The organism is Vibrio sp. G-C-1, from assembly GCF_021728015.1.
Taxonomy (GTDB): Bacteria; Pseudomonadota; Gammaproteobacteria; order Enterobacterales; family Vibrionaceae; genus Vibrio; species Vibrio splendidus.
Genome location: NZ_JAKKCR010000023.1, coordinates 1 through 43,877, shown reverse-complemented (window position 1 = coordinate 43,877; position 43,877 = coordinate 1). Strand labels below are relative to the sequence as shown.

The 43,877-nt window shown below is 44.6% G+C and carries 44 protein-coding genes and 3 pseudogenes; 20 read left to right on the top strand and 27 right to left on the bottom strand.

What is annotated here, in order from left to right; genetic code table 11:
- Positions 1-96, top strand: a 96-nt coding sequence (locus tag L3V36_RS22925) for an IS3 family transposase (protein ID WP_137409013.1), incomplete at its 5' end; no start/stop codon positions are given.
- A gap of 82 nt (positions 97-178) precedes the next feature.
- Here L3V36_RS22925 and L3V36_RS22920 read toward each other — a convergent pair.
- From L3V36_RS22920 to L3V36_RS22910, 3 genes are all read right to left on the bottom strand, one after another.
- On the bottom strand, positions 179-1,051 hold the full coding sequence (locus tag L3V36_RS22920; protein ID WP_102448316.1) for a patatin family protein: 873 nt from the start codon (positions 1,049-1,051) through the stop codon (positions 179-181).
- Between the two features lie 243 nt (positions 1,052-1,294).
- Complete coding sequence (locus L3V36_RS22915; protein ID WP_102448315.1) at positions 1,295-2,746, bottom strand: catalase; 1,452 nt, start codon at positions 2,744-2,746, stop codon at positions 1,295-1,297.
- Positions 2,747-2,946: 200 nt separating this feature from the next.
- Positions 2,947-4,131: a glycerate kinase gene (locus L3V36_RS22910; RefSeq protein WP_208775694.1), complete on the bottom strand. Its 1,185-nt coding sequence runs from the start codon at positions 4,129-4,131 to the stop codon at positions 2,947-2,949.
- Between the two features lie 293 nt (positions 4,132-4,424).
- Between L3V36_RS22910 and L3V36_RS22905 the strand changes: the two genes are divergently transcribed.
- Positions 4,425-4,634: a hypothetical protein gene (locus L3V36_RS22905; protein WP_076677299.1), complete on the top strand. Its 210-nt coding sequence runs from the start codon at positions 4,425-4,427 to the stop codon at positions 4,632-4,634.
- Between the two features lie 166 nt (positions 4,635-4,800).
- Here the strand turns inward: L3V36_RS22905 and L3V36_RS22900 are convergent, their stop codons facing one another.
- The 6 genes from L3V36_RS22900 to L3V36_RS22875 form a co-directional block, all read right to left on the bottom strand.
- Complete coding sequence (locus L3V36_RS22900) at positions 4,801-5,682, bottom strand: L-ribulose-5-phosphate 3-epimerase (RefSeq protein WP_102448313.1); 882 nt, start codon at positions 5,680-5,682, stop codon at positions 4,801-4,803.
- A gap of 8 nt (positions 5,683-5,690) precedes the next feature.
- Positions 5,691-6,338, bottom strand: coding sequence for a 3-keto-L-gulonate-6-phosphate decarboxylase UlaD (locus L3V36_RS22895; protein ID WP_102448312.1), 648 nt, complete (start codon positions 6,336-6,338; stop codon positions 5,691-5,693).
- Positions 6,339-6,342: 4 nt separating this feature from the next.
- A complete protein-coding gene (locus L3V36_RS22890; protein ID WP_102448311.1) occupies positions 6,343-7,164 on the bottom strand; it encodes a pyridoxal phosphatase in 822 nt (273 codons plus the stop codon).
- Between the two features lie 111 nt (positions 7,165-7,275).
- Positions 7,276-7,974, bottom strand: coding sequence for an L-ribulose-5-phosphate 4-epimerase (locus L3V36_RS22885; protein ID WP_102448310.1), 699 nt, complete (start codon positions 7,972-7,974; stop codon positions 7,276-7,278).
- A gap of 9 nt (positions 7,975-7,983) precedes the next feature.
- Complete coding sequence (locus L3V36_RS22880; protein ID WP_102448309.1) at positions 7,984-8,451, bottom strand: PTS sugar transporter subunit IIA; 468 nt, start codon at positions 8,449-8,451, stop codon at positions 7,984-7,986.
- A gap of 66 nt (positions 8,452-8,517) precedes the next feature.
- On the bottom strand, positions 8,518-10,356 hold the full coding sequence (locus L3V36_RS22875; protein WP_017089477.1) for a PTS ascorbate-specific subunit IIBC: 1,839 nt from the start codon (positions 10,354-10,356) through the stop codon (positions 8,518-8,520).
- A gap of 340 nt (positions 10,357-10,696) precedes the next feature.
- On the opposite strand from L3V36_RS22875, the gene ulaR reads away from it, so the two are divergent.
- From ulaR to L3V36_RS22855, 4 genes are all read left to right on the top strand, one after another.
- Positions 10,697-11,452 carry an HTH-type transcriptional regulator UlaR gene (gene ulaR, locus L3V36_RS22870; protein WP_017081776.1) on the top strand — a complete coding sequence of 252 codons (756 nt, stop codon included), beginning with the start codon at positions 10,697-10,699 and terminating at the stop codon, positions 11,450-11,452.
- 120 nt (positions 11,453-11,572) lie between these two features.
- Entirely contained in the window at positions 11,573-12,640 is a 1,068-nt protein-coding gene (ulaG, locus tag L3V36_RS22865; RefSeq protein ID WP_017094816.1) for an L-ascorbate 6-phosphate lactonase, read from the top strand.
- Positions 12,641-12,704: 64 nt separating this feature from the next.
- A complete protein-coding gene (locus L3V36_RS22860) occupies positions 12,705-12,947 on the top strand; it encodes a hypothetical protein (protein WP_017078551.1) in 243 nt (80 codons plus the stop codon).
- A 138-nt stretch (positions 12,948-13,085) separates the two neighbouring features.
- Positions 13,086-13,985, top strand: coding sequence for a GyrI-like domain-containing protein (locus L3V36_RS22855; RefSeq protein WP_017094817.1), 900 nt, complete (start codon positions 13,086-13,088; stop codon positions 13,983-13,985).
- Between the two features lie 81 nt (positions 13,986-14,066).
- Here the strand turns inward: L3V36_RS22855 and L3V36_RS22850 are convergent, their stop codons facing one another.
- The 3 genes from L3V36_RS22850 to L3V36_RS22840 all read right to left on the bottom strand — a co-directional run bounded on the left by L3V36_RS22850 (position 14,067) and on the right by L3V36_RS22840 (position 15,903).
- Positions 14,067-14,405: a Fis family transcriptional regulator gene (locus L3V36_RS22850; RefSeq protein ID WP_102448308.1), complete on the bottom strand. Its 339-nt coding sequence runs from the start codon at positions 14,403-14,405 to the stop codon at positions 14,067-14,069.
- A gap of 196 nt (positions 14,406-14,601) precedes the next feature.
- Positions 14,602-15,576: a Gfo/Idh/MocA family oxidoreductase gene (locus L3V36_RS22845; protein WP_208775693.1), complete on the bottom strand. Its 975-nt coding sequence runs from the start codon at positions 15,574-15,576 to the stop codon at positions 14,602-14,604.
- A 3-nt stretch (positions 15,577-15,579) separates the two neighbouring features.
- The gene (locus tag L3V36_RS22840) at positions 15,580-15,903 is read right to left on the bottom strand and encodes an antibiotic biosynthesis monooxygenase (protein WP_017081771.1); all 324 of its coding nucleotides are present in this window, start codon (positions 15,901-15,903) and stop codon (positions 15,580-15,582) included.
- A 106-nt stretch (positions 15,904-16,009) separates the two neighbouring features.
- Between L3V36_RS22840 and L3V36_RS22835 the strand changes: the two genes are divergently transcribed.
- Positions 16,010-16,867 carry a LysR substrate-binding domain-containing protein gene (locus tag L3V36_RS22835; protein WP_208775692.1) on the top strand — a complete coding sequence of 286 codons (858 nt, stop codon included), beginning with the start codon at positions 16,010-16,012 and terminating at the stop codon, positions 16,865-16,867.
- 28 nt (positions 16,868-16,895) lie between these two features.
- Here L3V36_RS22835 and L3V36_RS22830 read toward each other — a convergent pair whose 3' ends face one another.
- The 3 genes from L3V36_RS22830 to L3V36_RS22820 form a co-directional block, all read right to left on the bottom strand.
- Positions 16,896-18,089, bottom strand: a complete 1,194-nt coding sequence (locus L3V36_RS22830) for a crosslink repair DNA glycosylase YcaQ family protein (RefSeq protein WP_208775691.1) — start codon at positions 18,087-18,089, stop codon at positions 16,896-16,898.
- Between the two features lie 34 nt (positions 18,090-18,123).
- On the bottom strand, positions 18,124-18,771 hold the full coding sequence (locus L3V36_RS22825; RefSeq protein ID WP_208775690.1) for a DsbA family oxidoreductase: 648 nt from the start codon (positions 18,769-18,771) through the stop codon (positions 18,124-18,126).
- A gap of 181 nt (positions 18,772-18,952) precedes the next feature.
- Positions 18,953-19,750, bottom strand: a complete 798-nt coding sequence (locus L3V36_RS22820; RefSeq protein ID WP_208775689.1) for a Cof-type HAD-IIB family hydrolase — start codon at positions 19,748-19,750, stop codon at positions 18,953-18,955.
- A 279-nt stretch (positions 19,751-20,029) separates the two neighbouring features.
- Between L3V36_RS22820 and L3V36_RS22815 the strand changes: the two genes are divergently transcribed.
- Positions 20,030-21,193 carry a glycosyltransferase gene (locus tag L3V36_RS22815; RefSeq protein ID WP_208775688.1) on the top strand — a complete coding sequence of 388 codons (1,164 nt, stop codon included), beginning with the start codon at positions 20,030-20,032 and terminating at the stop codon, positions 21,191-21,193.
- Positions 21,190-21,852, top strand: a complete 663-nt coding sequence (locus tag L3V36_RS22810) for an START domain-containing protein (protein WP_208775687.1) — start codon at positions 21,190-21,192, stop codon at positions 21,850-21,852. Before L3V36_RS22815 ends, L3V36_RS22810 begins: the two co-directional genes overlap by 4 nt.
- Before the next feature lie 76 nt (positions 21,853-21,928).
- Here the strand turns inward: L3V36_RS22810 and L3V36_RS22805 are convergent, their stop codons facing one another.
- Entirely contained in the window at positions 21,929-22,504 is a 576-nt protein-coding gene (locus tag L3V36_RS22805; protein ID WP_208775686.1) for a TetR/AcrR family transcriptional regulator, read from the bottom strand.
- A 138-nt stretch (positions 22,505-22,642) separates the two neighbouring features.
- Here L3V36_RS22805 and L3V36_RS22800 point away from each other — a divergent pair, with 138 nt between their 5' ends.
- From L3V36_RS22800 to arsB, 3 genes are all read left to right on the top strand, one after another.
- On the top strand, positions 22,643-23,167 hold the full coding sequence (locus tag L3V36_RS22800; RefSeq protein ID WP_208775685.1) for an HPP family protein: 525 nt from the start codon (positions 22,643-22,645) through the stop codon (positions 23,165-23,167).
- 134 nt (positions 23,168-23,301) lie between these two features.
- Entirely contained in the window at positions 23,302-23,643 is a 342-nt protein-coding gene (locus tag L3V36_RS22795; protein WP_017060936.1) for a winged helix-turn-helix domain-containing protein, read from the top strand.
- A gap of 102 nt (positions 23,644-23,745) precedes the next feature.
- Positions 23,746-24,801, top strand: coding sequence for an ACR3 family arsenite efflux transporter (arsB, locus tag L3V36_RS22790; protein ID WP_017092733.1), 1,056 nt, complete (start codon positions 23,746-23,748; stop codon positions 24,799-24,801).
- Between the two features lie 112 nt (positions 24,802-24,913).
- Here the strand turns inward: arsB and L3V36_RS22785 are convergent, their stop codons facing one another.
- Positions 24,914-25,801, bottom strand: a complete 888-nt coding sequence (locus tag L3V36_RS22785) for a LysR family transcriptional regulator (protein ID WP_208775684.1) — start codon at positions 25,799-25,801, stop codon at positions 24,914-24,916.
- Positions 25,802-25,931: 130 nt separating this feature from the next.
- Between L3V36_RS22785 and L3V36_RS22780 the strand changes: the two genes are divergently transcribed.
- The 6 genes from L3V36_RS22780 (at position 25,932) to L3V36_RS22755 (ending at position 33,266) form a co-directional block, all read left to right on the top strand.
- Complete coding sequence (locus tag L3V36_RS22780; RefSeq protein ID WP_208775683.1) at positions 25,932-26,363, top strand: PACE efflux transporter; 432 nt, start codon at positions 25,932-25,934, stop codon at positions 26,361-26,363.
- Between the two features lie 448 nt (positions 26,364-26,811).
- Positions 26,812-27,666 carry an MIP/aquaporin family protein gene (locus L3V36_RS22775; protein WP_004732234.1) on the top strand — a complete coding sequence of 285 codons (855 nt, stop codon included), beginning with the start codon at positions 26,812-26,814 and terminating at the stop codon, positions 27,664-27,666.
- A 59-nt stretch (positions 27,667-27,725) separates the two neighbouring features.
- Positions 27,726-29,249: a glycerol kinase GlpK gene (gene glpK, locus L3V36_RS22770; RefSeq protein ID WP_065206658.1), complete on the top strand. Its 1,524-nt coding sequence runs from the start codon at positions 27,726-27,728 to the stop codon at positions 29,247-29,249.
- A gap of 292 nt (positions 29,250-29,541) precedes the next feature.
- Positions 29,542-30,327 carry a DeoR/GlpR family transcriptional regulator gene (locus tag L3V36_RS22765; RefSeq protein WP_004732237.1) on the top strand — a complete coding sequence of 262 codons (786 nt, stop codon included), beginning with the start codon at positions 29,542-29,544 and terminating at the stop codon, positions 30,325-30,327.
- A gap of 267 nt (positions 30,328-30,594) precedes the next feature.
- A complete protein-coding gene (glpD, locus tag L3V36_RS22760) occupies positions 30,595-32,154 on the top strand; it encodes a glycerol-3-phosphate dehydrogenase (RefSeq protein WP_208775682.1) in 1,560 nt (519 codons plus the stop codon).
- A gap of 302 nt (positions 32,155-32,456) precedes the next feature.
- On the top strand, positions 32,457-33,266 hold the full coding sequence (locus tag L3V36_RS22755; protein WP_102575461.1) for an SDR family NAD(P)-dependent oxidoreductase: 810 nt from the start codon (positions 32,457-32,459) through the stop codon (positions 33,264-33,266).
- 103 nt (positions 33,267-33,369) lie between these two features.
- Here the strand turns inward: L3V36_RS22755 and L3V36_RS22750 are convergent.
- The 9 genes and pseudogenes from L3V36_RS22750 to L3V36_RS22710 form a co-directional block, all read right to left on the bottom strand.
- A pseudogene (locus L3V36_RS22750) lies at positions 33,370-33,921 on the bottom strand (substrate binding domain-containing protein); the annotation flags it as partial.
- Positions 33,922-34,067: 146 nt separating this feature from the next.
- Positions 34,068-34,742 carry a hypothetical protein gene (locus L3V36_RS22745; protein WP_208775681.1) on the bottom strand — a complete coding sequence of 225 codons (675 nt, stop codon included), beginning with the start codon at positions 34,740-34,742 and terminating at the stop codon, positions 34,068-34,070.
- A 5-nt stretch (positions 34,743-34,747) separates the two neighbouring features.
- Complete coding sequence (locus tag L3V36_RS22740) at positions 34,748-35,551, bottom strand: hypothetical protein (protein WP_208775680.1); 804 nt, start codon at positions 35,549-35,551, stop codon at positions 34,748-34,750.
- A gap of 14 nt (positions 35,552-35,565) precedes the next feature.
- A complete protein-coding gene (locus L3V36_RS22735; RefSeq protein ID WP_208775679.1) occupies positions 35,566-36,174 on the bottom strand; it encodes a hypothetical protein in 609 nt (202 codons plus the stop codon).
- Positions 36,175-36,461: 287 nt separating this feature from the next.
- A pseudogene (locus L3V36_RS22730) lies at positions 36,462-36,597 on the bottom strand (LysR family transcriptional regulator); the annotation flags it as partial.
- A 126-nt stretch (positions 36,598-36,723) separates the two neighbouring features.
- The gene (locus L3V36_RS22725) at positions 36,724-36,960 is read right to left on the bottom strand and encodes a YdcH family protein (RefSeq protein ID WP_004732244.1); all 237 of its coding nucleotides are present in this window, start codon (positions 36,958-36,960) and stop codon (positions 36,724-36,726) included.
- A gap of 609 nt (positions 36,961-37,569) precedes the next feature.
- Positions 37,570-38,265 (bottom strand): aspartate/glutamate racemase family protein, encoded by a 696-nt coding sequence (locus L3V36_RS22720; protein ID WP_208775678.1) that lies wholly within the window; start codon positions 38,263-38,265, stop codon positions 37,570-37,572.
- Positions 38,266-38,451: 186 nt separating this feature from the next.
- Positions 38,452-39,435 (bottom strand): HAD family hydrolase, encoded by a 984-nt coding sequence (locus tag L3V36_RS22715; protein WP_102451481.1) that lies wholly within the window; start codon positions 39,433-39,435, stop codon positions 38,452-38,454.
- Positions 39,436-39,670: 235 nt separating this feature from the next.
- Entirely contained in the window at positions 39,671-40,915 is a 1,245-nt protein-coding gene (locus tag L3V36_RS22710; RefSeq protein ID WP_208775677.1) for an NADH:flavin oxidoreductase/NADH oxidase family protein, read from the bottom strand.
- A 279-nt stretch (positions 40,916-41,194) separates the two neighbouring features.
- Between L3V36_RS22710 and nfsA the strand changes: the two genes are divergently transcribed.
- Positions 41,195-41,917, top strand: a complete 723-nt coding sequence (gene nfsA / locus L3V36_RS22705; RefSeq protein ID WP_208775676.1) for an oxygen-insensitive NADPH nitroreductase — start codon at positions 41,195-41,197, stop codon at positions 41,915-41,917.
- A 104-nt stretch (positions 41,918-42,021) separates the two neighbouring features.
- Here the strand turns inward: nfsA and L3V36_RS22700 are convergent, their stop codons facing one another.
- Positions 42,022-43,554 (bottom strand): phospholipase D family protein, encoded by a 1,533-nt coding sequence (locus tag L3V36_RS22700; protein WP_108189826.1) that lies wholly within the window; start codon positions 43,552-43,554, stop codon positions 42,022-42,024.
- Positions 43,555-43,796: 242 nt separating this feature from the next.
- Between L3V36_RS22700 and L3V36_RS23990 the strand changes: the two are divergent.
- Positions 43,797-43,877, top strand: a pseudogene (locus tag L3V36_RS23990) (helix-turn-helix domain-containing protein); the annotation flags it as partial.

Sequence of the window (43,877 nt, the reverse complement as noted above, 5' to 3'; positions counted from 1 at the left end):
GAATACATCGAGTACTACAATACCAAACGTATAAAAGTGAAACTAAAAGGCCTGACTCCGATAGAATATCGAACTCAGGCCTTGAAAGCCGCTTAACAGAAATGTCCAACTTTACGGGGTCACTTCAGTTCTTAATGAACAGCGTGGCTTTGGTTTATGCAATTATCAAAAAGAAATACTAGACGCAGAAATGACAATCCTCGGTATCCAAACCATAAACGCCTTTACGAATGGCCAGATGCTCTGCGCCAGCGTTCACACCCATTTGATAACCTGTATCCAAAACAGTTTGATCCATAGTGAGTCGCTTAACTGCAAACGCTTCTGGCGGCGCAATCACCTTGATGGTCGCATCTTTGGGAGGGTTACGAATGAACTCCAAAGACTGGTTATAGTTTTCAGCACGTACCGCCATCGACTCCGCAATATTGGGGAATTTCTTTAACAGTTTTTTTAGCATCCATTGATGCTTTTGAGGCTTCATTCGGTAACTCAAAGGATGAGAAAGAATCACGGTAATGTCTCGTGCGCCGCGACGATAGGCTTCACGAACCGGAATTGAATCGGCTACACCACCATCGGTATAACAACCACCAGAGAAGCACGGCGTTTCACGATAAGCGATAGGTAAAGCGGTTGTCGCTTCCACCACGTTAGAGAGGTTTTCAGGCTTGATATGGTAGTAGTCTGCACTGCCTGTATCGACGTTTGTTACAGCTGCAATGAGTGGGATACTTGAAAACAGCTCACCACAATCGAGTGGGTAACGTTGGTTAGACTCATCCCACAGCCACTTCACGTCCACCAAGTTACCGCCTTTGGCAAAGCGAGTTGGATTAAAGAAGGTTTTGTCGGTCGCCATGGTAGTAATCACGTTATAGCTGCGCTTTGGCGCTTGAGATAAGTAACCAACAAGGTTCGACACGCCCGCAGATACGCCAATAGCAAAATCATAGGGACGGAAATCGTCTTGCATAAAGGCGTCCAACACTCCGGCTGCGAAGATGCCTCTCATTGCCCCACCTTCAACAATTAATGCGCTTTTACTCATCTCAAACTCTATTACTTTATAAACTGATAGCCGTAGGATAATCCCGTCCATCTTATAAAGATAATGGGATATGTTTATCAATTCGATAGGTAAAAACTATCAGTAGAAATGGGGGCTGAACTTCAGGGAATTCGCACTACTCACATGGATCGCGAATAGAGGCCAACTAATACTCGCATGATCAAAAAAGGCCGCTGAGTGATTCACTCAACGGCCTTTCAACTATTTAAACGAGTTTATTGATTACGACTTAAATTCGCTCACGTCGATTTCAAGCAGTTTACCAATGCCTTCACCGTATGCAGGATCGGCTTTGTAACAGTGTCTTAGGTGACGCAGTTGAATCTCTTTTGGCACGCCGCCTAGGTTACGAACAGTGTTATCAAACAGAATAGCTTGCTTCTCTGGTGTCATTAGGCGGAACAAGTCACCCGGTTGCGAGAAGTAATCTTCATCTTCACGGTGATCCCAGTGCGCTGCAGCACCATCGAGGTTCAATGCTGGTTCAGCGAAATCTGGTTGCTCAGCCCATTGACCTTCGTTGTTTGGCTCATAACCCAATGTGCTACCAAAGTTACCATCAACACGCATCGCACCATCACGGTGGTAGCTGTGTACAGGGCAACGAGGTGCGTTCACTGGGATATGCTGATGGTTAACACCCAAACGGTAACGCTGCGCATCACCATAAGCAAACAAACGACCTTGCAGCATCTTGTCTGGCGAGAAACTAATACCCGGAACCACGTTCGCCGGGTTGAATGCCGACTGCTCTACTTCAGCGAAGAAGTTTTGTGGGTTACGGTTTAGCTCGAACTCACCCACTTCAATCAACGGATAATCTGCATGAGGCCAGATCTTAGTTAGATCGAACGGGTTGTAAGATACTTTAGCTGCATCCGCTTCTGGCATCACTTGTACTTTCAGCGTCCATTTAGGGAAGTCTTGGTTATCAATGCTGTCTAGCAGATCACGCTGGTGACTTTCACGATCATTACCGATCAATTGTCCGGCTTCTGCATCAGATAAGTTCTTAATACCTTGCTGAGATTTGAAGTGGAATTTTACCCAGAAACGCTCGTTGTCTGCGTTAATAAAGCTGAACGTGTGGCTACCAAAACCGTGCATGTGGCGATACGTAGCAGGAATACCACGGTCACTCATTACGATGGTGATTTGGTGAAGTGCTTCAGGTAGAGAGGTCCAGAAATCCCAGTTATTCTTCGCGCTGCGCATATTGGTGCGCGGGTCACGCTTAACTGCATGGTTTAGATCTGGGAACTTAAGAGGATCACGAAGGAAGAATACTGGCGTGTTGTTACCCACCATGTCCCAGTTGCCTTCTTCAGTATAAAATTTCAATGCAAAGCCACGGATATCACGCTCAGCATCAGCGGCGCCGCGCTCACCGGCAACCGTAGTAAAACGTGCAAACAGGTCGGTCTTTTTGCCTATTTCAGAAAACAGTTTTGCCTTGGTGTATTTGGTAATGTCGTGCGTAACAGTAAATGTACCGTAAGCGCCTGAACCTTTCGCGTGCATACGACGTTCTGGAATGACTTCGCGGTCAAAATGCGCCATCTTTTCTAAAAACCAAACATCTTGAAGAAGTTGAGGACCGCGTTTACCCGCAGTTTGAACATTCTGGTTATGAGCAACAGGACAACCCGCAGCTGTAGTTAGTTTTTTACTCATGATCTATTCCTTAAGGTCCAAAGATGCAGCAATAGTGAGTGCACCTTGATATTTATACTGGCTTCCTTTCAAAAGCCCCTAAAATACTATGGATATAGAATAGACCTCTAATGGCATAAAATATAATCGTTTCTATTTATCGTTATAATCTATAAAACCTATTAAACGACTGATTTAGGAATCATATTCTAAGGCACTGACTAATCGAGTATTTTCCTTCCTAGTTTAAGCGTCGCTGCAATATTCCTAGCCGTTCTTGTCAGATTGTTTTCCGCCTCCTGCAGAACTTGGTCAAGTGACTGAGGAGAACGTACCGTACCAAACAAGCTGCTCATTTCTCCATAAAGAGCTTCTACTTCAGTTCCCAATGAGCCAGCAATACCTATGGTTGGAATACCTTGTAAACTCGCACGTTTAGCAATTCCGTAAGGTGTTTTGCCTTGCAGAGTTTGGTTGTCCATTTGCCCTTCGCCAGTAATCACAAGGTCGGCACCTTTCAACACGTCATCGGCTTGTAAAACATCCAGCACCATCTCAATACCAGGTTTGATTTGCATATTTAACAGCAAACCAAGCCCCATCGGTGTGCCACCAGCCGCACCATAACCCACGCGCTTGTGAACAGGATCATCACCACCAACACAACCTTGCGATTCAGCGATTTGAGCAAAATTCGCTAGCGCCTTATCAAGCATCAAGACTTGTTCGGGTGTCGCCCCTTTTTGTGGGCCGAATACGTGGCTAGCACCGTTGTCACCACACAGTGGATTATCAACATCGCATGCCACAATTAACTCGATATCAGCACAGCGCGAATCTAAGCCGGTAAGATCTATTGATTCGAGTTCTGCAAGTGCAGCACCACCTCGGTTAAGCTCTTGTCCATCATCATCTTGCACTTTGCTATCTAACAAGCGCCCACCTAGAGCTTGAACAATACCTGCACCGCCATCGTTAGTCGCACTGCCACCCAATCCAAGAATGATGGTTTGAGCACCCTGCTCTATCGCTTCCAAAATCAATTGCCCTGTGCCAAATGAAGAAGCAATCAACGGATCACGCTGCTCTGGTTTCAATAAATCCAAGCCCGATGCTGCAGCTATTTCAATCAATGCCGTTTTGTTCTGGTTATACTCCGATGGTTCTAACATCGCCCATTCAGCATTAACCAATGCGCCCAACGGCCCTTCAACTTGATGTGTTCGCTTTTGCCCTGCTAAGCCTTGCAGTAATACATCTACCGTACCTTCACCCCCATCAGCCAAAGGTAAGGTCACGTAGTCAGCGTCAGGGAAGATTTTACGAAAGCCCTTTTCAATACACGCCGCCACCGATACAGCCGATAAAGATCCTTTAAACGAGTCTGGTGCAATAACAATTTTCATACTGAGAGATCCAAAAGAATATTAGGTTTGATGAGTGCCCGACCCAAAAATGCCCCTATTGAAGATCAGCAAGCTAATCACTTAATAGGGGCAGTATATAAAGTAAATACTAAGCACATAGCGTCACCCTCACATTGAGGTTATTGATACCCGCAATTTGTGAGTTAGATCGACTACTTACATATTGGAATCATAGATTGAGAGCATCGACCGAAATTTTAGGCTGGGCAGAGTAGAGTTGCATAAATTGAAGATGATATAGTCCACGAAAATCAAATACCTTGGACACGACCATGCATTCTAGCGACATCATCAAATTGGCAAATTTAGGCGTTAATATCGAAATTTCAAAAGACTCTTCATTGCATCCTTCTGATGCGTTGGAAGTGGTAAAGATTGTTGCTGAAATCGGTAGCCAAATCACCATCAAGAAAAAGTACCACACGGACTACCTGATTCAGATGGCTGAAGTGGGCCGTGATCATGTGACGATTGCTGTTTAAACACTGTAGCTATTGCGAAATTGACATCACTTCTGCTGCTCTAAATAGCTTAAAGTGCCGAGTTGATATAAAAATGCAGCATATTGGGGGCAATATGCTGCATTTTCTCTTTTCGTTAGGAGCATGGAGAACGCAAAGAGAAACTGGTTAAGCATTCTAAGTAGCGCTAGTGGTCAAACAATCTCGGAATACCCGTTTGCACACAAACTTCATTCAAACGTTTTTGTGCCGTCAGTATATTCTCTTTCCAGCGTTCATCTTGAGCCCACATCTCGATCACGAGTGGTACAACGCACTCAGTCTCTTTCAACGTTTCAAAAATTGCATTGAAGTCAACTTCGCCATCACCAATCACTAAGTCTCGAAACTGCCCTTTGTACTCGTCAGTCACTTTATAAGTGTCTTTGAGGTGGATCTGAGTGATATGAGGCTTACTCAGTTTTAGTTCAGTCACTATGTCGTAATTCCAACCAGAAATATTGCCCACATCCGGATACGCCGTGAAATACGGTGAATTGACTTCGCGACTCAGTACTTCAAACTTACTCAAAGAGTTCAAGTAATCGGTATCCATGATTTCCACAGCGAGCATTACCCCTGATCTTTCCGCCAACTGCGCCGAAAGCTTCATGCCTTCAATGAACCTCTGGTGAGTCACCTTATCCGCTGGCTCGTAGTAAACGTCATACCCAGCCAGTTGGATGGTACGAATACCTAACTTATAAGCCAACGAGATCGCTTTCTCCATATGGATAACCGCTTGTTCTCGAATCGCAGGATAAGCAGATCCAAATGGGAACTTACGATGCGCGCTTAAACACATGGATTGCAGCGGTACGCCGTGCTTTTCACAAAGACGACGTAAGGCATAAACTTCTTCGTCATTCCAATCTAGTCGGCTGCGACGCTCGTCTGATTCGTCTACCGATATCTCAAGAAAATCAAAGCCGAGTTCTTTGGTTTGCTTAAGTTTATCTTCCCAGCTGAGTTCGTTAGGTAGAGCCTTCTCATAAAGCCCAACACGGTGGCGTAACAAGTTTTGATACATAACGCCTCCTAGTTCCAGTAGCGATCGATCTGAGCTTTTAGCGCTTCTGCTGTCTCTTTACCTTTGTCGCCTGCAAGTGCACGGCCTGCGATAAAGGTTTTCGCTTTAATGCCTTCAAATAGGTAAAGGTCTTCAGGCACGATGCCACCTGTGATAGAAAGCTCGACGCCCATTTCAGACAATGCACGCATCTTCACGAGATCTTCTTCAGTCCAGCCCACACCGGCTAATTCAGCGTCACGAGAACGGTGGTAAATCGCTTGTGAAATACCTAGGTCGACCCAAGATTGAGCGTCGTCCATTGTCCAATTACCGTAGATTTCGATTTGAATTTCACCATTAAATTCATCAGCAACTTTCTTGCATGCACCAATGGTTGCGATGTGTGCAGCAGCAGAAACGGTAATCCAATCAGCGCCCGCTTCGAATGCCATACGAGCCAAAATAGCACCGCCATCGGTGGTTTTCATATCGCATACAAGGATATGGCCTGGGTGATTCTTACGAAGCGTAGAAACCGCCGTCATCCCTTCTGCAAACGCCAAAATAGTGCCCACTTCAATCACATCAACGAAGCTTTCAACGTTGTTTGCCACTTCAATGGCAGCAGGAAGATTTGTTTGGTCTAGGGCGATCTGAATCATTGGTTTAGTCATGTTGTTATCCTTTAATTTGTTCACGTATTAGACGGGCTAAGCCATCATGGTTGTTATCTGTTGAGCACACGCGTTGAACGTGTGACTTGACGATGTCATCAGCATTGAGCATCGCTACGCCTAACCCGGCGTACTTGAGCATGGATATGTCGTTGTGGTTATCACCGACGGCAATCACGTCATCGGCGTGATAACCGAGTTCTGCGATGTATTCAGCAAGGCGTAGGCCCTTACTGTTACCTTTTGCAGCAAAGTCGATTCGGTTTGACCAAGAACGCTCACCGTTGAAGTTCTCTTCTATCCATGGGTGTTGCATTAATCGGTCTACTGAGTCTTGGCTACCTTCCACCACAAACTTCCAAACGTGTTCGGCTTGCTGAGCCGTTTCAATGAATGATTCCACTTGGTAAATTTGAGGGCGATGCTGCTCTGGTGCCGTTTCTGCCCAACTTTCCAATGCCAACATGTAGGCAAATGGGTTGTAGTGTGAGTACGTCATGGCATGCGTGATGTACATGACCATTTTGAGCTGAAACTCGTCTGCCATATCGATGAAGGTCAGCGCTTTGTCTTTATCTATGGAATTTTGAGTCAGTACCGTTTCAGTCTGATAGTCATAAACATAAGTGCCGTTACAGCAGATGATTGGCGTATCTAACCCCAATTCGTAGTAATAAGGTCGTGCTGCTGTGTGGTGTCGACCAGTCACAATCACGACATGACAACTTTGTTTGGCTTCTTGGATCGCCTTTTTCACTTCTGGATGAATCGTGTGATCATCCTTTAACACGGTTCCATCGAGATCTAACGCCAGCACTTTATACATAGAGTCCTCTCACTTATTCCCTGAAGTCGGGCCTAGTCAATATTGAAACTACTTAGAGTCGAAGCTCGTTAAACGGCTTACTTAAACAGCCTACTTAAACGAACAGTCGATTTACTGTTGGCCGTAATAAGCATTTTCACCGTGCTTACGCAGGTAGTGTTTGTCTGATAGCTCTGGCTGAATTTTGATGCCGCTGTTCAAGCTGCGCGTTGCCAACGCCATTGCAGAAACTTCTTCTAATACCACCGCGTTGTGAACCGCATCGTTGGCGTCTTTGCCCCAAGAGAAAGGCGCATGTCCTGCAACAATCACGCTGGGAACGGCCATTGGATCAATTCGGCGTTGCTTGAACTCTTCAATGATCACCAAGCCAGTATTTTTCTCGTACTCTTCAGCAATTTCAGAGTGAGACAATCGACGTGTACATGGGATGTCACCGTAGAAATAGTCCGCATGAGTAGTGCCCAATGCTGGAATATCGATACCCGCTTGCGCCCAAATTGTGGCACTGCGTGAATGTGTGTGAACAATGCCACTGACCTCAGGGAAAGCTTTGTAAAGCTCTAAGTGAGTTGCGGTATCACTTGAAGGATTAAGTTTCCCTTCAACAATGTTGCCTTCTAGATCGACGACCACCATGTCTTCAGCCGTCATATCACTGTATTCAACACCCGATGGTTTAATCGCTATCACGCCATTAGTACGGTCAAACTCAGAGACATTTCCCCAAGTGAATGTCACCAAACCGTACTTCGGAAGCTGCAAATTCGCTTCTAAGACACGTTGTTTCAATTGACTATATTTAGACATATCGACTCCTTAAGCCGCTTCCGCTTGCAACAAAGCAGCATCAATTAAACGCGCGACTTCTTCTGGGCTTTTGCAGGCACGAAGTTTCGAGAAATCTTCGTCAAATTCAATCAAGTTCGCCACTTGCATCGTCCCTTCGATGTGCTCTTCTGAATCCTTACCCGCAAGCGTGATCAGCACATCAACAGGCTCATCAACACCTTCAAAGATGATCGGCGTTTCAAGAACCGTTAACGCAAAGCCGGTAAGAATCACGCCATCTTCAGGACGGCAATGAGGCAGTGCGAACGCATCATGAATGCAGATGTAAGGGCCCTCTTCACCAATCGCTTTAGTAATCGCATCGTAGTAACGCTCTTCAGTAATGCCAGCTTTAACCAATGCATCAGTACCAAGCTTAATTGCGGCTTTCCAGTCAGATGCTTTTGCGTTCAGTAGGATAGAGTTATTCCTGATAAGAGATTCTTTTAAGTTCATGTTATTGCTCACTTATATAATTGTTTTTATTGGCTCAGCAGTGCGAGACCACTGAGCCGTTTATCATTATTTGTGGAAGTTGTTCTCAATGATGGAAACCAGTTCGTCGCCGAAAGTTTTCACCATGATCATGTTCTTAACCGCTAATTGTTGCTTACCTTCCGGCAGGCCAGTGATCTTCGCTGCAAGCGCAACCGACGTAACGATGATGTCGAATGAACCAAGGTGCGATTTGTAATCAGTAATGGCGCTGTTAAAGGTCGAGCTTGGGATGCCTTTCTTGTCCAAGTACTCTTTGATTTTCTTAGAACACATCATTGACGAACCTTGACCTGAACCACAGCACACTAAGACACGAACCGGTTTCTGGTCAGCTGCTGGTGAGACGCGAATTTCTGACGTTGCAGAAGCTGACGTCGTAGAAGCTGATGGCGCTTCAGCGGTTGCTGTCGATTGTTGTGGTACTGCGATTTCAACCTCGATGCCTTCAGGCGTTACTGCGGTCATTGTTTCAGCAGCAGCTTCTGCGTCTTCTTCAGCTCGTAGTTGCTTAGAAGCGAAGTACATGTAGACACCAGCTAAAGCCAGAATCCCGAAGAAGAACATATTAGAGCTCGAGATACCTTGCATGATAGGTGGGAAGACGAGAGCCCAGTCAGCCATACCCATCCAGCCATTAAACTCTGCACCCGATTGAGCAAAGATATGAATTGCCCAAGCAGAACCAACCACTTCGATGATGCCCATCACGAAACAGATCTTCATTACCGCTTTCCAGCCACCAAAGTGGTTAGCAAACACACCGATAGTTGCGTTCGAGAAGAACATAGGGATAAAGCCAGGAATAATCATGATAGGAGAATCAAAGGCTAACATTGCAAGAACGGCTGTGAATTGGCCAACAGCGCCCCACATGAAACCGAATACCATTGCATTTGGAGAATATGCGTAGATAGCTGCACAATCGATTGCTAAAACAGCATTAGGAATAAGACGTTGAGAAATACCGTTAAAGGCTTCTGATAACTCCGCTACGAACATACGGACGCCCGTTACAATAACTTGAATAGCGACTGCGAATTTCAGACCAGTTTCGAAAATATAGATAAACCAGTGTGTTTTTCCTGCCATGTCTTGAAGGTTATCAAGACCAAATGAAAGAAGAATAATGCCGAAGAAAGCAGTCATGACTAACGTTGTCGCTGCGATGCTATCGTGGAAAATGTGTAACCATTTAGGCAGTTTGATGTGGTCAACGCTGTCATTTTTGTCGCCAAGCTTAGGAGCAACCTTTGTCGCTACCCATGACGCAAACTGTTGTTGGTGACCAATAGAGAAACCCGCCCCGCCAGTCACTTCTTGAGTCGGCTTGAACATGATATTTGACGAGATACCCCAGTACAACGCCATCAATATTGCTGAATAGATGATGGTTTCCCACATACCTGCGCCAAGCACGAAGTAGAAAACAGCAATGAGACCAGCTTGTTGGAACATAATATGTCCCGTCAGCATGATGGTTCTAATACCAGTAATGCGGCGGAAGGCAACAAGAAGAATGTTCAGTCCCAGTGCCAACAATACTGCATACCCGACCCAAGAGTAATTGTCGCCCATGGTTTCCATGGTAGACATCATGGTTGTGTAAGGGTCTATCACTGACCCCGTCAATCCATGAATCTCACTCATTTTCAAAATCACCGGTTTGAAACCCGCTACCAATGTTCCTGCACCTACCTGAACTATCATGAAACCAACGATGGTTTTAATAGAGCCGGAGATAATAGTTGTTGCGTCACGCTTGAGTAGAATGTAACCCAGACAAGTAACAAGACCGAGTAGCAATGGTGCTTTGGTCATTACCTGACTGTAAAAAATATAGAAAATATCGTATAAGAATTCCATATCTTTACCCCTGATTAATTTTTAATTTTAATGGTTTGTAGGATGTGATGATGTCTAGTTTTGCTCACGAACTAAACTTTACCAATCAAAAGTAATCATTCAATGCTCACTTGTGATTACTTTGATTTATATCAATTAACCACACCCAGAATGTGCCTAATTGAGCTTCGGATCACACCGAAAAACAACTAAATGAATAAAATCAACAACTTAAAAATGATTGTGATTAAGATCTGGTTTTTATAGCGATGTAGTTTGACAATCATGACGGTGATTATTAGAATCAAAACAAATCAAAAGTAATCATCAAATTGTCACAACGACATAAAGAGTGATAAATATGAATGAAGTACAAAGACATAACGGCATTGTGTCGCTGTTAGAAGATATGCAGACAATAAACGTCTCACATATCATTGATAAATTTAGCGTTTCACCAGCTACAGCAAGACGCGACATCGCTAAACTGGATGAAGTTGGTAGGCTTAGAAAAATTCGAAACGGTGCAGAACGAGTAGAGACTCAGAAGAGAAAGTGGTCACCACTCAATATAAACAGCACTGATTTCTATGAAGAGAAAGCTGAGATTGCGCAAGCAGCAGCTGGACTTTGCGAGGCTGGCGATACAGTCGTGATCAACTGTGGTTCTACTGCGTTCCTACTTGGGCAACAGTTATGTGGGGAAGATGTTCAGATCGTAACGAACTACTTCCCACTCGCAAGCTACTTGATCAACGAAGATCATGACGATGTCATCATCATTGGTGGTCAATACAACAAAGCGCAGAACATCTTTTTAAATCCCGCGCCCAATTCACTGGGAGGCTATGCCGGAAACTGGATGTTTACCTCTGGTAAAGGCTTAACCGATGCTGGCCTCTATAAAGCAGACATGTTAACCGCTGTCGCAGAGCAGCAAATGCTTGAACAAGTCGACAAGCTTGTCGTTGTAGTCGACAGCTCAAAAGTTGGGCAACGTACTGGAATGCTATTTTGCAGCGCTAAGCAAATTGACATAGTCATCACCGGTAAAGAAGCCAACCCAGACGTCGTTAAGCGGATTGAAGCACAAGGGACGCAAGTCATCCTAGTTTAAATCCAGGGCGAGCAAGCCCACCAAATAATAATAAATTTAGCTCAGTGCCTTAATCAAAATTAGGGCGCTCGGTTCCCTACATCCAAAATTAATCAAATTATTGAAATAAAAGGTATTATCATGAGCAACGTAAACGAAATTACTCGCGAGTCTTGGATCCTAAATACATTCCCTGAGTGGGGCACATGGTTAAATGAAGAGATCGAGCAAACTGTCGTGCAACCGAATACATTTTCTATGTGGTGGCTTGGCTGTACAGGTATTTGGCTAAAATCAGAAGGTGGTGCAAACCTATCAATGGACTTCTGGTGTGGTACTGGTAAAAAAACACAAGCTGTTCAAAAAATGAAAAACCAACACCAAATGATGCGTATGGGCGGTGTTGAAGCACTTCAGCCAAACCTACGTACTGCAATCTTCCCATTGGACCCTTTCGCTATTAAAGAGATCGATGCAGTGATGGCATCTCATGACCACGGCGACCATATTGACATCAACGTTGCAGCAGCCGTTCTACAAAACGGTGGTGATCACGTTAAATTCATTGGCCCTAAAGCATGTGTTGATTTATGGATGAAATGGGGTGTGCCAGAAGATCGTTGTGTTATCGCGAAAGTTGGCGACGAGATTAAGATCAAAGACGTCAATATTAAAGTTCTTGATGCATTCGACCGTACTGCACTCGTGACACTTCCTGAAGGCACTTCTTCTTTAGACACTGATATCTTAGGTGGCATGGACGATCGTGCAGTGAACTACCTAGTAGAAACGACAGGCGGTTCAGTTTACCACTCTGGTGATTCTCACTACTCAAACTACTACGCTAAGCACGGTAATGACCACAAGATCGACGTTGCATTGCTTTCTTACGGTGAGAACCCACGTGGCGTGACTGACAAAATGACGTCTTCTGACATTTTACGTGCCGCTGAGTCTTTGGATTGTGAAGTCGTGGTTCCTTTCCACCACGATATCTGGGCTAACTTCCAAAATGACCCACGTGAGATAGAAATGCTGTGGAACATGAAGAAAGAACGTCTGCAATACGGCTTCGCACCTTTCTTCTGGCAAGTCGGTGGTCGATACACTTACCCAACAGATAAAGGTCGTATGCACTACCAACACTTCCGTGGTTTTGCAGATATCTTCAAAAACGACCCAGAACTGCCATACCGTGCATTCTTGTAATTAGAAAATCAACCAAAGAGGGAGCATGAGCTCCCTTTTCTTTATCTACTAAAATGGAATTTTTATGTTGTTGCGCGAATTTAAACATCACTTCAAGCGTGGTGATCTAGAATCAGCCGTCGCCGTTAACTCTCCAAATAATGATGGTTATTATCTAATGGTTCGAAGCAATAAATGGGGAGTAAATAGTTTCTTAGAGTCTGACAGAAAGCTGAAACCAAGAGTGTTCAAAACCCAACAAGCTCTGCTTAATGCAGCAAGGTCAATTGGCTTCAATCATCAATCAGTCGATATGCAAAACCTCTAGAGCCTTCTGACTCCCTCAGTTCATCACATGTTCCCCTTTGTCCATCTCACCTTTACACTGTGAATATTGAAACTCTGTTTGGATAGGTTAGGATCTCTGTCTAATACCAATAACAAGCCAAGACAGACGAGCAAAGCAATGAAAGTTGACTATCACAAACGACTGATTCCCGTTATCCGTTATCTAGAAAAACGCTTTAATGAGCCATTAAACCTGCCAGAAGTCGCGGCGTTAGCCAACTTTTCACCCTACCATTTTCATCGTACTTTTAAGGCCGTTCAAGGCGAGACCCTTGCAGATTTCATCAGACGATTGAGACTCGAAGCGGCAGCCAATGATCTCTTCAAATTCAAACAACCTATTATTAACGTCGCATTGGATTATGGCTTTTCATCGTCTCAGAGCTTTGCCAAGGCATTCAAACAACATTTCGGTGTCACACCGAGTGCATTTCGCGATTGCGAAGATTACCAAGCGTTCAGCGAGCTAACTCGAAATAGCAAGATTGGACACTCATTGCGCAAGAATGGAAACGATGCAATTGACGGCAATTCATATACTAACTCCGAACTTTCAACATGGAGTATGACAATGAAAACACAAAAATTTGAAGCATCAAAACTGGCGTATGTACGAGTGACAGGTCCCTATGGACAAGGCTATGAAGAGCCAAGCGGTCGTCTTTATCAATGGGCAGAAATGAAAGGACTAGCGAGTAATAGTTGCATCTTTATCTATCATGACAATCCAGAAATCACTCCAACAGAGAAGTGCCGAACAGACATCTGCTTGATGGTTTCAGACGACACTGAAGTGCCAAGTGGGATCGAATTAAAAGATTTTCCCGGTGGGCAATATGCGGTGATGAGACAAACGATCACCGAAGTCGGTCAATATGCAAAAGCATGGGATGATTTAATGAGTAACGTCATTGAATCCGGCATTGAAACCGAAGACCGACCTTGTTTTGAGCTCTACCACAGCTACGATCCGCAAACTCAGCATTCAGACGTCAGCTTCTGTACTGCAATTAAGTAACAAGAGTAAATACAATAACAAAGCCTACTTCGCGTAGGCTTTCGTCTCTTTAGATCGCTTTACACGTAGCGCTGCCGCTTATTAAAGCCTTTTGTTCCACTTCCCTTGATGGTCACGGTCGCAATTCTCTTGTGTATCGAAGTTCACGTGCTTATCGACATTTTTCAGTTGAATCCCAACTTGATTGAACGCTTGTTGGATAGCCCCAGAGACACACTGTTGACCTTCGCCATTTAAGAAGTTCGTTCTATCCTGATTGGTATCGAATACGCAGACAATTTTCAAACTTTGCGGGAATGAAGAGAAGTTGACCGAGTGAGTCACCCACAAAAAACCATCGAAGCCTTTCAGCGTGTCTTCACAAACGTCAGTTAACACGTCTCTGATTTGATTCTCGATTTTCTTATCTGATTTACGCATGCGGTAAAGGTCCTATTTAACACCTTAAAAAATAAGGTTTTTCGGTCAGTTTCGTACTACCTGATATTGGACACTGTGGCGGTTTCAAATGCAAAGTATTTATTGGGAAGAGGCGAGTAGAATATAGAGGAAACGCCTCATGCTTGATCACTGACGAGGCAATCAAACATGAGGCGAATACGAATTTACGAAGATCTTAGCTCGCCGCTTGTTCCCAATCCGTCAGTAACTTCATGATTACGCGAGAGTCTTGATGAGTCGCCATGGGCGCTACAAGTTGTGTGTCACCTTGCTCAACTGCTTGGCGGATATTACGCACTTGATAATGAAAGCCATCGCCTTGCGCTTCGACTTTCACTTCGCGTGTCGATGTTTCATAGATCTCAACCGTGAATGTATTGTCTTCGCTCGGTAGCCATGGGTTGGTGTCGAGTGTGATACAGCCTTTGCTGCCTAGAATCGTGAAGCCATGCTTTAAGCCGTGGTCTTCTGCGGTATGGATTTGCGCGGTAAAATGGTCGTTGAAGCGCATCATCGACGATGATTCACAGATGTTGCCATCTTGGCCACGTCGGCCGATTGCAGAGATCTGCAGATCATCAAACACACTTTCACCAAACTGGTGTTGTGCGACAGAGTGAATCAGCGACATTGGGTAGCAACCTAAGTTGTATAGCGCGCCCTTGCTCGCAGGGTTCACAAACTGATCAATCGCCGCAACGTATGAACCCTGAATTGAGCGCACTTCGCCAATCTCACCGGTTGCTAGTTCTTGATGAAGCTTGGCGATCAATGGATGATTCAAGTACATCAAACCTTCAGCAAAGAATACGTCCGCTTCTTTCACCGCTTGCAAAGCTTGCTCGGTTTTTTCCATATCAACCGACAGAGACTTTTCACACAAGATCGCTTTGCCTTTTTGAGCCGCTTTAATCACATACTCATGATGAACATGGTTTGGCAGAGCAATGTAGATGATGTCGACTGACTCATCTTCAATCAAGGCGTCATAGCTGTTGAAGGTTCGTGTTGGTTGGTATTGGGCAGCAAACTCGTTAAGTGTTTTTTCAGTACGACCAGCAACGGCATACAGCTCGCTTTGAGCATCGCCTTTGATCGCATCCGCCATTACGCCTGAGATAAAGCTGGTTCCTAGGATTCCCCATTTCATGTCTTAGATCTCCTGCTCTTGTGCTTTGATAGGTCCACGTTGCGTTTCGAATGCTTGCACTAATTCCGTAATGTCACGCTCAATAAACGCTTGGGTATGAGACATCACAAAATGCTGATTGATCGCTTCACGGTTAGCGTATTGCTCAAGCAAGATCACACGATCGCTTTGGTTTTGATCATAGGTTGCAATCGCTTGTAGGCAGCCCGGTTCGCTTTGCATGTCTAAACAAAACTGTTCGATAGCTTCGATCGCAGCAGCTCGCTCTATGTTGGTTTTGATCTTAAGTTCAGCAGTAACAAAGATGATTTCATTCGTTTGAGGCATTTCACGCTCTTATTTTAGTTAATTATCGGTTTGCCATTAATATAATTAACCCCTAATAATTGATAAACTCACCTTTTGTTTATTGTTTATCAACCAAGAGTGTTCAATGGATAAGTTAACCAGCATGAAAGTCTTCGTCTACGTAGTGGAACAGGGCAGCTTTCGTAGCGCCGCAAACCACTTCAACCTGTCGGCGACCATGATCAGTAAGCATGTCCATTCCTTAGAAACCAGTTTGAACTCTCAGCTGATCCACCGCACCACGCGTAAGCAATCGTTAACCGACTCAGGGCAGCTTTACTATCGTGAGTGTAAGCGAATTCTCGAAGACATCAGCAATGCTGAAAACCTGATTCAAACCTTGGAAAACCAGCCTCAAGGCACGGTAAAAATAAACTGCCCCGTCACCTACGGCAACAAGGTACTTGCCCCTATCGTAGCTAAGTTTCTCGCACATCACCCAACCATTAACGTTGAGCTGATGTTGAATAATGATCTTGTTGATCCTTACTCATCCGACATTGATTTGATTGTGCGAATTGGCGACCTGTCCGATTCAAGCTTGGTCGCAAGGTATTTAGGGGACTATAAGATGTGTTATTGCGCGGCGCCCGATTACCTTAACCAACATGCTGAGATCTGCGTGTTGGAAGACTTGGCGCAGCACCCGTCGCTTGGGTTCAGTTACAGCAGCCAAGCCCCTCACGCCACACCGAATAAAGAACGTGTGCGCTTGATGTCGAATAATGGTGATGTGTTGCGGTATGCCGCCCTGCAGGGTGTGGGCGTGTTGTTGCAACCTACTATCTTAGTCGCAGAAGAGATTGATCGTGGAGCGCTGTTGGAAATCCTACCCGGTATGGCGCCGTTACCAAAGCCGATTCACTTACTCTACAAAACCAAGCAACTGTCGTTAAAGAACCGAACTTTTGTCGAGTTTTTACTAGCCGCTCTTTCTGAGTAACTAAGCACTTTCTAAACAACAAAGACCGCTAGACTGTTTGCCAATGGCTCATCAAGCGCTTGCCAAGATCAGAAGGCGTGGTGTTGTGAACGATCATCTCATCACATTGATTGAACACCATGAAGTGTTTAAGTTCTTCGCATAAAGCGTAAATCAATGACTCATGGGTTTTAACTCTGTCTTCAACAACCAAGTTACGAATATTGAGTAAACGGGTCTTCCTGTCGACCTTGCAATTCATTCGCGCCACCAGCTTACCTTGCCACAGAATCGGCAAACTAAAGTAACCAAACTGACGCTTGGCCTCTGGAACATAGCATTCAAGGAGGTAGTCAAAGTTGAACAATGATTGCATTCGCTTTCGTTGAATCAGCAGGTTATCAAACGGAGACAGTATCTTCAGCTTGGTTCTGGAAAGAGGTTGATTCAGCAGTTCAAAAGCACCTGGCAGGACATAGTAATCAGAGCCTTGAATATCTACTTTCAGAACCTGCTTATCTTCAAGCATCTGTTGGAGTGCTCTCTGAATCAAAGGCTTTGTGTTCTTGAGTAGGTAGCTCATTTCCGACGCTATTCCAACTCCGTTAGCCTCTAAATAACGTGTTATCAGATGCTCGATGTACTCTTGTTCTGTCGGCTCAGAGGTATCAATTCCACTCGGTAGAACTCGCTCGGTTAGGTCATACACCTTATGAAAGTTCACTCGGCTCGGCACCATTAAGTCACCTTGCATAAACAAAGTTTCTAGCGCCTGTTTGGCAGGTTTACCGCCCCATCCGCCGGGGTTTGGTCTATCCCCTTCAAAGTCTTTCGCCATCAACGGCCCTTCATTCTCAATACGTTTGAGAACATGAGCCATCAATGCATCATCCTTTTTATACCAATGCTTGAGCTTGCCGCTCGCAAACCCATTCTTTCGATGTAGGCTGAAGCGGTAATCTCGAATGGGTAAATACGCGGCGGCATGCGACCAATACTCAAACACTTCTCGACGCTCTAACAGCTTATCAAGATGGTTCAGTTGGTAGTCTTGATTTCGATTCCACAACGTATGATGGTGGGCTCGCTGAATCACGGAAATGGTATCAATTTGCACATAGCCAAGGTTTTCAATCGCAGACAGCGTATTCGCCAAGGCGCCGCCATTACGTTGCTTTTTAGGCGGTAACTTTTGCGAAAGCAGTACAATTTTTTGCGCTTGAGCGAGTGAAAGTGATTCCATGTAATTCAGACTCTAATTGATACCAATGACTGGCTTATGATTCAGCAATAAGCTCTTGAAGGATTTGCTTATACGTTTCTACCGTCTGCGCGCCTGTCACTGCACTCTTGCGGTTGAATACCACGGTAGGAACCGCTGAGATGCCCATGCGTTGCCATTCAAACTCTTGCGCTTCAATTTGCTTTAAGTTGTCGATGTTCTTCAAGCGCTTCAGTGCCTTCGTTGAGTTTAGCCCAACCGCTTCAAGTTCTTGCGCGATGACCTCAAGATCAGACAGGTCTTTCTGCTCTGTGAAGTGAGCAGCAAAGAAGCGTAGCTTTAACTCAGTCTGTTTACCGTGCGCTAGTGCGAAATCGAGAAGCACATGCAGATGACGGGAATTGACCATTCTCATGCTGTCATAGAAATTGAAATCGAAACCAACCGCTTTGCCACGAGCCGCAAGTTGCTCACGCGAACTTTGGCTCTCTTCCGCACTAGAGCCGTATTTTCTCATGATGTGATCGCGCAGGTTTTCACCCTCTTGCGGCATATCAGGATTGAGCTCAAACGGCTGCCATTCAAGTTCAATTTGCTCTGCTAAGCCAAGCTCAGCAATAGCTTGCTCTAAGTTTTTGTAACCGACCACGCACCACGGGCACATTACGTCAGAAATAATATCGAGTTGAAGTTTCTTGCTCATCGTCATTCCAAATGATCATTGATAAGGCATGTCCGCTGTATAAGCAGGCATCCAATTTATCTTCAGACTACAACAACCTGAACAATCGTTCAAATTTAACTAACTGGATCTGTAGCCAACAAAAAAGCCAACTCATGTTACCGAGCTGGCTTTAATAAAAATCTGTTGGAGCTTAACCGCGTTACGCTAACAGCTTCTCTAGCACTTGGAACACACCTGCATCGACGTTACTTGGCGCCCCAAAACGAGCGATCTCTTTCAGCTTTGGATGTGCGTTTTCCATCGCGTAAGAGTGGAAGCTCTCTTTAAGCATTTCCAAGTCATTGAGGTAATCACCAAAGCTCATGGTCTGCTCGTAAGTGAAATCTAATGTGTTTTGTAGATGTTTAATCGCCGCGCCTTTTGACGCTTCAGCGTTCATCACATCCAACCAAATTTTCGCACTGACAACCACTTGGTAGTTCTCACCAAACTTGGTATCAATAGTTGGGTTCACTTGCTCTTGTGAACCGTCGAAGTGACAGATAGCCACCTTGATGAAATCGTCTTCTACCGCCAGTAAATCTTCTACTTGCTCACGGCGATGGTAGTACTTAGAGATCTCCGCTAAAGCACGCTCATCTTTGGTTTCAATGTATGCAGACTTCTTACCACAAAGCACTACATGTGCACCTTCAATGGCACGCGCTTCTTTAATGATGTCTTTGATGGCATCAGTATCAAGTAAGCAGCTGTAGAGCTCTTGGCCTTTGTGCATCACTAATGTGCCGTTTTCAGCAACGAACATCATGCGATCTTTTAGCGGGGAAAAGGTTTCCATCAAGCTGTAGTACTGACGACCCGATGCCGCAGCAAAAATGATGTCTTGAGCTTCTAAGCGCTCATAAAGATTGAAAAATTCTGGGTCTAACTTTCCATGTTCATTAAGCAGAGTACCGTCCATATCAGCAGCGATAAATTTGATGTTCTGTTGTGGCATTTCAGGGCTTACCTATAAGTAAAGATTAAAGTGTAAATTATGATTTTTCGTTATCTTGTGTAACGGTTCTGCCTTCGATTATATCGCTAGAGTAGCCAGTGAATGCAATGCTTATTTCTGAGCTCTAATAAATCGCTTCAAATGTGATTCAAACGCAAAACTGAGCTAACCGAAATGTCACTTTGAATGATTGAGTCCTACATACCAGAGGTGAACGAAACCCCTCCAGGCTATACGCTCCTTAGATCTCTATCACTTTATTTGTTGACCACTGTAATCATGATTCTAGCTATCACTTCGACTTTGTTTTGCATCGTTACCATCAAGTTTTTAATCACACTTGCCAATTTAGCGCGCCATCGCGTTCACATTACGCCTAAAATTTCGTTGAACCGAACCAAGTGGCCAACCGTGTCCATTATTATCCCTGCGAGAAATGAAGAAGATAATATTGAGACCAGCCTCAGTTCGCTAATGAAGCAAAACTACCCAAAAGACAGGTTTGAAATCATCGTGGTTGATGATTTTTCTACTGATTCGACAAGGGCCATTGTTGATACGCTAATCGACGCATCGAGTGTTAACGTTCGCTGCATATCGGGAAGGAAGTTACCACCCAATTGGCTAGGGAAAAGCAACGCTTGCATGGTGGGCTCACAGCAGGCAACGGGTGAGTATTTGTATTTTATCGATGCTGATACAAAGTCTGAACCCTTGATGCTACAGAGCGTTATCAATTTCGCCTCAAGACACAAAACGGATTTGCTGTCGTTCAACCCTAGGCAAGCATTCACATCAACCGTTGAGAAAATCACCTTACCCGGCATATTTCTTTCAATCGCGTCTTACATGAACTTCAAGAACGCAAACGACAAGTCAAAAGCAGACGCCATTGCTAACGGCCAAGCCATGCTTTTTACACGAAAGTCATACGATGCGGTAGGTGGACATACTGCGGTAGCCAGCGAGATATCCGAAGACATCGCTTTTGCAAAGCTCATGAAGATATGCGGTTTAAAAGCATTTTGGGCTTTTGCGGACGAACTCATGAGTACTCATATGTATTCCGACTTTGGTTCGATTTGGGCGGGTTTCTCCAAAAACATGAATCTTATTGTAAATTGCCAATCAAGATTCCAAGTACTTGGTGCATTCATCAAAACGAATATCATTGCATGGGCTGCCCCGGTGATGCTGCTTGTATCAACTCACTATTTCATCGGCGACCCTTCATCATTCAACGCCTATTCCTTAGCGATCAATGCTCTGATGTTGTTCGCTTCCATTGTCACTTATCTTATTTTGATCAAAGAGCTCTTTATACCAGCTCGTTATGCACTAACCGTGCCTTTGGGGATTTCGTTGCAAAGCTTGTTGATTCTCAACAGTTATCGCTTATCAAAGAACAATAAAATCACTTGGAAAGGACGAGCACTGTCGTGATCAGTAAGATTCTAACTTTCATTATGGTTGCGACGTCTTTTTCAGTGTTAGCGTTGGATGGCAATGAGTGGAAGCTCGTACGTAATAAGCAAGGCATCGAAGTCTACAATCGAAAAATTGAAGGTAACGACTTTAAGGAGTTTCGTGCAGAAGCTGATATCAAAGCCAATCTTACTTCAATCATCGCTTTGTTTACTGATACTTCAGTAGGCACTCAATGGGTAGAGAACATTGATGAAATGGAAGAGATAGACCACTTTAGTGAAGTACACACTGTCACTAAAACTTATACAAAAGCGCCTTGGCCCGTCTCGGATCGCGAAGCCATTGTCGAGAACTTTATCGAGCAAGATCCCGGCACATTAATCGTCATAATTAACCAAAACGGTAGGCCTAATTACCTTCCAAATGAAGATAAAAGTGTGGTCAGAGTGGCTCATTTAGAATCACGATGGGTTCTCACACCCCTGAACAACAATACAACTCATATTTCTTATCAAGTATTGAGTGACCCAGGAGGGTCTATTCCATCTTGGTTAATTAATATGGTTGCGGTATCTCAACCTTACAAGACACTTCTTGGTTTGTCTGAGATGTTGGGTTCACATGCATACGCTGATCGTACACTTGATTACATCAAGAACTATCAGTCACTTTAATGAAGTTGATTACCCAACACGACGCTGCTGAAACGGTGCAGCGAGGGTAGGCACAACCTACCCTCATCAGTTAATTCTAAGTTAAGTCTAAAGCTGCCAATGCATACAGTGCTTTTCGACAAGCTTCTTTATTTGAATGCACACTCGCGTCTAACTCACCAAACTCATTTCTTATAATAAGTCCTTCGATAAAAGTCATAACCGATTCACTGCGTAATTCGAGTATTGCAGTGTCTACTTCTTCATTACCTCTTACCACATCACGAATGCTGTTTTTGAGCCAAACTTTGTGCTGTCGCGAGAGCATCGCAATGTCATCTTCCGATTCTTTAAATTCGGCGAGCGCGTGCATGAACATACAGCCTTTAAAGTCAGGTTGTTCAAACCATGTAAGGTGCCAATCTAACAGCGCATCGAGTTGGTTTTGTAATCCAGAAGTTGATGACAGTTCTGCTTCTAAACTCGACTCGAAACGCTGATGACGCCTTTCTAACACGGCTTCAATCAGCTTGGTCTTCGATCCAAAATGGCGGTACATGGAGGTTTTGGAAACCGCCGCCTCATCACGAATCATATCTACCCCAACAGCGGTATAGCCATACTGATTAAATAGCGATTCCGCTACATCCAGAATCAAATCTTTTTTACTCATCGTTAATCAACCTTAAAATCGCTCTGAAATAGCTGAGCTCACTTTCTCGTTGCAAGAAGTGTACAGATCTGTATGATTCAAATCAAACAGTACAGATCTGTACACTTGCAATAAAAGAGATAACAAGAGGAAATGATTATGATCGGTAAACTATCTGGTGGTGGAGCCCTTCCTCCGAAAGCAAGCATAAGCCAACTGATTAGAGGTTTTATTGGCGGTACGCTGGGCATCTTAACCTTGTGCTTATTAGCAGAAAGTTCTGGGGTTGCGTGGTTAATGGCTCCATTTGGCGCCACTTGTGTGCTTCTATTTGCTGTACCTACATCGCCGTTAGCTCAACCGAGAAACGTCATTGCGGGCCACTTTATTTCGGCTGCTGTTGGTCTAATCGCGTTATATGGTTTTGGGGATTCCTATTTAACCATGGCAATCGCAGTCGGCTCATCCATCATGCTAATGCAATACTTTCGAGCGGTTCACCCACCCGCTGGCGCTAATCCTATTGTGATAGCTTTAGCAGGTACTACGCATGTGGATTGGACGTTCTTATTTACTCCAGTATTAATCGGCAGCATCGCTTTGGTTGGTATCAGTACGCTATTGAATAACAGCTATTCACAACAAAAGTGGCCGTTATACTGGTTTGGTTCATCCAAGTCTTAGTCCGTTGAATTTCAATGATAAATATGGATTTTGACATCCAATTTAGAAGCAAATTGAAAGATCACATTGACCCTTATATAAAATGGGCTTACTATTAATCGTCATTTAACGATTATGGAAAGCGAAACATCAATATGAACGAAACTTGCTCTACAACTGGTGGCTGTGCTCTGCCAATCGGACATGGTGATGCCGAAGCTGAAAAGCAAATGGCAACTCTAGCGAAAGCGCTCGCTCACCCGGCAAGAGTTCGTATATTGAGTATCCTTTCAACGTTAGAAAAATCGGGCGGCTGTTTGAACAGTGACTTGGTGAGTGAATTAGGTTTGGCTCAATCAACAGTATCAGAGCACCTAAGAATCTTGAAAACCTCAGGCTTCATCACTGCTGAATCGATACCACCGAAGATGTGCTATCGCATTAACCGAGATAATATTCAGCAATTTGAATCGCTTATCGACACCATTTTAAAATAGATTAACCACGCTTAGTTTGTCGAACACAATAAACTAAGCGTATTTTTTGCCTTTAAATATCGCTTTTCGACGATTAGCGATAACAACCAAAGAGACAATATAATGAAACCAAAATTAGGTTTTCTCGATCGCTACTTAACGCTGTGGATCTTCATCGCCATGGGCATTGGTGTACTGCTTGGCACCTTGTTCCCACAAATCGAACAGTGGAACGAATCAATGTCTGTTGGTACCACCAACATTCCGCTTGCGATTGGCCTTATCTTAATGATGTACCCACCTTTGGCTAAGGTTAACTACAACCTATTAGGCACCGTGGTAAAAGATAAGAAAGCCATCAAACTATCTTTGATCATGAACTGGCTTGTTGGTCCGATTCTGATGTTTGTATTGGCACTGACTTTCTTGGGTGACCACCCAGGTTACATGGTCGGCGTGATTCTGATTGGTCTTGCTCGTTGTGTGGCAATGGTTCTGGTTTGGAACGACATCGGCGGCGGCAACAAAGAGTACGGCGCGGCATTGGTTGCTCTAAACAGTGCATTCCAAGTGGTGAGCTACAGCTTTATGGCGTGGCTATTCATCAGCGTTCTTCCACCAGTATTTGGTTACGAAGGCATGATGGTTGATATCTCGATGATCGATATTGCACACAGTGTTCTTATCTACCTAGGTATCCCATTCCTAGCGGGCTTCCTAAGCCGTAAGATCCTTGTGTCGATGAAAGGCGAGCAGTGGTACAACGATGTGTTCATTCCACGCATCTCACCAATCACACTGATTGCACTACTGGCAACTATCGTTCTAATGTTCAGCCTAAAAGGCGAGATGATTGTTGAACTGCCAATGGACGTATTGTTGATTGCTGTTCCACTGACTATCTACTTCACAGCAATGTTCTTCATCAGCTTCTTCATTGGTAAGAAGATGGGTATTGAATACGACAAGAACGCATCAATTGCATTCACAGCGACAGGTAACAACTTCGAGCTAGCGATTGCTGTTGCTATCTCAGTATTCGGTATCAACTCAGACCAAGCGTTTGCCGGTGTTATCGGTCCACTGATTGAAGTACCTGTGTTGATTTATCTAGTGAACGTGGCGCTTAAGATGAAAGACAAGTACTACAACGGTCAGACGGTTAAACCTAGCGTCTAGCGTCTACATCTAGAGCTGATAAAAAGCAGCATCACGTCAAACAGAAAGGCTCACACGTTAAACGGTGAGCCTTTTCTTTATTCAGTTTGATCCAATTTAAGTCTCGTCCAATTTACGTTTCGTCTAATAAGCCTTTCAATGCTTGTTCAAGCCAAAGCAATGCTGGGCCTTTCGAGCGTGTTTTAGACAAAACAAGATCAACGGGCGGCGACCACGTTTTGTGATCGAATGAGACATTAATCTCCACTAAACGCTGCTTATTCAGCTCCTCTTCGACGAGGTGCCTAGGTAAGTATGCCCAGCCAATATCACTGCCAAGTACCATCTCTTTGATCACAATAAAGCTGTTTGACCACCATACCTTTCCGGCAATCAGCGGAAACTGGTCCATCACCTTGCCTTTGTCTCCCCTCAACATTAACTGACGATGCGGGAGTAAGTCAGTGAGTTTCGCCACACCTGTTTTTGCGAGCGCATGACTTGGATGACACACAGCAATAAACGGTAAGTGACCGATAAAGCAAGGCTCAGAACCGACATCAAAAGCCAAGTTGGTAAACATTAATCCAATGTCGGCCCTCTCTTCGATAATCAACGGATTGACCTCTGTTGTGGTGCACGCAACCAGTTCAACTTCAGTCGCTGGGAATTGATGACTGAACTGACTAAGGATCTTAGATAGGTTCGGGACCAATAATGAATCATCTAATGCAATTTTGATGAGCCCCTCTTCACCGCTGCCCATCGCGTTAACCGTCACATTCAGATCTTCAACCTGAAGCACGATCGCTTTCACCTGTTTAAATAACTGCTCGCCCGCTTTGGTTAGTGAAGGCTTTCGAGTCGAACGATCAAAAAGCTCAACATTAAAATCGATTTCAAGATTACTGATGCCTTGGCTCACCGCCGACTGAACCTTACCCAAATGACGAGCACTGGAAGAAAATGACCCTAATTCAACGGCATACACAAACATTTTCAGCTGTTCAATGTTGTACATTCGGTTTCTCCCAAAAATTACTATCACAATATGTGATGCTAACTATCTTTATATTATCACTTAAGTAGATATTATCTAGCCAAGTCATTAGCCCATCGGCGGCTATTTAATCGTAAAGAGAGTTAGAAAAATGTCACATAAAGAACGCATGTTGCACATGGTGCTATTTGAATTGGTTGCTTTGGTTCTAATGGCAGGGCTTGCAACCTATATTACAGGACACGGCGCAGGTGAAATGGCAGGCTTAGCGCTTGCAATATCATTGATAGCGATGGCTTGGAACTACGTTTACAACTATGGCTACGACAAAATTTACGGAACAGACCGAAGCAAAAGAACCACGAAAACACGTATCCTGCACGGATTAGGTTTTGAGCTTGGCTTAATGACAGTGACTCTACCTGTCTTGATGTGGGTTCTACAACTAGATTTCCTAACCGTACTGATCATGGACATCGGCCTAGTTATTTTCTTCGTACTTTACGCGATAGCATTCAACTGGGCGTATGACTCAATCCGAGCTCAATTGGTTTCGAAAGGAAAAGTGGCAGCTCTGGTTTAGAGCGGTAAGTTCATCTCGTATAACAAGAACATACACCCAAATGAAAACTGCCAAACTACAACATAGTTGGCAGTTTATTCATTTATGCATATAAGCTCATTTGTTAACGCCCTTGTTACATAGCAAAAACATCACACAGCCCTCCCTAATTAAGTCTAATAATCCGCCACTCACGAAGTAGCATCACAAATCCAAACATAAACTCCTCGTACCAGTTGCGCATTCATTTACATATAGGTAGTTTGAGCGGCTTCGCAACCTATCAATTCGAGCAATGACGTTCATGCGAGCATCTTTTTCGAGCAAAAGTGTTCGGATTAACATTTCAAGTGACTTTAATTAACAATTTTATGCTCAAACGCTCACTTTTGATGTTCGTTTATTTTCGAGTTCGCAAATATATGCACAATACACGTGCTAGATAAGCAAAACTAAAAAGGACTCGAACATGACAACAAACAAACACCCTTCTTTATTTGGGCAATGCTTGGCTGAATTTATCGGTACAGGATTACTCATATTCTTTGGCGTTGGCTGTGTGGCCGCTCTGGTATTAACTGGTGCGACATTCGGACAATGGGAAATCAGCATCATCTGGGGCTTCGGTGTTGCGATTGCAATTTACTGTACTGCCGGCGTTTCAGGCGCACACATCAACCCAGCCGTAACGATTGCACTGGCCATGTTCCATGGCTTCGATAAAGCGAAAGTGGTGCCTTACATCATTTCGCAACTGCTTGGCGCTTTCTGCTCTGCTGCGCTGGTTTACAGCCTGTACAGCAACCTATTTACTGACTACGAAATCGCACATAACTTTGTCCGTAGCAGCCAAGACGCACTATCAACAGCAGGTATTTTCTCAACATACCCACATGCTTCACTTTCTTTCTTTGGCGCTTTTGCTGTGGAATTTGTGATTACTGCTGTTTTGATGTTCGCTATCTTAGCGTTAGGTGATGAAAACAACGGCGCATCTCGCGGTGCAATGAATCCTCTACTGATCGGTATTCTTATCGCAGTAATTGGTGGTTCTTTAGGTCCACTGACTGGCTTTGCAATGAACCCTGCTCGTGACTTTGGGCCAAAACTTTTTGCTTACTTTGCAGGTTGGGATTTCGCACTAAGCGGTGCTCGTGATATTCCTTACTTCATCGTTCCAATTCTTGCTCCAATTGCTGGTGCGTGTTTTGGTGGTTGGTTGTACCCACGTGTTATCGGTGCTTACCTACCAGTAGAAGGCCAAGGCTGCACAATTCCAAACCAATGTGAAACAGAAGAAGAAGCTGAACAAGCTCAAGCTTAATCCCTAAGCGACCTTACATTTACTAAAATATAAATAACGAAAGAAAAAGGATTCTTACCATGACCGAGCAAAAATACATTGTTGCCCTAGACCAAGGCACCACAAGTTCTCGCGCTGTAATCCTCGACCACGATGCAAACATCGTTAGCTCTTCTCAAAGAGAATTCACTCAGATTTACCCGAAAGCAGGTTGGGTTGAGCACGATCCAATGGAAATCTGGGCAACTCAAAGCTCTACATTGGTTGAAGCACTTGCTAAAGCAGGCATTCGCAGCGACGAGCTAGCGGGTATTGGTATCACTAACCAACGTGAAACCACCATTGTTTGGAACAAAGAAACTGGCAAACCGGTTTACAACGCAATCGTATGGCAGTGTCGCCGTACAGCAGACATCTGTGAAGACCTTAAAGCGCGTGGCCTAGAAGACTACGTACGTGACAATACAGGCTTAGTCCTTGACCCGTATTTCTCAGGTACCAAAGTAAAATGGATTCTAGACAACGTTGAAGGCGCTCGTGAAGACGCTGAAGCTGGCAAACTACTGTTCGGTACGGTTGATACTTGGTTGGTTTGGAAAATGACTCAAGGACGTGTTCACGTTACGGATTACACCAACGCGTCACGTACTATGTTGTTCAACATCAACGACCTATGCTGGGACCAGAAGCTGCTTGATGAAATGGGCATTCCAGCAGTCATGATGCCTGAAGTAAAACGCTCTTCAGAGGTTTACGGTCAAACGAACCTTGGTGGTAAAGGCGGTACGCGTATCCCAATCGCGGGTATTGCGGGTGACCAACAAGCTGCACTTTACGGTCAAATGTGTGTAGAAGCAGGCCAAGCTAAGAACACTTACGGCACAGGTTGTTTCCTTCTAATGAACACAGGCCAAGAGAAAGTAACATCAAAGAACGGCCTACTAACAACGCTAGCATGTGGTCCTAAAGGTGAGCCTGCATACGCACTTGAAGGTGCAGTATTCATGGGTGGCGCATCAATCCAATGGCTACGTGATGAAATGAAGCTACTGGCTGGCGCAGAAGACTCTGAGTACTTCGCAACGAAAGTAGATTCTTCAAACGGCGTTTACGTAGTCCCTGCGTTTACTGGTTTAGGCGCACCATACTGGGATGCTTACGCTCGCGGTACGATTGTTGGCCTGACTCGTGGTGTTAACTCTAACCACATAATCCGTGCAACGTTGGAAGGCATTGCTTACCAAACGCGTGACGTACTAGACGCGATGCAAGCTGACTCAGGCATCAAGCTAGCGAAACTACGTGTTGATGGCGGCGCAGTAGCGAATAACTTCCTAATGCAATTCCAATCAGACGTGCTGGATACTGAAGTTCACCGCCCTGAAGTAACGGAAGTAACCGCTCTGGGCGCCGCTTACCTTGCCGGCCTAGCGGTTGGTTTCTGGGACAGTATTGATGAGCTTCAAGACAAAGCCGTTCTTGACCGCACATTCATGCCGCACCACGACGAAGAGAAGCGTAACCGCCGTTACAAAGGTTGGAAACGTGCTATCAAGTGTGCACAGGTTTGGTCTGAGCTACACGATGACGATGACAACGAGTGATACTGAGTACTCAACTAATCGTTAATCATTAGCAGCTGATCTAGGAACTCGAGTAATCTAATCGACTAGATTGTTCGAACCTCAGCAAACGAAACTAAAAAGAGCACTATTTTGTGCTCTTTTTTGCGTTTCAGGCTCAAATTCCGCGTTTTGCGCAGCGTTTTTGCGGTTTAGACATGATTCCTTACCATCATTACTTCTCTCTTTTCATCAATTCGAGCACAATAGCGTGAGTTTATATTTTCGATTTTGACGCGCTAGAGCCCTTTGCGCGCAGGGAGTGGTAAGTTAAGTGAAGCAGATACCAAGACACCAGCAGATTGTAGATCTGGTAAAAACACAAGGATATGTGAGTACCGAAGAGCTCGTTGAAAAGTTCGATGTCAGCCCACAAACCATCAGACGAGACCTCAATGAACTTGCCGATAGCAACAAAATTCGTCGCTATCATGGTGGTGCAACCATTCCTTTAAGCTCGGAAAACACCTCGTATAACACGCGTAAAGCACTTAACTTCAACGAAAAAGACGTGATCGCCGACGAACTGGTTAAGCACATCCCAGATGGTGCAACCCTATTCGTTGATATCGGTACCACGCCAGAATCGGTGGCACGCGCACTCAACAAAAATCACAAACAACTAAGAGTCGTCACCAACAACATTAACGTTGCCAGCATCCTTCTACCGAACCCAGAGATCAAGGTTATCTTGGCGGGTGGCGAAGTGAGAAACCGTGATGGCGGTATAGTTGGCGAAGCGACACTCGATTTCGTGAAGCAGTTCCGCCTCGATTTCGGTATCTTGGGCATCAGCGGCATCGACTTTGATGGCTCACTGCTCGACTTTGATTACCACGAAGTTCGTGTGAAACAAGCTATCATCGAAAACAGTCGCAGCATCTTCTTAGCCGTCGACCACACCAAGTTTGGCCGTAACGCGATGGTTAAGCTCGGTAATATCTCTCAAGCGCACATGGTCTTTACCAATAAACAGCCACCAGAAGAGATTCTCAACATCCTTAAAGATTCAGCAATACCATTAGAAGTGATCGATACCGCTCGTCCTGTGAGCGAATAACTCACATAAGTGCTCGGTGAGCCACTTTCTATAATGAATCACGATTCTTTATAGAAAAGTTAAAAAAGTAAAACTTGCTCACTACCACTGTCGCTTCTATGCTCGAATTAGACTTATTTGAACCTCTGCTTTCATAAGCAGAGGTTTTTTTATGCCCAAATCACATAAAACGCGCATAAACGAAAATAATAAATGACCGCAAACGAAAGTTCATATAGGATTCAATTATGTTCTAAAATGCTCGTTCGCTCAGAAGAGGTCAAAACCATGAGTGCTCAACAAAATAATTCAAACAACAGTACATCTTCCACTTTAGACTTGATTGTGATTGGCGGCGGCATCAATGGCGCAGGCATCGCGGCAGATGCATCAGGTCGTGGTCTAAACGTTGGCTTATACGAAGCAAATGATTTCGCGTCTGCGACGTCTTCCGCTAGCTCAAAGCTTATCCACGGTGGCCTACGCTACCTTGAACATTACGAATTTCGTTTGGTTTCGGAAGCACTCGCTGAACGTGAAGTCTTGTTAAGAAAAGCACCTCATGTTGCTCAACCAATGCGTTTCCGTTTACCTCATCGACCATTTTTACGCCCAGCTTGGATGATTCGCTGTGGCCTATTCCTTTACGATAACTTGGGTAAGCGCACTACTCTTCCTGGAAGTAAGACAGTCAACCTAGCAAAATCAGGGCTACTGAAACCAGAAATGAAGACAGGCTTCGAATACTCAGATTGCTGGGTGGATGATGCTCGTATGGTATTGCTCAACGTGTTGGCAGCAAAAGAAAACAACGCAGAAGTACGTAACTACTGCCGTGTTGAAAAAGCGCACCGCGAAGGTGGTATTTGGCATGTAACGATCCTTGATGTGATGACAAACCAACGCTTTGAACGCAAAGCAAAGGCGCTTGTTAACGCAGCTGGTCCTTGGGTTAAACAGTTCTTTGATGATGGCCTAGAGCAGGCTTCGCCTCGTAACATTCGTCTTATCAAAGGCTCACACATTGTTGTGCCACGCATTCATGACGAACCACAAGCGTACATTCTGCAAAACAAAGATAATCGTATTGTGTTCATGATCCCTTACCTAGATAAGTTCTCGATCATCGGCACCACCGACCTTGAATACAAAGGCGACCCACGTAACGTCGCAATTGATGATGTCGAAGTGGATTACTTGATTGATATCGTTAACCAGCACTTTGTTAAACAGCTTGGCCGTGAAGACGTGGTTTGGACATACAGTGGCGTAAGACCACTTTGTGACGACGAATCGGATTCACCACAAGCGATCACTCGTGACTACACATTGGAATTGGACGCAGAGCTTGATCAAGCACCACTGCTTTCGATCTTCGGTGGCAAATTAACCACTTACCGTAAGCTAGGCGAAGCAGCACTTAAGAAGTTAGAACCACACCTAACCAATATGGGTGCGCCTTGGACAGCGAACGACACGCTTCCAGGTGGTAACTTTAGTTGCAGTAGAGAACAGCTTGCGAAGATGATCCACACTAAATACCCTTGGGCATCTGAAGCGCTATTGCTTCGCTACGTGACTCAATTTGGTACTTACACGTGGAAGCTACTGGAAGGCGCAAATAGCGCAGCTGACCTTGGTATTCAATTCTCAAACGAAGCGCATGGCGTTTATCAAGTTGAGATTGATTACTTGATCAATGAAGAGATGGCGATGACTGACGAAGACATCTTGTGGCGCAGAACCAAACTTGGCTTGTACATGAGCGAGTCCGAGCAGCAAGCGGTGACGGATTACTTGAAAGAGAAGCTACAAAGCAAGGTAGTGAGCTTTTCTCAAGTAGGCTAACCCCACCAGCCTAAGCATGGTTCAAGAACATACTTAACAACAAAGCTTAGCGTCCCCCGCGCTAAGCTTTTTTATTGCCTGCTATTCCGGCCTAAGAACTCGATCAGATAAAGCTCTCGATTGATCGTCTCCTTCGCACGGACTGAGGCCTTGTTCACTCCCCCATTTTCAACAAAAACTAAATAGTGTTTTATTAATCCGGTCGATTATCAACTTCATAAAAGGTTGCTATTCTTTACCTCAACGAAACGACACATTTAAAAACGCTCACTATGTCAGCGCTTTAATAAGGAATCTATTCCATGCAAAAAGTTATTCTGATCACAGGCTCTACCGATGGTATCGGCTTCGAAACGGCAAAAGTACTTGTTCAACAAGGCCACCACGTTTTATTGCATGGACGTAACCCAAGCAAGCTCAAAGACGTAGAGCAGCAGCTTGTGGCTATCTCTGATGAAGCGAAAATTCAAAGTTACGTGGCAGACTTGTCTGTTCTGGCTGATGTGGATGCGTTGGCTGACAAAGTAATTGCTGAGCACGATAAGATTAATGTACTGATTAACAACGCAGGTGTGTTCAACACTCCGAACCCAATTACTAAAGACGGTTTAGATGTTCGTTTTGTTGTGAATACTATTTCACCATACCACCTGACTAAACGTCTGCTACCTGTGCTCGATGCATCTAGCCGAGTGGTTAACCTGTCTTCAGCGGCACAAGCAGCAGTGAACATCGAAGCGCTAGAAGGTAAGAAACCAATGTCTGATGGCGACGCTTACGCACAAAGCAAGCTTGCGATCACTATGTGGACTCGTGAGATGGCAAAAGAGTTAGGTTCTACAGGGCCAATGGTGGTTGCGGTCAACCCAGCTTCGTTACTAGGCAGCAAGATGGTGAAAGACGCTTATGGCATTGCAGGCGGAGACCTAAGCATCGGTTCTGATATTCTGGTTCGCGCATCATTGTCTGATGAGTTCGCACAAGCAGGCGGTCAATACTTTGATAACGACAACAACACGTTTGCGAACCCGCACCCAGATGCGATATACGGTGATAAATCACAGCAAGTTGTCGCTAAAATTGAAGAGATCATCAAAGCAACGCTTTCTTAATTGCGACGACTCATGATGAGTTGATTTGCAAATCTCAATAAAAAAGCCCTGTGTTTCTAATAAATTAACTTAGAAACACAGGGCTTTCGTACAACGTTTGTCTCTACGTTTGCTCCCAATACGGCGGATTACCATAATATTCAGAGAAGTAGTCAATGAAGGCTCTCACCTTTGGTGCCAGTAACCTTGTGCTTGGGTACACAGCCCAAATCGCAGGTTCAGAGGTTAATGGGTAATCTTCTAATATTTGAATCAGTTGACCGCTTTTCAGTTGTTCATAGGCACACCAATTCGACGTCACCGTGATACCCATACCACCAGAGGCTGCGTCTCGCAGTGCTTCACCGTTATCTGCCCTGAACGACCCAGATGCCTTAATCGTCTTAGGCCCGCTTTCAGTATTGAAGGTCCAGTTTTCTAAACCAATCAAGCTAATACACTGATGATCATTAAGATCTCGAGGTGTAGCTGGCTTACCATGTTTGATTAAGTAATCAGGCGATGCACACACAATACGCTTGTCTGTCGCCAATTTTCGGGCGATCAGCGTCGAGTCTTTCAGCTCCGAGATGCGAATCGCGATATCAAAGCCACCCTCAACAACATCCACCATCGAATCTTGCAGTCTGAAATCGACTTTTAAACAAGGGTAACGCCTAAAAATGCAGGTAAGGTGCAAACGCCCATATGGGTGATTTACCTATCGGGGTGGGTTTGATGGTGTTTCCGATATAAATCGGTGGGGAATTAGATCAAAAAGCTCTCCAATTCGGAGAGCTCATAGGCTATATCGTAAATGGTTTAAGCTAGCGCAGATCTAACCTTTTTGGCTTTCTGGTTTATCTCGAACAGACCTTTGCGGACTTCCTTTTCAAGGACTTCCGATAACATAAGCAGTTTGAATGATGAGCCTGGGACTCGTTTAAATATTGGTGACACCACGAATCTTCCTACTAGGTAGAGGATAGGGAATGCGGACAGTATACCCAAGATGGCGCCTGGTCCTCCTCCTACGGCTAAACCTAACACTGTTGCTAAGAGTGCGCCGATTATGAAGGTAAGGGCGTAGTTTAGTGCTGTTGTAAGTTTTGACCAAATTAAGCTTGAGAAGCCTGTTTGGCCAATCATCGTGCGGTAGTGCTTCATGTGCCCGTCTGTATCGAACACTCTTACCACGTCGCGTTCATGATCGTATATGCAGAATGGTCGTAATGTTTTACCGCTATCTGGTGATACGTAAATGATTGAAGCGATGCTTCCAATGGCAATGTTACTGTCGGTATTTACGGGGATGCTAACGACTTCATTGTTGAAATTCATAATGAACAGTTCGCCACTCGTCGAGGTGTTGGTGACCAATTCGTTATTGACGATGCTAGTGCTCTCTGATGTTTGAATTGAGTCTGATTTAACGATCCCTGATTCATAGAACAATTCGACGGTTTTCTTTTCGAAGGTGAATGTGAACTTTTCCATGGTATCTACCCTTTAATGTTGAGTTCTTCGCGCATCATATCTGCAACGCTTTTTGGTTTGAGAGCTGGTGGAGTTTTGGTTGCTTGGCTTGGCGCGTTGGCCTCGCCATTCGAGGATTGACCGCTCATCATTGCAGCTATGTTGTTGATGTTGGTTTCGGTCGCTTGTTTGAAAATGGCGACCGCGGCTGATTTTTCTTTCTTCACGGCTTCTAAGATTTGATTGAATATTGCCTCGTTGGCATATTCGTTGGTTGCTTTCCCCGGTATGAGATTTGCGATGAAATTGCCGATAAGACAAGCGATGGCGCAGTAGAGTAGTGCGCTTGGGAGGAATGAGTTTCCGATGGGTGACATCAAGGCAATTGCAGAGCCTAGGTATAGACAGAACCCATACATAATTGCTTTCCATAAGTAGTTCCAGAGCGTGCGGCCTACGCCCTGCTTATATACCATTCTAAATGTGTCGTTATTAGTGGCTGCGTGGAACTTTTGAGATTTATGATCGTGAATACCGAGGATTGTGCTGTTTTTGTCATTGCTATCGGTCATGGTGACAATGGTTAGTGGGGCGTATTTGTCGATATTTGCCTTGTGAGGGATGTTGACCCCTCTCTTAGTCTTTGAGAGTTGGCAGGCAACGTAAGTGTCGGTAACGGTGGTTTCGGCATCTTTCACTTTCCCGTCTTGCTCCGTTACTAGTACTTCCTTGTTAAAGCCGGAATCCAAACAAAACCCGTTATCGAAGGTTAAGTAGTACCCGTATTTCTTGCCATTAACCTTGATGGCTTGTTCTATTTTATTGCTCATGTTGGCGATTCTCCTTAGTTTTTGCTTTTATCTACGACCCATAGCACGGTGAGCATTTTGAAAATAATTGGGGCGCATACGACGAAGACTGCAACAAAAAACATTCCTCTAAATACGTTGAGCATGTATGCGGGGTCATTTATGTAGGTTGCGCTTCCAATGATTGATATGACGGCTACGTATCCATAGCTGAATATAATGGCGATGGTTTCGATGAATTGTATTCCCATGTCCCATCCTTGAACTGCATGGCAAAGGGCGTATAAGCTCATCAGCATGATAATGATGGTGACAACGGTGAGCGACATGGTGTCACCGCCGAATAGGCCTAGGAATAAGCCGATGGGCAGGTAGATCAGGTTTTCCATATACTTCGTTGCTAGTGCGTCACCAAACCCTTGGAATATATTTCCGACTGAGCCGTTGGTGAATACGGCTGTACCAAGCCATGCGATAACGACTGATACCACCATGATTATGAGGGACCATCTTTGTAGTGCATTATTGAACGCTGCCCACGCTGCGGAGGGGCCGCTATTTAGGTGCCTGTTGTGGTTGTTATTGGAGGTGAAAGTGTTGTCGTGCTCTTCAGTGGATATGACTCTTCTGGTGTGATTTTTCATGCTATGGCGTCCTTGGGCGGTTAACCTGTTTTCTTATGCCTTCACCTTGGTGAGCCCGTCAACAGGCTCACTTTACAGCTCCGTATGACTTGGAGTATATGAATCACCTTGCCTTTAGCGTATTACTATAAACACCCATCAAAAGGGTTAATAGCGGCAATTAATAAAAAATAGATATGAGTCATGACGAAACACCCCTTCTCAGTTGTAGATTGGTTTTGAGAGGGTGCCGAACCTATTGCCTTTGGTTTCTAGGTGGAAATAATGCGCGGGGGTCACTGATTCGAGAAAGACGCAGGTTCGTTAACTCGCTGCGTTCCGATTGGAGAATCACAACCCACACCGACCGCCCGATTTGACAGCATCCACGATCAATAACACGTCTTCAGCATGAGGTAAGAATGATTCCCCCTCTTCGGTTAAATACAACGTATTAACTCAGTTGAATTGTGAAGAAGTGATTGAGCCAAAACGAAAAAAAACTCCCGAAGGAGTTTTTGTCTAAGTCTGTAATTCGCCATTTAGCTAGTCAGCAAAATTACCAACTCACTAGCCCGTTAAACGAGCATGCAGTGAATCTTTAAGCTCAGAACGATCATGTTTCAATTGGTGCATCGAGCCGTCATCAATGGGTGAATCTTTCAGCTCTAGTTTACGAATCTCTTTATCAAGGTTGTCGTATGTCTTCATATCTGCTGCAAAGCCATCGTCAGTTTTAGCAAGCTCAGCAATTTTGTCTTTCATTTCAGGAAATTCGTGAACAAGAGAGTGATTTTCACCTAGCATAGAAACCTCTTAAGTTGAGTAAAGTGATTGGTAGTACACATTCATTATTTACCTTAGCAAGGGACTCAAATAACAAATGAGATCCAGTACACAGCCTAGAATATAGACAGTTCAGATTCACAAATTTACAACATCCACCTAAAAAAATAAGATGCTTTACATAGAAGAAAGCCTTGTAAGAACACAAGGCTTTATAAGGTAGATCTATATACAAGTAGAGTTAACAATCGTTATCGAAGCAGCTGAAAAATGTTTCTACAAAGAGATTAGCTACTGCACCCGCTTGTATCTACTTTATTCATTTGATCATGTGAAGACGTGTCAGAGCCTGTCGATTGGCATCCTGCCACGAACAATAGCGTTACAGATAAGATAAGCCATTTCATAATTAATCCTCTTTTAGTCATGACTAAAGCATAGTGCTTAAAAGCGCGAATACCTCAGTCATTAACTAAAGCCTTACCTGCCGATAAAGCCTTAGTTAATGAACAAAGCATCGCTTCATTAATTAACGACCTGTCTCCGTGCAAAAAACTTTCACTCAACTGAATAAAAATCGCACAAAAACTAAAAGAGGACTGCTATGGAGCTAAGAATAAGAGCTAGAAGCTAATCGCTCGTCGCCAAACGTACTGCCGCCTCTGCATGGATAGCAGTGGTATCAAACAGAGGAACATCAGTATGTTGTTGCTGAATCAGCAGGGCAATTTCAGTACAGCCTAGAATGACGGCTTCCGCACCTTGTTGGCTTAGCTTATCAATGATTTGACGGTATACATCTCGAGATTCTTCTTTTACTTCGCCTCGACACAGCTCTTGATAAATGATGTTGTGCACTTTCTCTCGGTCGTCCTCATCAGGAATCACCACATGGATACCGAATTTGTTAGTCAGGCGTCCTTTATAGAAATCTTGTTCCATCGTGAAAGCCGTGCCGAGTAATCCGACTTTCTTTACGCCCTGTTCAAGCAGCTTCTGCGCCGTGGTATCTGCGATATGTAAGATAGGAATCGTGATTTTCTCTTCAATCTCAGGAACGACCTTATGCATGGTATTGGTACAGATCAGGACGAAGTCCGCTCCGCCCTTCTCTACCGATAAAGCCGCGTCCGATAAGATGTCAGCCGTCTCAGCCCAACGACCTTGGTGCTGTAGCTTTTCAATCTCATCGAAGTTCACGCTGTACATACAAACCTTTGCAGAATTGAGCCCGCCAAGGGTAGCTTTCACACCCTCGTTGATGGATTTGTAGTAGCTCACTGTCGACTCCCAACTCATACCACCGAGCAAACCGATCGTTTTCATATTTCTATTCCTTTAGTTTCCGACTATCCGATTAAACCGTCATGCGTTGAAAATTTATAGTACGTTCTTGCTTAAAATCAGACGAAGCCTTCGCTGTTTCACAAAAAAAGCTCGAATTTAAAATCCGAGCCTTTGAGGTTTTGAGGTTTTGAGGTTTTGAGGTTTTGACCAAGGGTATACTAGGTGTTAGTACACCTCGCACCAATCTGATTTCATGTCGATCAGTGTCCAATCCTCTCTGGAATTCGCCTCATCGAACGCTTTATCAAGCTTGCCAACATGAGACTCACGGTCGTACTGCCACTCGCGCTCGGCGTCAGTGTGATGAACAATCATAGCCATTGAGTTGGGTTGGCTCGTTGCCCATTGCATCATGGCTTGATCACCGTCTGAGTTACCGACCGCTAGAATAGGTTTTTTGCCGATAATATGCTGAATGTTAGTGACCTTTCCGGCTTTGTCATCAATGGTCAAAATGGACGAATCTTTGGTCACCGTTGGTTTGCCATCGTTGTAGCTGTAGTTGTATTTAAGCGCGCTGCCGATGATCTGTTCTGTAGGAATGTTGTAAGCTTGCGGAGCCCACGCCCTCATGAAATCAACACCACCACCCGACACAATGTAAGTCTTAAAGTCATGCTCTTGCAGGTAAGTCAGCATCTCTTTCATTGGCTGATAAGTAAGGTCGGTGTAGGCTTTATTGAAGCGTTTATCTTTTGCTACCGCCAACCATTGCTCAACGTCTTGCTGGTATTGCTCTACTGTCATACCAGAATGTGTCGCCATGATGATTTTCAATAAACCTTCTTCGCCACTTCCTAGAACACTCTTGATGTCATCTTCAAGTACGAACTTAAACGGTTCTTCCGTTTTCCATTCAGGGTGCTCAGGCGCCATCTCTTTCACACGATCTAGTGCAAAGGCTAATTGAAAGTAGTAAGGCTTTTCCGACCAAAGCGTACCGTCATTATCGAACACGGCGATGCGATCGGCTACCGCAACGAACGTATCGGATTCAGCTTTGGTGGCTTGCCCAACAAAGTCGACGATAGCGGATTTGCTCTCGCTGTCCTTCCAAGAAGGCAGTAAATTAGGATCACAATCTTTAGCAAAAGATGAGAAAGAGAGGCTGGATAAGATCGCGACAGATAAAAGGGTTATTTTCTTCATAGCACTACCATGTTGTTGAATTAATTACCGGGTTTAATGTAATTCATCCTAGTTGGTCTACTCTGATTTTCCACTTATGAACACTATAACCGATACTCATGTTGGTATTAGATTAGTACCACAGCTAAGCTGGCTGAGGGTGCTCTACGATGTATTTATCGAGAATTTAAAAAGAGACAAACAAAAAAGCAGAACTTCAATTCCTCAAAGTTCTGCTTTAACAATCCATGACTGCTTACGCTCTGCGCTTTTTGAAAGCGTGCCAGCCAGCGCTGAAAATTGTTTTTAACACCACACCGAGTGCGCTTAGTTTTGGGTCGGCGTTCTTGCCAGAGGCAATGCGCCACATCTGATGTTCATACCAAACCAGCCCGACCATCGCCACTTTGTCTAATGCGGGTTTTCCTGTGGTTGGCACCGTTAGCGGCATGCCGTGGCTAGGGTTTTCAATTAACTTGTTTGGGAAATCAGGATCAACCGCCATTGTGCGCGCAATACCAATAAAATCGGTCGCCGAGGAGTTTAATGCTTCATTCATTGCTTGCGCAGTTCGAAAACCACCCGTGACCACCAGCGGAGTGCTGACGAGTTTTCTCGCCTTAACCATGTAATCCATAAAATACGCTTCACGTTTTACTGTGCTGGACTTGATTGATTCAGCTTTGCTCTTTGAACCCATCATTGATGGACTTTCATAGGTGCCGCCAGAGATCTCAATCAGGTCGATACCGTTATCACTCAGTGTTTGAACAACCTGCATCGACTCTTCTTCAGTGAAGCCACCTTTCATAAAGTCAGCGCTGTTGAGCTTAATTCCGACAGGGAAATCTTCACCGACCTCTTTTCGAATCGCGCGATAAACCTCAAGCACGAAACGAAGTCTGTTTTCGAGTGAGCCACCCCATTTGTCTTGGCGTTGATTGTGTCTCGAAGACAAAAACTGACTCACGAGATAACCATGAGCACCGTGAATCTGCACGCCAGTAAAGCCTGCTTGTTTTGCAAGCTTTGCACTCAGCGAAAATTTATCAATGATTGCGATTATTTCCGTCTCAGTCAGAGCTCGTGGCGTATTGAAACCTTTTTCTAATCCACGCTCTAAAGAGATAGCCGAAGGAGCAACCGGGCTATCACATAAGAATTTAGGGATTTGCTTTCCTGGGTGGTTCAATTGCATCCATATCTGCGAACCATTTTGTGTTCCAGCCTTCGCCCACTCACGAAATACGCTTAAGTCACTTTGCTCATCTAACACCACATTTTTAGGTTCACCAAGCGCACCTCTATCGACCATCACGTTGCCCGTCATGGATAGGCCAATTCCTCCTTGAGCCCAACGCTGGTAAAGCGTGACTAAACCTTGCTTAGGGTTATGATGTTTATCACCTAGCTGTTCACTCATTGCCGATTTGAACAGGCGATTTTTGATCACTTGGCCATTAGGAAGAAAAAAAGGGTCGTTGAGGCAGATTGGATTCATGCGCGTGGTTACTTTCTTGGGTTTATATATTGAGTCCAGTATGCCCTATTTTATCCGACAGTTTTTATCATTTAGTGCCTATTTCGAAGCAAGTTTCGCTCAAAAAGGAAATGCCAGCGGCATAGCAGCTGGCATTAATCGATTATAAATAGAATCTCAAAAACTGGGCTGACGCTGCTGAAATATGTCAACCAGAAAGGCTCGAACACCCTTTACGCTCATGGTAATTGTCGTTATTGTGATTCTCTACGCCATCATCACAAGGACTGTCTGAGAGTTATGAACAGCACGATTGAAACTATTCTGGGGCACCGCTCCATTCGTCAATATACAAATCAACCGATTGAAAAAGCACAACTTGATGTGATTATTCAGGCTGGTCTCGCGGCTTCATCATCGAGCTTACTGCAAGCTGTTTCTATCGTGAGAGTGACAGACACAGAGAAGCGCAAACTGTTAGCTGAATACGCAGGTAACCAAGCTTACGTTGATAATGCGGCTGAGTTTTTAGTATTCTGTATCGACTATCAACGCCACGCTCAAATCAACCCTGAAGTGAAAACCGACTTTACTGAACTGACCCTGATTGGCGCGGTAGATTCTGGCATCATGGCGCAAAACTGCATGCTGGCAGCTGAGTCTCTAGGTTTAGGTGGCGTGTACATTGGCGGGCTGCGTAACAGCGCACAACAAGTCGATGAACTGTTAGAACTACCACAACATACCGCAGTGTTGTTCGGAATGTGCTTAGGTCATCCGGCACAGCAACCAGAGGTGAAACCTCGCCTCCCTGCTCATGTAGTGATGCACGAAAACCAATACCAACCGCTGAGCCTAGATGACATTGCCAGCTACGATGATTCGATGCAAAGCTACTACGCAAACCGTTCAAGCAATCAGAAGCAGAGCAGTTGGTCACAGCAGATCACTCAAAAGCTGTCTGGCGAATCTCGCCCACATATTCTGCCGTATTTGAACAGTAAGCAACTGACTAAAAGATAACGTTCAAGACGCTGCTTAGATAAATAAGCTACCTTTCCATCGCCACAAACAAAAATGTCAGCGTAATATACGCTGACATTTTTATTTATCCGGAGGCGGCTAGCTTACAGATATTTCTCAATCGGTAGCAATTGCAAAAAGCCTGACTGCATTCGTTCCCACTTACCCGTTTCTGGTTCGCTGTCCCAGCTTTGATCGCCTGAATACCAATACACATCACCATCTTCCAGTTCCAAACGCCAGCTATTGTCGTCACTCATTGCTTGCTCAATAGTTTTTGCTAACGTTTCAGCAATCTCTTTATTCTCGATGATCAAAACCGATTCAGTATTGAGGTAGGTAGAACGCAAGTTGAAGTTAAATGAACCGATGCTCGCGATGCTGCGGTCGAATACGACTGATTTTGCGTGCAAGCCATAGGCCGTCTCAGGTGCACATTTCGACAAGTCCTGAGTCGATGCTTCACAAAGCTTAGATTCTGGTTTTAGCTCAAACAGGTCGATACCATGCTCCAACATATCGTAACGTCTGCCCGCATAAGCGGAGTGATTGGTCACCAGATCATTAGACGCCATAGAGTTCGTTAGCGCTTTTATCTCAACGCCCTTGTTATTCAATACCTGCCACTCTTCAAGCTGACCATCATCGAATACAAGGTAAGCCGATTCCAATAAGATCTCTTGTTTCGATTCGCTCGCTAACTTACCTAGAAGAATCGCGGTCGCTTTTGGTTCATCAGTATTATCGGAGTCATCAGGGACGGGTTGATCATAAACAAAACGTGCATTCACCCAAGTCATCTCACCAATCACCTCTTTCAGTAAGCTATCAGCAGCCTTGCGATCTAATGGTAATTCAGGATAATTTTGATAATGCGGAACGACAATATTATCTATCTTCGAGAGATCAGGTTGTTCGTCATCACCCAGCATATCGACAGGGTAAGACCAACGGCTGTTCCAGTATTCAACAAAACTGGTTTGGATGGTGTTAACTACCGAGCCCATGACTAATACATCGCGGTCTCGGAAATTGATTTCATCAGAAAGGTCGAAGTATTCATCACCAATATTACGGCCACCCACCACAGACAAAGTACCATCGACGGTAAACGACTTATTGTGCATACGGCGATTTAAGCGAGAAAAGTCACCGACAAAGCTCAGCCATTTACTGAAGCCACGGCGTGTTGGCGTTGGATTGAAGATACGAATCTCGACGTTAGGGTGCGCATCCAGTGCCGACAGCAAACCTTCACGTTCATTGAGGTTGATATCATCCAACATTACGCGCACCTTCACACCACGCTCAGCCGCGGCTAACAAACGGCTGGCTAGGTAGCTGCCCGATTCATCAGAGTTCCAGATGTAGTATTGAATGTCGATGGTGTGCTCGGCACTTTCAACCAGCGCTAATCGCTGTGCCAAAGCATCCCAACCAGACTCTTGAAGACGAACCGCAGTGGTGCCTTGCTCTAAAGCTTCAGGCTGAAATTCATTGGTTAGAACCGATAAAGCGCTAGGTGCAGGAGAGGTTAGCGGTTCTTTCGGGTGGTCGATGCCTTCAGGAAGTGAAGAACACCCACCTAAAACGGCGATTAAGATTAACGTTAAACTGATGCGTTGGAGCACAGGCATGTATCTGACTTCCTTTTCACGGTGACGTCTTTAGAAACTTTCCGTACAGCTTTTCAATGAACAAGCTATTCCGATCTATTCATTGATTATTACTGCTAAAGCCTGAAATTTATAGGTAATTATCCAGTATAAATTTAAAGGTCGGTAAATTGGCCTACAGATCACTTAAGTTGAGTGAGCGCCAAACAGTATAAACTGAACTGACCCCCAATAGTTGGACACCAATTATTGGGGGTCTTTTTATGTCCAAATATAGCCGAGAGCTAAAATGTATCATTGCTAAGCAATACTTAGATGGCACGTCATCTCTCTACTTAGCAAAA

Coding starts and splice junctions, on each gene's coding strand:
- glpK (WP_065206658.1), top strand. CDS start 27,726: ATGACCGAGCAAAAATACATTGTTGCCCTAGACCAAGGCACCACAAGT.
- L3V36_RS22850 (WP_102448308.1), bottom strand. CDS start 14,405: ATGCGTAAATCAGATAAGAAAATCGAGAATCAAATCAGAGACGTGTTA.
- L3V36_RS22715 (WP_102451481.1), bottom strand. CDS start 39,435: ATGAAGAAAATAACCCTTTTATCTGTCGCGATCTTATCCAGCCTCTCT.
- L3V36_RS22725 (WP_004732244.1), bottom strand. CDS start 36,960: ATGCTAGGTGAAAATCACTCTCTTGTTCACGAATTTCCTGAAATGAAA.
- L3V36_RS22910 (WP_208775694.1), bottom strand. CDS start 4,131: ATGAAAATTGTTATTGCACCAGACTCGTTTAAAGGATCTTTATCGGCT.
- L3V36_RS22755 (WP_102575461.1), top strand. CDS start 32,457: ATGCAAAAAGTTATTCTGATCACAGGCTCTACCGATGGTATCGGCTTC.
- L3V36_RS22800 (WP_208775685.1), top strand. CDS start 22,643: ATGATCGGTAAACTATCTGGTGGTGGAGCCCTTCCTCCGAAAGCAAGC.
- L3V36_RS22785 (WP_208775684.1), bottom strand. CDS start 25,801: ATGTACAACATTGAACAGCTGAAAATGTTTGTGTATGCCGTTGAATTA.
- L3V36_RS22805 (WP_208775686.1), bottom strand. CDS start 22,504: ATGAGTAAAAAAGATTTGATTCTGGATGTAGCGGAATCGCTATTTAAT.
- L3V36_RS22860 (WP_017078551.1), top strand. CDS start 12,705: ATGTTGTTGCGCGAATTTAAACATCACTTCAAGCGTGGTGATCTAGAA.
- L3V36_RS22815 (WP_208775688.1), top strand. CDS start 20,030: ATGATTCTAGCTATCACTTCGACTTTGTTTTGCATCGTTACCATCAAG.
- L3V36_RS22905 (WP_076677299.1), top strand. CDS start 4,425: ATGCATTCTAGCGACATCATCAAATTGGCAAATTTAGGCGTTAATATC.
- L3V36_RS22795 (WP_017060936.1), top strand. CDS start 23,302: ATGAACGAAACTTGCTCTACAACTGGTGGCTGTGCTCTGCCAATCGGA.
- L3V36_RS22740 (WP_208775680.1), bottom strand. CDS start 35,551: ATGAGCAATAAAATAGAACAAGCCATCAAGGTTAATGGCAAGAAATAC.
- L3V36_RS22855 (WP_017094817.1), top strand. CDS start 13,086: ATGAAAGTTGACTATCACAAACGACTGATTCCCGTTATCCGTTATCTA.
- L3V36_RS22885 (WP_102448310.1), bottom strand. CDS start 7,974: ATGTCTAAATATAGTCAATTGAAACAACGTGTCTTAGAAGCGAATTTG.
- L3V36_RS22845 (WP_208775693.1), bottom strand. CDS start 15,576: ATGAAATGGGGAATCCTAGGAACCAGCTTTATCTCAGGCGTAATGGCG.
- L3V36_RS22775 (WP_004732234.1), top strand. CDS start 26,812: ATGACAACAAACAAACACCCTTCTTTATTTGGGCAATGCTTGGCTGAA.
- L3V36_RS22830 (WP_208775691.1), bottom strand. CDS start 18,089: ATGGAATCACTTTCACTCGCTCAAGCGCAAAAAATTGTACTGCTTTCG.
- L3V36_RS22840 (WP_017081771.1), bottom strand. CDS start 15,903: ATGCCTCAAACGAATGAAATCATCTTTGTTACTGCTGAACTTAAGATC.
- L3V36_RS22900 (WP_102448313.1), bottom strand. CDS start 5,682: ATGTATCAAAACTTGTTACGCCACCGTGTTGGGCTTTATGAGAAGGCT.
- L3V36_RS22825 (WP_208775690.1), bottom strand. CDS start 18,771: ATGAGCAAGAAACTTCAACTCGATATTATTTCTGACGTAATGTGCCCG.
- L3V36_RS22710 (WP_208775677.1), bottom strand. CDS start 40,915: ATGAATCCAATCTGCCTCAACGACCCTTTTTTTCTTCCTAATGGCCAA.
- L3V36_RS22875 (WP_017089477.1), bottom strand. CDS start 10,356: ATGGAATTCTTATACGATATTTTCTATATTTTTTACAGTCAGGTAATG.
- arsB (WP_017092733.1), top strand. CDS start 23,746: ATGAAACCAAAATTAGGTTTTCTCGATCGCTACTTAACGCTGTGGATC.
- nfsA (WP_208775676.1), top strand. CDS start 41,195: ATGAACAGCACGATTGAAACTATTCTGGGGCACCGCTCCATTCGTCAA.
- L3V36_RS22895 (WP_102448312.1), bottom strand. CDS start 6,338: ATGACTAAACCAATGATTCAGATCGCCCTAGACCAAACAAATCTTCCT.
- glpD (WP_208775682.1), top strand. CDS start 30,595: ATGAGTGCTCAACAAAATAATTCAAACAACAGTACATCTTCCACTTTA.
- L3V36_RS22720 (WP_208775678.1), bottom strand. CDS start 38,265: ATGAAAACGATCGGTTTGCTCGGTGGTATGAGTTGGGAGTCGACAGTG.
- L3V36_RS22890 (WP_102448311.1), bottom strand. CDS start 7,164: ATGTATAAAGTGCTGGCGTTAGATCTCGATGGAACCGTGTTAAAGGAT.
- ulaR (WP_017081776.1), top strand. CDS start 10,697: ATGAATGAAGTACAAAGACATAACGGCATTGTGTCGCTGTTAGAAGAT.
- L3V36_RS22745 (WP_208775681.1), bottom strand. CDS start 34,742: ATGGAAAAGTTCACATTCACCTTCGAAAAGAAAACCGTCGAATTGTTC.
- ulaG (WP_017094816.1), top strand. CDS start 11,573: ATGAGCAACGTAAACGAAATTACTCGCGAGTCTTGGATCCTAAATACA.
- L3V36_RS22835 (WP_208775692.1), top strand. CDS start 16,010: ATGGATAAGTTAACCAGCATGAAAGTCTTCGTCTACGTAGTGGAACAG.
- L3V36_RS22780 (WP_208775683.1), top strand. CDS start 25,932: ATGTCACATAAAGAACGCATGTTGCACATGGTGCTATTTGAATTGGTT.
- L3V36_RS22820 (WP_208775689.1), bottom strand. CDS start 19,750: ATGCCACAACAGAACATCAAATTTATCGCTGCTGATATGGACGGTACT.
- L3V36_RS22880 (WP_102448309.1), bottom strand. CDS start 8,451: ATGAACTTAAAAGAATCTCTTATCAGGAATAACTCTATCCTACTGAAC.
- L3V36_RS22920 (WP_102448316.1), bottom strand. CDS start 1,051: ATGAGTAAAAGCGCATTAATTGTTGAAGGTGGGGCAATGAGAGGCATC.
- L3V36_RS22735 (WP_208775679.1), bottom strand. CDS start 36,174: ATGAAAAATCACACCAGAAGAGTCATATCCACTGAAGAGCACGACAAC.
- L3V36_RS22700 (WP_108189826.1), bottom strand. CDS start 43,554: ATGCCTGTGCTCCAACGCATCAGTTTAACGTTAATCTTAATCGCCGTT.
- L3V36_RS22915 (WP_102448315.1), bottom strand. CDS start 2,746: ATGAGTAAAAAACTAACTACAGCTGCGGGTTGTCCTGTTGCTCATAAC.